The organism is Neobacillus massiliamazoniensis (genome assembly GCF_001048695.1).
GTDB classification, from domain to species: Bacteria; Bacillota; Bacilli; order Bacillales; family Cytobacillaceae; genus Neobacillus; species Neobacillus massiliamazoniensis.
The window spans coordinates 230,687-288,357 of sequence record NZ_CVRB01000006.1 but is presented as its reverse complement, the minus strand read 5'-3'; the positions used below and the strand labels follow the sequence as shown (position 1 = coordinate 288,357).

54 protein-coding genes, 1 pseudogene and 2 riboswitches (2 of these 57 running past the window's edge) are annotated in these 57,671 nt (G+C 38.0%); of the genes and pseudogenes, 47 read left to right on the top strand and 8 right to left on the bottom strand.

Translation table 11 applies throughout. From position 1 onward, the window contains the following. The 13 genes and pseudogenes from phaC to BN1082_RS25080 all read left to right on the top strand — a co-directional run. Window positions 1–768: the 3' portion of a class III poly(R)-hydroxyalkanoic acid synthase subunit PhaC gene (gene phaC / locus BN1082_RS25135; RefSeq protein WP_090639791.1), read on the top strand. It extends 321 nt beyond the left edge of the window; only the last 768 of its 1,089 coding nucleotides appear in the window; its start codon lies off the left edge, out of view; its stop codon occupies window positions 766–768. Between the two features lie 238 nt (window positions 769–1,006). Then, a riboswitch (PreQ1 riboswitch) is annotated at window positions 1,007–1,049 on the top strand. 53 nt (window positions 1,050–1,102) lie between these two features. Beyond that, entirely contained in the window at window positions 1,103–1,762 is a 660-nt protein-coding gene (gene queC / locus BN1082_RS25130) for a 7-cyano-7-deazaguanine synthase QueC (protein ID WP_090639789.1), read from the top strand. Between the two features lie 5 nt (window positions 1,763–1,767). Beyond that, window positions 1,768–2,250 (top strand): 6-carboxytetrahydropterin synthase QueD, encoded by a 483-nt coding sequence (queD, locus tag BN1082_RS25125; protein ID WP_090639788.1) that lies wholly within the window; start codon window positions 1,768–1,770, stop codon window positions 2,248–2,250. Between the two features lie 10 nt (window positions 2,251–2,260). Then, window positions 2,261–2,971, top strand: a complete 711-nt coding sequence (queE, locus tag BN1082_RS25120; protein ID WP_176699949.1) for a 7-carboxy-7-deazaguanine synthase QueE — start codon at window positions 2,261–2,263, stop codon at window positions 2,969–2,971. A gap of 171 nt (window positions 2,972–3,142) precedes the next feature. Beyond that, window positions 3,143–3,286 carry a hypothetical protein gene (locus BN1082_RS27905; RefSeq protein WP_176699945.1) on the top strand — a complete coding sequence of 48 codons (144 nt, stop codon included), beginning with the start codon at window positions 3,143–3,145 and terminating at the stop codon, window positions 3,284–3,286. Between the two features lie 526 nt (window positions 3,287–3,812). Beyond that, complete coding sequence (locus BN1082_RS25115) at window positions 3,813–4,109, top strand: carboxyl transferase domain-containing protein (RefSeq protein WP_425412223.1); 297 nt, start codon at window positions 3,813–3,815, stop codon at window positions 4,107–4,109. 25 nt (window positions 4,110–4,134) lie between these two features. Then, window positions 4,135–5,646, top strand: a complete 1,512-nt coding sequence (gene menE, locus BN1082_RS25110; RefSeq protein WP_090639783.1) for an o-succinylbenzoate--CoA ligase — start codon at window positions 4,135–4,137, stop codon at window positions 5,644–5,646. A gap of 19 nt (window positions 5,647–5,665) precedes the next feature. Then, entirely contained in the window at window positions 5,666–6,103 is a 438-nt protein-coding gene (locus BN1082_RS25105; RefSeq protein ID WP_090639781.1) for a MaoC/PaaZ C-terminal domain-containing protein, read from the top strand. 510 nt (window positions 6,104–6,613) lie between these two features. Then, window positions 6,614–7,279, top strand: coding sequence for a GntR family transcriptional regulator (locus BN1082_RS25100; RefSeq protein ID WP_090639778.1), 666 nt, complete (start codon window positions 6,614–6,616; stop codon window positions 7,277–7,279). 19 nt (window positions 7,280–7,298) lie between these two features. Continuing rightward, window positions 7,299–8,510: an L-2-hydroxyglutarate oxidase gene (gene lhgO / locus BN1082_RS25095; RefSeq protein ID WP_090639775.1), complete on the top strand. Its 1,212-nt coding sequence runs from the start codon at window positions 7,299–7,301 to the stop codon at window positions 8,508–8,510. Between the two features lie 330 nt (window positions 8,511–8,840). After that, window positions 8,841–9,779 (top strand): glutarate dioxygenase GlaH, encoded by a 939-nt coding sequence (gene glaH, locus BN1082_RS25090; RefSeq protein WP_090639773.1) that lies wholly within the window; start codon window positions 8,841–8,843, stop codon window positions 9,777–9,779. Window positions 9,780–9,984: 205 nt separating this feature from the next. Further along, window positions 9,985–11,035: pseudogene (locus tag BN1082_RS25085) on the top strand (IS1595 family transposase). A gap of 19 nt (window positions 11,036–11,054) precedes the next feature. Further along, window positions 11,055–11,771: a DUF4261 domain-containing protein gene (locus BN1082_RS25080; RefSeq protein ID WP_090639771.1), complete on the top strand. Its 717-nt coding sequence runs from the start codon at window positions 11,055–11,057 to the stop codon at window positions 11,769–11,771. A 117-nt stretch (window positions 11,772–11,888) separates the two neighbouring features. Here BN1082_RS25080 and BN1082_RS25075 read toward each other — a convergent pair whose 3' ends face one another. Continuing rightward, a complete protein-coding gene (locus BN1082_RS25075; RefSeq protein ID WP_090639770.1) occupies window positions 11,889–13,292 on the bottom strand; it encodes a sigma-54 interaction domain-containing protein in 1,404 nt (467 codons plus the stop codon). A 396-nt stretch (window positions 13,293–13,688) separates the two neighbouring features. On the opposite strand from BN1082_RS25075, the gene BN1082_RS25070 reads away from it, so the two are divergent. Then, the gene (locus BN1082_RS25070; protein WP_090639767.1) at window positions 13,689–15,104 is read left to right on the top strand and encodes an amino acid permease; all 1,416 of its coding nucleotides are present in this window, start codon (window positions 13,689–13,691) and stop codon (window positions 15,102–15,104) included. A gap of 292 nt (window positions 15,105–15,396) precedes the next feature. Here BN1082_RS25070 and BN1082_RS25065 read toward each other — a convergent pair whose 3' ends face one another. Further along, on the bottom strand, window positions 15,397–16,041 hold the full coding sequence (locus tag BN1082_RS25065) for a DUF7010 family protein (RefSeq protein WP_090639764.1): 645 nt from the start codon (window positions 16,039–16,041) through the stop codon (window positions 15,397–15,399). A gap of 216 nt (window positions 16,042–16,257) precedes the next feature. Between BN1082_RS25065 and BN1082_RS25060 the strand changes: the two genes are divergently transcribed. The 3 genes from BN1082_RS25060 to BN1082_RS25050 all read left to right on the top strand — a co-directional run bounded on the left by BN1082_RS25060 (window position 16,258) and on the right by BN1082_RS25050 (window position 20,836). Next, complete coding sequence (locus BN1082_RS25060; protein ID WP_090639760.1) at window positions 16,258–17,100, top strand: SDR family oxidoreductase; 843 nt, start codon at window positions 16,258–16,260, stop codon at window positions 17,098–17,100. Window positions 17,101–17,847: 747 nt separating this feature from the next. Next, the gene (locus tag BN1082_RS25055; RefSeq protein WP_090639756.1) at window positions 17,848–18,321 is read left to right on the top strand and encodes a DUF3995 domain-containing protein; all 474 of its coding nucleotides are present in this window, start codon (window positions 17,848–17,850) and stop codon (window positions 18,319–18,321) included. A 154-nt stretch (window positions 18,322–18,475) separates the two neighbouring features. Next, entirely contained in the window at window positions 18,476–20,836 is a 2,361-nt protein-coding gene (locus BN1082_RS25050) for a polyprenyl synthetase family protein (RefSeq protein ID WP_090639753.1), read from the top strand. A gap of 58 nt (window positions 20,837–20,894) precedes the next feature. Here the strand turns inward: BN1082_RS25050 and BN1082_RS25045 are convergent, their stop codons facing one another. Beyond that, a complete protein-coding gene (locus BN1082_RS25045; RefSeq protein WP_245640559.1) occupies window positions 20,895–21,839 on the bottom strand; it encodes an endonuclease I family protein in 945 nt (314 codons plus the stop codon). 118 nt (window positions 21,840–21,957) lie between these two features. After that, the gene (locus BN1082_RS25040) at window positions 21,958–23,358 is read right to left on the bottom strand and encodes an amino acid permease (RefSeq protein ID WP_090639748.1); all 1,401 of its coding nucleotides are present in this window, start codon (window positions 23,356–23,358) and stop codon (window positions 21,958–21,960) included. A 390-nt stretch (window positions 23,359–23,748) separates the two neighbouring features. On the opposite strand from BN1082_RS25040, the gene BN1082_RS25035 reads away from it, so the two are divergent. Beyond that, window positions 23,749–24,327 carry a DUF2087 domain-containing protein gene (locus BN1082_RS25035; protein ID WP_090639744.1) on the top strand — a complete coding sequence of 193 codons (579 nt, stop codon included), beginning with the start codon at window positions 23,749–23,751 and terminating at the stop codon, window positions 24,325–24,327. A gap of 83 nt (window positions 24,328–24,410) precedes the next feature. Further along, the gene (locus tag BN1082_RS25030) at window positions 24,411–25,625 is read left to right on the top strand and encodes an MFS transporter (protein ID WP_090639741.1); all 1,215 of its coding nucleotides are present in this window, start codon (window positions 24,411–24,413) and stop codon (window positions 25,623–25,625) included. Between the two features lie 243 nt (window positions 25,626–25,868). On the opposite strand, the gene BN1082_RS25025 is transcribed toward BN1082_RS25030, so the two are convergent. Together BN1082_RS25025 and BN1082_RS25020 are read right to left on the bottom strand one after the other, a co-directional pair. Further along, entirely contained in the window at window positions 25,869–27,026 is a 1,158-nt protein-coding gene (locus BN1082_RS25025; protein ID WP_090639738.1) for a pyridoxal-phosphate-dependent aminotransferase family protein, read from the bottom strand. 529 nt (window positions 27,027–27,555) lie between these two features. Beyond that, window positions 27,556–29,247 (bottom strand): L-lactate permease, encoded by a 1,692-nt coding sequence (locus tag BN1082_RS25020; RefSeq protein ID WP_090639735.1) that lies wholly within the window; start codon window positions 29,245–29,247, stop codon window positions 27,556–27,558. A 362-nt stretch (window positions 29,248–29,609) separates the two neighbouring features. Here BN1082_RS25020 and BN1082_RS25015 point away from each other — a divergent pair, with 362 nt between their 5' ends. The 15 genes from BN1082_RS25015 (at window position 29,610) to BN1082_RS24945 (ending at window position 42,732) form a co-directional block, all read left to right on the top strand. After that, window positions 29,610–30,332 carry a FadR/GntR family transcriptional regulator gene (locus BN1082_RS25015; RefSeq protein WP_090639733.1) on the top strand — a complete coding sequence of 241 codons (723 nt, stop codon included), beginning with the start codon at window positions 29,610–29,612 and terminating at the stop codon, window positions 30,330–30,332. A 261-nt stretch (window positions 30,333–30,593) separates the two neighbouring features. Beyond that, entirely contained in the window at window positions 30,594–31,310 is a 717-nt protein-coding gene (locus BN1082_RS25010) for a (Fe-S)-binding protein (protein ID WP_090639729.1), read from the top strand. 57 nt (window positions 31,311–31,367) lie between these two features. Beyond that, window positions 31,368–32,795 (top strand): LutB/LldF family L-lactate oxidation iron-sulfur protein, encoded by a 1,428-nt coding sequence (locus BN1082_RS25005; protein WP_090639727.1) that lies wholly within the window; start codon window positions 31,368–31,370, stop codon window positions 32,793–32,795. A 2-nt stretch (window positions 32,796–32,797) separates the two neighbouring features. Beyond that, window positions 32,798–33,517, top strand: coding sequence for a LutC/YkgG family protein (locus BN1082_RS25000; RefSeq protein ID WP_090639725.1), 720 nt, complete (start codon window positions 32,798–32,800; stop codon window positions 33,515–33,517). A gap of 207 nt (window positions 33,518–33,724) precedes the next feature. Further along, a complete protein-coding gene (locus BN1082_RS24995; protein ID WP_090639722.1) occupies window positions 33,725–34,840 on the top strand; it encodes a cysteine desulfurase family protein in 1,116 nt (371 codons plus the stop codon). A gap of 460 nt (window positions 34,841–35,300) precedes the next feature. Next, window positions 35,301–35,552, top strand: a complete 252-nt coding sequence (locus BN1082_RS24990) for a hypothetical protein (protein WP_090639718.1) — start codon at window positions 35,301–35,303, stop codon at window positions 35,550–35,552. Between the two features lie 48 nt (window positions 35,553–35,600). After that, complete coding sequence (locus BN1082_RS24985) at window positions 35,601–35,876, top strand: carboxymuconolactone decarboxylase family protein (RefSeq protein ID WP_090639715.1); 276 nt, start codon at window positions 35,601–35,603, stop codon at window positions 35,874–35,876. Window positions 35,877–35,978: 102 nt separating this feature from the next. Further along, a riboswitch (TPP riboswitch) is annotated at window positions 35,979–36,088 on the top strand. A gap of 16 nt (window positions 36,089–36,104) precedes the next feature. Then, on the top strand, window positions 36,105–36,785 hold the full coding sequence (gene tenI, locus BN1082_RS24980) for a thiazole tautomerase TenI (RefSeq protein WP_245640558.1): 681 nt from the start codon (window positions 36,105–36,107) through the stop codon (window positions 36,783–36,785). Next, window positions 36,769–37,878, top strand: a complete 1,110-nt coding sequence (thiO, locus tag BN1082_RS24975; protein ID WP_090639713.1) for a glycine oxidase ThiO — start codon at window positions 36,769–36,771, stop codon at window positions 37,876–37,878. Before tenI ends, thiO begins: the two co-directional genes overlap by 17 nt. A gap of 14 nt (window positions 37,879–37,892) precedes the next feature. Beyond that, on the top strand, window positions 37,893–38,096 hold the full coding sequence (gene thiS, locus BN1082_RS24970) for a sulfur carrier protein ThiS (RefSeq protein ID WP_090639710.1): 204 nt from the start codon (window positions 37,893–37,895) through the stop codon (window positions 38,094–38,096). Between the two features lie 8 nt (window positions 38,097–38,104). Continuing rightward, window positions 38,105–38,872 (top strand): thiazole synthase, encoded by a 768-nt coding sequence (locus BN1082_RS24965; RefSeq protein ID WP_090639707.1) that lies wholly within the window; start codon window positions 38,105–38,107, stop codon window positions 38,870–38,872. Further along, entirely contained in the window at window positions 38,869–39,882 is a 1,014-nt protein-coding gene (locus tag BN1082_RS24960) for a ThiF family adenylyltransferase (protein WP_090639704.1), read from the top strand. Before BN1082_RS24965 ends, BN1082_RS24960 begins: the two co-directional genes overlap by 4 nt. Before the next feature lie 211 nt (window positions 39,883–40,093). Further along, on the top strand, window positions 40,094–40,534 hold the full coding sequence (locus BN1082_RS24955; RefSeq protein ID WP_090639701.1) for a hypothetical protein: 441 nt from the start codon (window positions 40,094–40,096) through the stop codon (window positions 40,532–40,534). Between the two features lie 200 nt (window positions 40,535–40,734). Further along, entirely contained in the window at window positions 40,735–41,094 is a 360-nt protein-coding gene (locus tag BN1082_RS24950) for a hypothetical protein (protein WP_090639699.1), read from the top strand. A gap of 177 nt (window positions 41,095–41,271) precedes the next feature. After that, the gene (locus tag BN1082_RS24945) at window positions 41,272–42,732 is read left to right on the top strand and encodes a protein adenylyltransferase SelO (protein WP_218055184.1); all 1,461 of its coding nucleotides are present in this window, start codon (window positions 41,272–41,274) and stop codon (window positions 42,730–42,732) included. Window positions 42,733–42,937: 205 nt separating this feature from the next. Here BN1082_RS24945 and BN1082_RS24940 read toward each other — a convergent pair whose 3' ends face one another. After that, window positions 42,938–43,201: a hypothetical protein gene (locus tag BN1082_RS24940; RefSeq protein ID WP_090639694.1), complete on the bottom strand. Its 264-nt coding sequence runs from the start codon at window positions 43,199–43,201 to the stop codon at window positions 42,938–42,940. 126 nt (window positions 43,202–43,327) lie between these two features. Continuing rightward, window positions 43,328–43,528 (bottom strand): cysteine-rich CWC family protein, encoded by a 201-nt coding sequence (locus tag BN1082_RS24935; RefSeq protein ID WP_090639692.1) that lies wholly within the window; start codon window positions 43,526–43,528, stop codon window positions 43,328–43,330. 1,028 nt (window positions 43,529–44,556) lie between these two features. On the opposite strand from BN1082_RS24935, the gene BN1082_RS28985 reads away from it, so the two are divergent. The 13 genes from BN1082_RS28985 to BN1082_RS24870 all read left to right on the top strand — a co-directional run. Then, window positions 44,557–44,757, top strand: coding sequence for a WCX domain-containing protein (locus tag BN1082_RS28985; RefSeq protein WP_090639690.1), 201 nt, complete (start codon window positions 44,557–44,559; stop codon window positions 44,755–44,757). 546 nt (window positions 44,758–45,303) lie between these two features. Further along, complete coding sequence (locus BN1082_RS24925; protein ID WP_090639688.1) at window positions 45,304–46,041, top strand: conserved phage C-terminal domain-containing protein; 738 nt, start codon at window positions 45,304–45,306, stop codon at window positions 46,039–46,041. Window positions 46,042–46,119: 78 nt separating this feature from the next. Further along, window positions 46,120–46,350 (top strand): hypothetical protein, encoded by a 231-nt coding sequence (locus tag BN1082_RS24920; RefSeq protein ID WP_090639687.1) that lies wholly within the window; start codon window positions 46,120–46,122, stop codon window positions 46,348–46,350. Between the two features lie 525 nt (window positions 46,351–46,875). Continuing rightward, complete coding sequence (gene argH, locus BN1082_RS24915; RefSeq protein WP_090639686.1) at window positions 46,876–48,411, top strand: argininosuccinate lyase; 1,536 nt, start codon at window positions 46,876–46,878, stop codon at window positions 48,409–48,411. 57 nt (window positions 48,412–48,468) lie between these two features. Beyond that, window positions 48,469–48,819: a YojF family protein gene (locus BN1082_RS24910; protein ID WP_090639683.1), complete on the top strand. Its 351-nt coding sequence runs from the start codon at window positions 48,469–48,471 to the stop codon at window positions 48,817–48,819. Window positions 48,820–48,957: 138 nt separating this feature from the next. Next, window positions 48,958–49,626, top strand: coding sequence for a bacillithiol biosynthesis deacetylase BshB2 (bshB2, locus tag BN1082_RS24905; protein ID WP_090639680.1), 669 nt, complete (start codon window positions 48,958–48,960; stop codon window positions 49,624–49,626). 32 nt (window positions 49,627–49,658) lie between these two features. Further along, a complete protein-coding gene (locus tag BN1082_RS24900) occupies window positions 49,659–50,978 on the top strand; it encodes an extracellular solute-binding protein (protein WP_176699944.1) in 1,320 nt (439 codons plus the stop codon). A gap of 178 nt (window positions 50,979–51,156) precedes the next feature. Continuing rightward, window positions 51,157–52,098 (top strand): carbohydrate ABC transporter permease, encoded by a 942-nt coding sequence (locus BN1082_RS24895; RefSeq protein ID WP_090639675.1) that lies wholly within the window; start codon window positions 51,157–51,159, stop codon window positions 52,096–52,098. A gap of 13 nt (window positions 52,099–52,111) precedes the next feature. Continuing rightward, window positions 52,112–52,942, top strand: coding sequence for a carbohydrate ABC transporter permease (locus BN1082_RS24890; protein WP_245640557.1), 831 nt, complete (start codon window positions 52,112–52,114; stop codon window positions 52,940–52,942). 750 nt (window positions 52,943–53,692) lie between these two features. After that, window positions 53,693–55,645, top strand: a complete 1,953-nt coding sequence (locus BN1082_RS24885; protein WP_090639672.1) for a class I adenylate-forming enzyme family protein — start codon at window positions 53,693–53,695, stop codon at window positions 55,643–55,645. 111 nt (window positions 55,646–55,756) lie between these two features. Continuing rightward, complete coding sequence (locus BN1082_RS24880; RefSeq protein WP_090639670.1) at window positions 55,757–56,962, top strand: cytochrome P450; 1,206 nt, start codon at window positions 55,757–55,759, stop codon at window positions 56,960–56,962. A 24-nt stretch (window positions 56,963–56,986) separates the two neighbouring features. Then, complete coding sequence (locus BN1082_RS24875) at window positions 56,987–57,193, top strand: ferredoxin (RefSeq protein ID WP_090639667.1); 207 nt, start codon at window positions 56,987–56,989, stop codon at window positions 57,191–57,193. Between the two features lie 24 nt (window positions 57,194–57,217). Continuing rightward, window positions 57,218–57,671: the 5' portion of a thiolase family protein gene (locus tag BN1082_RS24870; RefSeq protein ID WP_090639664.1), read on the top strand. Its footprint extends 725 nt past the window's final position; 454 of the gene's 1,179 nt are visible here — the first part of the coding sequence; it begins with the start codon at window positions 57,218–57,220; the stop codon falls past the right edge of the window.

Genomic DNA, 57,671 nt, shown 5'->3' with positions numbered 1-57,671 from the left:
CTTGATTGGGGTACACCTGGCTATGAAGATAGGAATATGAAACTAGATGATTACATTATGGACTATATTCCGCGAGCTGTTAAAAAGGTAATGAAAAAATCTAATGTTGACGAAGTGTCCATCCTTGGTTATTGCATGGGCGGAACGTTGACATCAGTATTTGCTGCACTACACCCTGAATTACCGATCCGCAACCTTATCTTTATGACTAGCCCTTTTGATTTTGAAAATTCAGGCGCATATGGTGAAATGCTAGATGAGCGATATTTTGATATTGATAAATTGGTGGAAACCCTTGGTGTTATTCCACCTGAAATGATTGACTTTGGAAATAAAATGATTAAACCAATGGCAAACTTTTATGGACCATATGTCAGTCTTGTTGATCGTGCAGATAATGAAAAGTTTGTAAAGAGCTTTAAATTACTGCAGAAATGGTTAAACGACGGTATTCCATTCCCAGGTGAAGCATATCGTCAGTGGATTAGAGATTTTTATCAAAAAAATAAGCTGATTAAAGGGGAACTTGTTATTCGCGGTCAAAAGGTTAATCTAGAGAATATTACTGCTAATGTCCTTAACTTAGCGGGCCAAAACGACCTTATTGCCCAACCACATCAAGTAGAAGCTTTGATGAACGCTATATCAAGTAAAGATAAACAATTTAAAAATTTACCAGTTGGTCATACGTCGATTACCTTTGGCAGCCAGGCTACAAAAATAACGTACCCAACCATTGGCGACTGGTTAGTAGAACGGTCGAAATAAAATAAGCGATGTTTCCAAGATGAGTGTTCTTTTTGAGCACTCATTTTTATATTTTGTCCCCCTACAATTTTTCAAGAATAGAAGATTGCTAGGTTTGAAAGTAGTTTGTGCTGAATTATCAGTTCTTGAGAGTATTTATTAATATTCACAGATGATTAGGGTGATGTCGAAAAATGTCGTCAAACAAGTGAAAAAAATGTGGAATTGGTTTATAATCATATAAGTCGTAAGAAAATCTATATCAGAGGTTCTAGCTACCCTCTTTAAAAAACTAATGAAAACAGGTCTGCTTTCTTTAGTAGGCCTGTTTTTTTTAAAAAGGAGAAAAATGTTCATGAAAAAGGATAAAGCTATTGTTGTTTTTAGTGGTGGACAGGATAGTACCACCTGTCTATTTTGGGCAATGGAACGTTTTGAAGAAGTAATAGCCGTAACTTTTAACTATAATCAACGGCACAAGGTCGAAATAGAATGTGCCAAAAATATTGCGAATGAACTTGGTCTAAAACATCACATTTTAGATATGTCTTTATTAAACCAATTAGCTCCCAATGCATTAACACGAGAAGATATTGAGGTTAAAGAAGGAGAGGATGGGGGACTTCCATCTACGTTTGTTCCAGGTCGAAACCTTTTATTCATGTCGTTTGCAGGTGTCCTAGCGAGTCAGGTTGGAGCGAAACACATTATAACCGGTGTTTGTGAAACAGATTTTAGTGGTTATCCAGATTGTCGGGATGTTTTTATTAAATCGTTAAATGTCACGTTAAATCTATCAATGGATCAGCAATTTGTGATTCATACCCCACTAATGTGGCTTGATAAAGCTGAAACCTGGCAGTTGGCAGACGAACTAAATGCTTTAAAGTTTGTACGGGAAAAAACTTTGACCTGCTATAACGGGATTATTGCTGATGGTTGTGGAGAATGCCCATCTTGCAAATTAAGAAAAAGAGGCCTTGATCAATATTTAAGTTCACGAAAGGAGTTTTAAGTCACATGTATGGTTTTCGTATCGTAGATAAACTCCAAAAAATAGATGATGATATCAATCGTAATCAATTAAAATATCATTCTAAAAGAGTATTGGTAAGTAAGGAATTCACGTTTGATGCTGCCCACCATTTGCATTGCTATGACGGGAAATGTAAAAATTTACATGGACATACGTATAAAGTCATCTTTGGATTAAGTGGTTTTATAGATGAACGTGGCTTAATGATTGATTTTGGCGATATTAAAGACATTTGGAAAAACGAAATTGAAATATTTCTTGATCATAGATATTTAAATGAAACCCTACCACCGATGAACACAACAGCCGAAAACATGGTAGTGTGGATTTTTGAAAAAATGGAAGAGGCATTGCAGCAAGAAGAAAGACAAAAACAGTATATGGGTGCAAGGGTAGAGTTTGTTCGTTTATATGAAACTCCTACAAGCTATGCTGAAGCGAGACGGGAGTGGATGAACGGTGAGTAAAATACCAGTAATGGAAGTGTTTGGCCCAACAATCCAAGGCGAAGGGATGGTCATTGGTCAAAAAACAATGTTTGTTAGAACCGCCGGCTGTGATTATTCGTGCAGTTGGTGTGATTCTTCCTTTACGTGGGATGGAACTGGGAAAAATGATATTCGTATGTTGGAAGCCGATGAAATTTGGGAAGAGCTTCTACGTATTGGTGGGAATAACTTCTCATTTGTCACCATATCCGGTGGTAATCCTGCATTAATAAAGAATTTAGATACTTTTATCGCACTTCTTAAAGGAAAAAATATTAAAATCGGAGTCGAAACTCAAGGAAGCAAGTGGCAGGATTGGTTTTGGGAGATTGATGAATTAACCATCTCACCAAAACCGCCAAGTTCCAATATGGTTACTGATTTTATTGTTCTCGACAACATTATCGAGAAACTAAAACAAGCAAATCCATCTCATAATGTAAGCTTGAAGGTTGTAGTCTTTGATGATGTAGACTATGAATATGCTAAAAACGTCCATCTCCGCTATCCACACATTCCATTTTTCTTACAGGTAGGTAATGATGATATTCGGACAACCAACAATCAAGATCTACTTATACATCTATTAAAGAAATATGAGTTACTCATCGATAAGGTAATGTGTGATGAGACACTAAATAATGTAAAAGTGCTACCCCAATTGCATGCTCTGATTTGGGGTAATAAAAGAGGAGTTTAACTAAGAAAAAAGTCGTTGATGAGCGCTCTCAATGTCCGTAAGCCTACTTTTCAGGAGAAAAAGGTCGTTGATGGACGCTCTCAATGTCCGTAAGCCTACTTTTCAGGAGAAAAAGGTCGTTGATGGACGCTCTCAATGTCCGTAAGCCTACTTTTCAGGAGAAAAAGGTCGTTGATGAACGCTCTCAATGCCCGTAAGAGTACTTTTAAAGAGAAAAAGGTCGTTGATGAGCGCTCGTTGATGAGCGCTCTCATTGCCCCTAAGCCTGCTTTTCAAGAGAAAAAGGTCGTTGATGAGTGCTCTCAATGCCCGTAAGAGTACTTTTCAAGAGAAAAAGGTCGTTGATGGACGCTCTCAATGCCCGTAAACCTACTTTTCAAGAGAAAAAGGTCGTTGATGAACGCTTACAACACCCGAAAACCTACTTTTCAAAAGAAAACGGTCATTGATTAACGATCTCAAAGACCGCACCCACTTTTCCTAGCCATATAAATTTGCCTCTAAAAATATGTTTATCCCAAACAGTTCATTGTTTATAAAGCTTTACATTTGTCTATTTTTCTTAACATTTGTATGTGTACAACCATAACTTCTACTGTAGCTAAAAAGTAGTTATTTTTAAGTTTATGTCTATAGTTTGACTTAAATATGTGGTTGGTATAAATCTTGCATCAAATTATCGTAGACTAAATATTATGTATAAGGGATGGTGCATGGTTTGGAACGAGAACAAAAATTGCTCGCAGAAAGAGAACGAATTTAAATGTGTGTAATTGTTCGAAAAGCATATGGAGCTGGTATTTATGCCATGGCAGGCCCAGCATAAGAACCTGATACAACTATTGCACTTCCGTCTGCTGAAATCGCGATCATGGGACCAGTAGCAGCAGTCAATGCTGTTTACTATAATAAAATCCAAGCGGTAACAGATCCAGTTGAAAGAGCCGCACTCGTACAAGAACTTCGAGACAAATACCGGGCAGGATATGACATTATCAAGCTCTCTGGTGAGTTAGTCGTTGATGATTTAGTGATCCCAAGTGAATTACGAAAAGAATTAATTAGGAGATATGAGACGTTTGAAAATAAAGATTTTCCACTTCCAGCTAAGAAACATTCCACTATTTTAAGCAAATAGATTTCCATTGGGGGTTGAAATAGAAATGGTCAAGGGAATTGGAAACTGGTTTGTAAAGCATAGTAAAGCCCGACCTGACAGGCTGGCATTTGTTTACAATGAGAAAAGATATACGTATGTGGAAGTGAATGAACGGGTAAACCGTCTTGCAAACACCCTCCTTACAAAAGGGGTAAGAAAAGGTGACCGGGTCAATGCCCTATTATTCAATACGAATGAAATGCTTGAGTCGATGTTTGCCTGTGCAAAAATTGGTGCCATCTTCGTTCCTATCAATTTCCGGTTAAGTGTCGACGAAGTCCTCTATATTGTGAATGATTCCCGAGCCTATCATTTCATTTATGATTGCAGGATGAAATCCTTAGTTGAACAACTACGGGATATGAAATCAAGTTTGCAAGAATACATCCACGTTGGCAACAATCCTCATAAAGAGGACTCTGTCTACGAGGACTTAATCGCGAACGCCTCTAATAAAGAACCAGAATATGATATTCGATTAGAGGATGTTCAAATGATGATGTACACCTCCGGGACAACAGGCCGACCGAAAGGAGCGATGTTAACCCATGGGAATACACAATGGAATGCTATTAACTCCATCAACATTATACCTTTTGACTATAGTGATAGTACGTTAGCTGTAGCACCTTTATTCCATATTGGTGGTATGAGTGTCATCACGTCACCTTTACTTTATAAAGGTGGCACAGTCTTTTTAGAAGATCATTTTGATCCAACTCGAGTACTGCAAAAAATCCATGATGAGAGAATCACTAGTATATTCCTCGTTCCAGCCATGTGGCAGGCACTAACAAACGTTGAAAACTTTGGGGCATACGACATTTCCTCACTCCGAATTGCCATTTCTGGCGGAGCACCATGTCCTATAACGGTGATTGAATTTTTTCAAAAACGGGATATTCCCTTTTATGAAGGCTTCGGTCTGACAGAAACAGCTCCATCCGTCTGTATTCTTGATAGGGAAAATTCGGTTCGAAAAAATGGATCCGTCGGGAGAGAGCTAATTCACACAAGCGTCCGGATTGTCGACCCTAATGACCGCGATGTACCGACAGGGGAGGTCGGTGAAATGATTGTTAATGGTCCTAATGTTATGGCAGGTTACTGGAATAAACCTGAAGCAACGAAGGAGTCCATTAAAAATGGCTGGTTCTATACTGGTGACTTGGCGAAATTCGATGTAGAGGGTTTTATCTATATTGTCGACCGCAAGAAAGATATGATTATTACTGGCGGGGAGAACGTCTACCCAATTGAAATTGAGCAGCTATTATATCGCCATCCTAATATTAAGGAAGTTGCAATCATTGGGTACCCTGATGAAAAATGGGGAGAGTCAATTAAAGCAATCGTTGCTTTAAAAGATAGTGGTCAGCCACTTTCCTCTACAGACGTGGAATCATTCCTTCATGGAAAAATTGCTCGATTTAAAATCCCAAAGCAGATTGAAATTGTCGAGGCTTTGCCGCGTAATGCTACTGGTAAAATTCTAAAAACAGTTTTAAGAAAATAGTTAAGAGGGGGCGAGCAATGTGTATGATAAATATTTTGAAAGATTTGAAATAGGAGAACGATGGAAGTCGCGAGGCCGGACAATTACTGAGACAGATATCGTGATGTTTGCAGCACTTACGGGTGACTTTTATCCGCTTCATACGGATATTGAGTATGCAAAGAATTCTTTTTATAAGCAAAGGATTGCCCATGGAATGCTGGTACTTTCTTTTTCAGTGGGACTTACCAATTTGAAGCCAGATATAGTTATTGCAAATTACGGAATTGATAAGCTTCGGTTTATTCACCCTGTCTTCATTAACGATACCATTCATGTTGATCTTGAAGTCATCGACCTTGAAGATAAAGGGAATGGAAAAGGAGTGGTAACAGTAAGCCAGACAATCATTAAGCAAACAGGAGAACCATGCATCGTGGGAATTTCAAAAGTGTTAATTAAAAAAGAGAAAATTTAAAACCCAAGGAAAGAAAAAAAATAAAAGTGACATTGTGTATAGAGGCTGTCCCAAAGGGTGTCAGGCACCACTATATGTGCAAAGGTCATGATAATTTTTCCGCAATGTTGATTGGAGCGGAGGGCGCTCGACTCCTGCGGGAGTACGGGGCAGGGGAGACCCAGCAGGCGCAATAGCGCCGAGGCGGCTCCCCGTACCGCCACTAGAGCGGAAATCAACAGACAAGTTTAACAGACCATTAATAAAAAGTGGGTGCCCCTAAAGTTTATACTTTTGGGACACCCTCTTAATATTTTGGGTCATAAATTTCTTCAATTTTTAAGGAATACCAAGCTCGTTTTCTTGAGGACCTATATCTGAATATATTCCAATATTAAAAACTGTTTGTCGAAATATTGTATCCAAATTAATTTGGATTGGATACAATATTTCGAATTTTGTGTTGAAATCACTTATAATTGCTGTTATATTGTATTTATTGTATCCAATATAATAAGAGGTGGATAACATTTGGGCAATGTTAGTGAAGAAAAGTCAACAGTCGTAAATTATGTAACTAAAAGTCTCAGGAAAGCTATTTTGAATGGAACATTGAAAAAAGGTGAGCGTCTTATCCAAGAGGAATGGGCCGAACGACTTGAAGTAAGCCGAATGCCTATTCGGGAAGCACTTACACAGCTTCAGATGGAAGGCCTAGTGGAGATGGTTCCCCATAAAGGAGCTATCGTCACTCCAATTACCAGGGATAACATAGAGGAAATATACCAAACTCGGGCTTTATTGGAGGGGCTGGCAGTAGAAAAATCACTTCCATTTCTAAAGGAAGTAGATAAAAATCATTTAAAAGATATACTCATTAAAATGGAAAAGCTGGAAATATCAGATGCCACAAATGATCAATATATTCAGCTTAATGCAGCTTTTCATGAAACACTGAGAAAAGGCTGTCCATGGCAAAGAGTTCAAAAAATGGTGGAAACGCTTGGTATCTCGCCGATAGCGCCAAATTTACTTGTTAACCATTATCCTGAAACCCAGCGGGAGCACAGGATGATTTATGAAGCTGCATTAAGAGGGGACCCAAAAGAACTGAGGGCTGCTGTAGAATATCATATTTTGCGGACAAAGAATAACTTGATCCAGTATATGGAGGAAATCAATAATAAATTGAGTTGAATAAAGGGGGAATTTTCAAATGTTTGATTTTGCAATCATTGGGGGAGGAATTGTAGGTCTATCAACAGGAATGGCTATTTATCAACGGTTTCCGAATGCAAAAGTAGTTGTAATAGAAAAGGAGTCAGTTGTTGCTGATCACCAAACTGGTCATAATAGTGGAGTCATTCACTCAGGTATCTATTATAAACCAGGTAGCTTTAAGGCACGCTTTGCAAGACAGGGAAGTCAGTCAATGAGAGAATTCTGTCAAATGTATGGGATCGAACATGATATTTGTGGGAAAGTAATTGTTGCAACAAAACAGGAAGAAATTCCGCTTCTTGATAATTTATATAAAAGAGGAGAAGAAAACGGATTAAGTATATCTCGAATTAGTTCAGATCAATTGCTGGAAATTGAACCGCATGTAAATGGTCTTGCTGCTATTCGAGTTCCAGTGGCGGGGATTGTGAATTATCGTCAAGTTAGTGAGAAATTTGCAGAAATTATTAAAGAAAATGGTGGCGAGATTCATTTAAATACAAAAGTAGAAAAGATACATGAAGAATCAGACCAAGTTACTATTGAAACTACACGTGGAATAATAAAAGCAAACATGGTAATTAACTGTGCGGGATTGCATAGCGACCGTATGGCAATTGCAGCAGGTTACAAAACAGACATGAAAATCGTGCCATTTCGAGGTGAATATTATAAATTAAAACCAGAAAAACGGTACCTTGTGAAACATCTTATTTATCCTGTACCAAACCCTAAATTTCCTTTTTTAGGAGTTCATTTTACTCGAATGATCAGTGGAGAAGTGGATGCAGGTCCAAATGCAGTATTGAGCTTTAAGCGGGAAGGATACAAAAAAACAGATTTTAATGCAAAGGACCTTGCGGAAGTTTTAAGCTATGGAGGGTTTTGGAAATTGGCAGGGAAATTTATGAAGGAAGGAATGGAGGAATATGTTCGTTCTTTTAGTAAAAAGCAATTTACAAAAAGTCTCCAAGAGTTAATTCCTGAAATTCAGGAAGATGATCTGATTCCTGCACCTGCTGGTGTTCGTGCTCAAGCATTAAAGGCCGATGGGAATATGGTAGATGATTTTCAAATTATTGTAGGGAAACGCTCAATACATGTATGTAATGCACCATCGCCAGCTGCAACAGCTTCTATTGAAATTGGGAAAGAAGTAGTAAGGCGTATTCCATTACAAGCGAAATTAATAGAATCTGTAATATAGGTCTATTTTTCGGAAAATATTTTAAAAATTATAAATAATTTGACATATCGAATAATTACTGCTATATTATTAATAATTATTATTTATAACAAGTTCTCCTTTGGAAAATACCATTTCAAAATCGTGAATAGTTATAAATAGTGGAAAACGGGAAAATAAATACCTGAAAACTGCATATTCACTGTGACTTTATTTCAATAAAGCGGAGAAGTGAATATAAGCCAGTTGTAGAAAGTAAATCCTTACTGATTGGGATCCTTTTACAACTGGCTTTTTATATTTCCTGTTAACAAAACCACTAATTTTTCACTTAAACAGGAGGAATGAAACATGAGTACTTTAGAAAAGACAACAGCTAAATTTGAAATGGTAACAGAAAGCTATGAAGTAAGAATTCATCCGCAATCCAACCGTTTATACCATATTCAATTGTCAAAAGAAAGTATTGTAAAATTTCTTGACGCAGTAAAGCGGGAAAACTATTCTGTTCAACACTTGGAATACATGCCTTATGCACGTCACCTTACAGCTTCTTATTTATTGGATCAGGTAGGAGAAGAATTTGGAGACCTGCTTCGCAGTATTGTTCATGATCGGGAGTCGGGCGGTTTTACTCTCGGTTTGCAGGGAGTAACTGAAAATACTGATGAATATGTCATTTTTTCAACAGCGATTTCACATTTGATTGGTACCCCGAACTTTGATGCCATGTCTGGAAACTATTATGCACGATTCAGTGTGAAAGACACGGACGGCAGTGATTCTTATTTACGGCAGGCCTACCGTTTATTTACACTTCATACAGATGGCACATTTGTAGATGAGCCGACTGACTGGCTGTTAATGATGAAAATGGTTGAACAAAATGCTCGTGGCGGTGAATCAAGACTGTTGCACCTCGATGATTGGAAGGAACTTGACACATTTATGAATCACCCATTAGCAGGTCATAAATTCACATATAAAGCACCGAGTAGTAAAAATGTAAGCCAAGAGGTTGAAAGGTTGACTTTCTTTAATCATAATAACAAGCCAGGCATTTGTTTCATCGATCAATTCGTGTATCCCGAAACTATTAACCAGGCAAAATACTTACGTGACCTCTCCAACTCCATGGAAAATAACGAAAGTGTAATAGAATTGGAGCTTCCAGTTGGAGATCTTGTAGTAATTAATAATATTTTCTGGTTGCACGGACGTGCTGCTTTTGAAAAGGATCCAAACTTAAATCGTGAATTGCTACGTCAACGTGGGCGTTTTAATCAATAAATATTTATCGAAATCCTAACAGCTAAATCTATAACTTACTGATACACTATCCTTTAATTCAAAACAAATTCATTTTCCTGAATTTTGGTTCAGAAAATGAATTTGTTTTTTACTTTAGCTATGTTAAACTTCATTGTTGATATTTGCTATTTCAGAACAAATGTTCCGAAATGGGTCGTAAAACAATGGTTTTCGAGGTAATCCAATGAAGTTAGCTGATATAATTCTTGAAGTACAAAACTTGGATGATATGACACAGCAAAGATTATTTTCTTACCTCCAAAATGCACTTGAGGTTTCAATTCACAGTAAAGAACCTTTAATAAAGGAAATAGCAGAAAGAAAAAATGAAAAAGGGTTTTCCTGCCCACATTGCCAAGTAAATAACGAAGTTAGATTTGGTAAATATCAAACAAAAGTAGGTTCGAAATCAGTTACCCGGCAAAGATACAAATGCAAAAACTGCTCAAAAACTTTTACCGATTTAACAAATACACCTTTAAATCGGACACGAAAGCTAGATAAGTGGCTGAAATTTATTGAATGTATGATAGAAGGTTACTCACTTAGAAAATCTGAGGAGCTTATCGGTGATGTTTCTTGGGTTACTCTGTTTTATTGGAGGCATTAACTCTTATCAATCTCTCGAACAAATTCCTACCGAAAAATTCAGTGGAATTGTTGAAATGGACGAAACTTATTTTTTGTACTCTGAGAAAGATAAAAGAAATATTACAGGCAGAGAACCAATAGAACGTGGCGGCACCTCCGATAAAAGGGGAATTAGCTATGACCAAGTTTGCGTCTTGTTTGCCCGTGACCGTCAAAAAATCACTCTTTCAACTGTTTTGGGAAAAGGACGGATAGTTAAGAAAAAATTAGATATGAAGATTGGCTCCCTCCTATCTACAGAAAATATTTTGTGCACAGACTCCTGAAGAGCGTTCAGCAGCTATGCGAAAGAAAAGAAGGTAGAACATTACCGTTTTAAATCTGATGGAAAAATACGAGCAATGAAGGGCATTTATCACATTCAAAACGTAAACAACTATCATAGTCGTTTAAAGCGTTGGATGAATCGCTTCAATGGTGTAGCTTCTAAATATTTGGGGCCTTATTTGGCTTGGTTTCGTTTCATTGAAATAGAGGGTTTTACCAATTCAATAAAGAATTTAAAACATATGATGGTTACATCCTGTTTGTATCAAATTCAGGAAACTAACAGGTCATTGCGGACCTCAAAATTTATATTATAGAATTCAAGGATGTGTTGTTATGGCAGAAGTTCAAGTCATTATTGGGGTTCCCGGGAAATGGAAAAATAGAACAGAGTTAATACAGTCTGTTGTATCTAACGGCGATGGGTATTTAATGGCTGGTTACATTATTCATAACGCAAAAAAAGACGTAGGTTTTGAAGTGGAAGTTTATGAACACGACCCCCATTTAAAGGAAGCTTTCTCCTATGCAGGAACCTTTGAAGATAGCCTTTTAGATGAAATTGAACATCATACCCTTACAGTATATGTAATAGCAAATATAAAAGGGTTTGAAGGTCTTAAGCAAATAGTAGATGTCGGAGCAACTTTATTAAAATCTGGCGGTTTAGCAGTAAAAATCGAAACATCCGGAATTGCACATACCAAAGATGAATGGTTTCAGCTATTAGAAAACCAAGATTATTTCCCTATCTATTCTCACTTTGTGAATCTTGTTGGTGATGAGGAAAGTTATTTTTCGTGCGGAATGAAAGCATTTGGATTACCTGATGTCATTACTCCTTCTTCAATATCACCAGAAGAAGCCTCAGACCTCCTTAATAACTTTAATCTTTATAACATTGTCGAGCATCCATCTTTTAAAAATGGTGAAACATTTAGTTTAGAGGAAAATTCACCTTTATACAAAATCGATTTAATTAATGAATATAGATATGAGGAAGATGATGTCTTCTTTAATCCATTTGGGTTAATTAATTTAATTCCAGCATAAAAAATGGAGGTACAATAAGTACCTCTATTATTTTATTTAAAAAAACAACATTAAAGTTTAACATAGCTTTTACTTTAAGAAGAGTGTCTTGTTAGAAACTTGGCAAAGCCGAATTAATTAATTATTCTCTTCTGCTTCAGCTGTGTTTTTGTACTTTTTAAGTTTACGAATGACAGATGGTTGGCTGATGCCAAGATATTTGGCCATTTCATAAGTGGATTTACATTGTTTCTGGGCTTTAATAATCATCCATTTTTCAACGAGTTCCATTACAGATTTTAGATTATGATCTTCTCTAAAAATAAATTGTTCAATTAGAGAGATATCATCTCTATTGGTTTTTGCTTGGCCGATAATGTTGGCAGGAAGGGAATTTGGCAGGATAATGGTTTCCTCGGTGGTTAAAATAAGTCGTTCCACTAAATTTTCCAATTCACGTACATTTCCAGGCCATTTATAGATAAGCAGTATTTCGTATGTAGAAGGGTGTAACTTTTTTGTAGTCTTATATTTTCTGTTAATTAACTTCATAAAATGATTTATCAATAAAGAAATATCTTCCTTTCGGTCTCGTAAAGGGGGAATAGAAAGTGGAATTACATTTAATCTGTAATATAAGTCGAGACGAAATTCACCTTTTTGAACCATTTCTTCTAAATCTTTATTGGTAGCTGTCACCAACCTAAAATCAACACGCTGTTCTTTATTTCCACCAATTCGAATAAACTTTTTTTCCTGTAGAACTTTTAGTAATTTTGCTTGAATTGACAAAGGCAGTTCACCAATTTCATCTAGAAATAAAGTTCCGTTATGAGCTTGTTCAATTAATCCTTGTTTGCCATTCTTTTGGGCTCCTGTAAATGATCCAGATTCATATCCAAACATTTCTGATTCAAATAAATTTAAAGGAATTGTGCTACAATTCACTTCAATAAACGGTTCTTTTCGACGGTTGCTTTGAGTGTGAAGCTTTCGTGCAAACATACTTTTTCCTACGCCAGACTCTCCAAGTAACAATACAGTAGCATCTGTATTTGCCAATCGTAGAATGGTTTTCGAGATTTGCTGCATTTCCTTACTTCGATAGAGAGCCCCCTCTTTCTCTCTTAATTCCTCTACCTCTGTTTGGTAACCTTTTACCTTTCTTTCCAATTTTTCATATTGGTCTTGCAAGGTTCTAATTTCTGTCTGATCAAATGCATAGCTGATGACTCGGATAATTTCACCATTATCATTGAAAATGGGATAGGCTGTCGACATGATAATTTTTCCCGTCTTTGTATTCTGCATAATTTGGATTGGACTTTTTTCTTTGAGTACTATGGCTGTTATAGACGGGGAAAGAATCCCTTGTTCTTGAAGTTCATATATTGACTTCCCGATAATTGGTTTTGGTTTATGCTCGTAAACAGACCAGTGATTAATATTGGTATACAAGATAACCCCTTTTCCATCAGTAATTGTAATATTGTTATTAGAAGTTTCTATAATTTTCTCTAAAATTATATCCTCAGTGGACATGGCAGCCTCCTTTATTAAATTATTAGTTTACTAATTAAATATAATTCAGAATTGCATTAATAATCAATAAACAAATCAAAAATTTACATATCTGATTCAAAAATGGATTGTTTTCCATTATTTTCAGCTTTAAAAGTTTAATTTAAAGGAAATCTCTTTTTGGCATGGTTCTTGCTTATATAATTAATAGAAAGGATACACATGGATTTGAAAACGCTTTTATGTAGGATAGTCATGGGGATGTATTTAAATTATATAACTGAGTGATAGAGGGGGGATCGTGTTTTTCAAAAACTACTAACAAATTGGTTGATATAATTCGGATTATTTTGTCCAACTATTTTTTTAGACAAAAAAGAGTGAATATTAATAATATTAAATCAAAGGAGATGTGAAATGGGATATCAAAATAATGAACTGAAACATAGCCTCAAAACTAGGCATGTAACAATGATATCTATTGGTGGCGTTATCGGGGCCGGACTATTTGTAGGAAGTGGCACGATGATTAGTTCATCAGGACCTGGTGCACTTATATCTTACATTATTGCTGGATTATTGATTGTTTTAATTATGCGGATGTTAGGAGAAATGGCAGCCGTTAATCCTGATAGTGGTTCTTTTTCAACATACGCACATCAGGCAATCGGTCCTTGGGCTGGATTTACGATTGGCTGGCTATACTGGTTCAATTGGGTGATCATTGTTACTTTTGAAACGACGTTATTGGGACAGATGCTTCATAACTGGCTGCCTTCAATACCTGTATGGGTGGGAAGTGCATTCTTTCCTATTTTATTGGCCATGACAAATATGTTCTCGGTTAAAGTATACGGGGAATTTGAATACTGGTTAGCTTTTATCAAAGTAGCTGCAATAGTAATTTTCCTTGGCTTAGGTGCAGCAATTATGATGGGGATCGTTCCTGGGGTTAAAGCACAAGGCCTATCAGAACTAATGGCAGGCGGTAGCTTCTTTCCACATGGATTTACTCCTGTACTCCTTGGTGTAATCTTTATTACATTTTCACTATCAGGGAGTGAGGTAGCAGCAATTGCAGCTGGTGAATCTACAAACCCACAAAAAAATATAATTAGAGCTATAAACGCTGTAGTTTGGCGACTCCTACTTTTCTTTATTGGTTCAATAACTGTATTAGTTATGGTTATTCCACAGGGAGCAAATAAATTACTTGAAACTCCTTTTGCTAGTGTATTTAATATGGCAGGCCTTCCTGCTGCGGGTCAGATTATGAATATTATAATATTTATTTCTCTGATGTCCGTTTTAAATTCCGGGCTTTATACAAGCTCACGTATGCTATACTCTCTTTCAATAAAAGGGGATGCTCCCAAGTTTCTGTCAAATGTTACTAAAAGAGGGATACCGGTTTGGGCTTTAGTAGCAGGTGTAATTTTTACTTATGTATTTACCTTGTTTAAGTTTTTGTCCCCTGATAAATTATTTGTATTTTTAGCTGATAGTTCAGGCGGAGTTACAATTATTATGTATGTTTTTATCGCCGTCTCACATATACGACTACGAAGAAAGACGGAGAAGGAAAATCCTGAGATACTCAAAGTGAAAATGTGGTTATTTCCATACTTAACATATGCAACGATTTTCATGATATGTATTATTTATATGGCCCAAGCTTTTATAGCTTCTATGCGGTCACAATTCTATCTTACTTCCACCCTTGCAGCGATTATTATAGGTTCTTACTTTCTTTTTTATCGTAAAAAAGAAAACGTGGCTCCTAATCTAGCAGAAGTAAAGCTAGAGTCAAGACAGAATTATGAGTTAGAGTAAACTTATGATGGTTGTGATGAACTTAGCTGATTAAACAATTCAAATAAATAATAAGACTTATGAATCCCCAGTTTCTAAAAATCCATTAATTGAGTTACAATCCGTACTAAAAGAAACAATAGTTAAATATTCAAAAATGAGGGGTACTGTTTGGAAAACTTACAATGTTGTTGATATCCCTATATTGAAAGCCCAATTTCTCAGTGCATACAAACGAGAAATTGGGCTTTCTTCTTCACAAAAGCCCTCGTTTGCGCAATAAAGTCGAGTGTTGAGAGCGGGTCTGATCGACTTAACGTAGTTTGCGGCTATCTGTCTGTTTATTTTGGGCAGCACCTAGCAATCTTATTCCCATTAGCAATATCGCCAAACCAGTCCCCCACAAGATCAGGGCAGAGCCCAAGCCTACTACAGACATAAATGCATTTATTTGATATTCCCCAAGTGTGGCCTTCTCAGGTATAAACAGCAATGTAAAAATAGCGAGTAAACAAAGGAGAGTGCCAGTAAAATAATAGAGTTTGACCTGGAAAAGATGGGCCAATGGGAGAAAATGAACACCGACAATAATAGCTATTATGAGAGGTATAAGTTCAGAATGTCGAGTAGCGTTACATAAAACGATCGAGATTACTATAGCCAAGCCCTCTGCTGCGAAAATAATGTTAAACCAGAACCTTATACTCTTGCCACGCTTTAAATCTTCTTTTGAAAACTGATTCTTTAATTCTCGCGATGCACGTATTAATAAAAGACCGCCGATGAACAGTGCTATACCTATGATAACAGCAGCAACTAACAACAATGGAACTCCCCAGCCTTGCAATCCCATAACGCCCGTGTACGCCCAGAGTGTACCGAAAAACGCCATGAAAATTACGCCAGATGCCATGCCTCGAACTGCGGCTCGAGGAATAGTGTTTGATGTTTGTGACATATATTTCCTCCTTCAACTATTATTTTTTGTAATTATATACGAATTTTCACAAACTATGTTACATTTTCCCAACCCGATTGAATAAGCCTTATTCCATCCATTAAATGGCCCGTTGATTAAGGATAGAGATGATAACATAATAGATTTTCATCTACTAGGTAATAACCTATATCGGAATTTCATATATTGTAGGAAATGCATAGGGGGGTGAACGAGATGGGTTTTCCGCCTCAGCAACAATGTAAACCTGGTATTGAATCAATTATGATACCCAGACCTATATTTGATAACCCTAATTATAAACCAGCCGGTAAACTTATGAATAAGGTAGCTCTTATAACAGGTGGGGATAGTGGAATTGGGAGAGCTGTTGCTGTCACGTTTGCAAAAGAAGGCGCAGACATTGCAATCTCATACCTATGTGAACACAGTGATGCAAATGAGACGCAGTTCTATGTCCAGAAGTACGGTCGTCGTTGCATAACCATTCCAGGTGATATTGGGTATGAGCAGCCATGCCAACAAGCTGTTATGCAAACGATTCATCAATTTGGGCGTATTGACATTCTCGTAAATAATGCAGGTGTAGTGTACGTAAGGAACAGTCTACTAGATGTAGACTCGCAGCAACGAGCAACCACTTTTCACACAAATGTTTTTTCGCAGTTTATATTGACGCAAGCTGCTCTGCCATACATGAAATCAGGGAGCTCCATTATCAATACAACATCCATTAGCGCCTATCTGGGGCAGCCATATGCAATTGATTACTCAGCATCAAAAGGAGCTATTGTTTCATTTACACGTTCGCTGTCACTTTCACTGGCATCCCAAGGGATTCGAGTCAATGGTGTGGCTCCCGGCCCAATTTGGACTCCATTAATTCCATCTTCGGTACCTCCAGAACAGATTGTCACGTATGGAGACAATGTTCCCATGAGGCGAGCTGGTCAACCATTTGAAGTGGCACCTGCTTATGTATTCTTGGCCTCGGATGATGCATCTTACATAACAGGGCAAATTCTGCACGTCAATGGTGGGGAAATAGTAAACGGTTAAAATTAAAAAATCTAGCTCTTAAGGACAACTATGAAACATTTAGGAAAGGTAAGAACAAAATCCATTCAAGAAGTCGCTTCTGAATGGAATGATATACAAAAAAATTCCCAAGAAGAATCTGTTTGCATCGGAATCTTCTTGGGATTTTAATATTTGTTCTAAGTTAGCTCTATTAATAATTTGGCTTTTGTACGTTATTAATAGATTGAGATATTATCTCGATTAATTTTCTTCGTGAGTACTTTGATATTCTTTTACCAAAAATAGAATCAGTTCTTTGCAACATTGTTTCTATGAAATTATAGTTTTTTATAATAATTACATGGTAATATTTTCATTGAATAGGTTAAATGATATGTTCCTGTACAGTCAAAAATATTGAATGCTTTAGTAGAATCCATCAACGTGTTAAGTCATTATTCCTTTTAGTATTAAATATTTAAACTTAAGGCTGTGTTAAAGATCAATGTTGATTTTTGAAACTTTGTTGATTGGAGCGGAAGGCGCGAGACTTCTCGAAAATGCTATCGCATTTCCTTCGTGCGTGGGCAGATTCAAGGATGTAATTCAATGTCCTGCGGGAGTACGGGGCAGGGGAGACCCCACAGGCGCTTAAGCGCGCCGAGGAGGCTCCCCCGGAACGCCCGCGGAAAGCGAAGCGCCTGGAGCGCAAATCAACAGGCAAGTTTAACACAGCCAAACATAAAGTAGTCAAATTATTGTTATTAAACTGGAGGAACTTTCTGCATGGAAACCAATAAATGTTTTTTGTTTTTTGGAGTTACATGGACAATTTTATTTGCTGGCATTAGTTTCTACTGGGCAATGGGTGGCATGTTTGGGGTTAGATCTTTAGGTGGTTCAATTTATGAAATGGCATTGAATCCAGAGCCATCGTTCATAACAATTGTTTGGATTACTGGATTCATTAAATTGCTGGGAGTTGTCTTACTTTTGATGCAATTGTTTAATTGGAGAAATTGTCTGATAAGAAAGATACTCTATTACATAACAAAGATATTGGGGCTATTACTATTTTTATATGGCTCTCTCAATTTCACCACTATTTCTTTAAGCGAAGCTGGCATTTTAAACCTTGAAATAGATAAATACGCCACCTTTTGGAGATTGATTTTTTGGGAGCCTTACTGGATGCTGGGAGGTATTTTTTACTTTTTTTCCATTAAAAAGAAAAAAGACGAAAGAAATTTATCATTATAGTTTAGATATAATACTAAGCTGAATGGTTATAAAGATGTTAATTTAGGATTATATATAAATATATTTTAAAAAAATGTTGTAATTATAGTGTTGTGCCAAACGGATGTTTTAACGGATCCTAGTTTTTTAAAACATGATGTAGAGGTAGCAGAGAATGAATGAGGAATTAAAAAAAAATGCAGATACATCTTATCTGCTGGTTGAGGAGAAGGCTGCTCATTATTTTCAAACACTTTATGACCAGGTCACGCAAAAGAACTATGTCTCAACCATAACAAACGATATACAATCGTGGAAACGTAACCATATTCATCACCCACTATTATCCTTTTTTTCACGGGGAAAGAGAAAACCTGATACCCAAGGTTTTTACCATTATATCCAATGGCTGAATTACACCGGAAAGCTGGAGCATTACCTGGATCGAAGCATATCCTATATTTTTATGCGGGACCTGGGCAAAGCCCTGAACTCACCTGAGACACAGAACAGGGTTCGACGTGTAGTTGACAGTTTAAAAAATCATCTGACTCATTCTAAAACTAAAGACTTTAGCATGGCCGGGCTGTACCGGTGGGCTCAAAAGGAAGGCATTGAATCTACCATCATCTGGGTAATAAATAAATTAAAGACTGTATCATCCCGAATTCCAAAGGGGATGGACGCTGATCAAGCCCAGCGAAAACTGATTAAAATCATTGGTGGAGTCATCATGCATGTGGTTGAAGAGATGAATGATGGGATATCGCCACAAGAACGTACTCAGAAACTTGATGAAGCAATTAGACTGGGCTATTCCTACGGTCTGACATATCCCTTCATTGACGATCTTTTGGATGCCCAAGTCTTATCCGATAAAGAGAAAAAGCAATATTCAGATTTGATACGGACTACCCTTATCACAGGAACTGTGCCGAAATTGGGCAAGTGGACAGGAAGGAACATCAACCTGATTCGATATATTCATACAGAACTCAGTGAAGCATTTGAGTATATTAAGGTCCATCAGAAACGAGAGACAAGAAAAAATTTTTTCGAGCAGTGCTATGTGTTTTTTCATTCCCAGGAAGTAGATCGTGTAAAGAATCTTTCAAATGCAAATTACACCAATGAAGAGCTTTATATACCAATCATTTTAAAATCCTCTTCTTCTAGATTGATTGTCCGTTCCGTAATCAGTGCTCCTGAAGATGAGGATTTTGACAACCGAACATTCTACTATGGGATTTACAACCAGCTGGCAGATGATTTTACCGATATGTTTGACGACTTGAAGGCCGGTGCGGTAACCCCCTATACGTATTTTCTAAAATATCATAATAAGCGTCCTGATCTTATAAACCCGTTTGAATTATACTGGACAGTGATTGCCAATTTGATCCATAACGTGTATCACTCAGATCCCAAGACCTGTGAGGTTGTTCTCGATCGGGCAATCAATGGTTTGAAACGATATAAGGAACGAATAGGAAACCAAAAATACAATGAAGTGATGGAGCTGTTTGCTCGTGGAGATTCGAAATTCAATCGTGTCATCCAAAATATGGTTCGAAAAGCGGATGATGTGGATTTCTTTGATAAACTGCTTCGGGACCATATGATTGCTATTTTGAAAAACGATCGGAAGGAGCAGGAAGACTTTTTTGATAAGATCAAAACCGTACGTCATGAAATCAACAGCATCTTAAAAATCTCTGAAAACGAGAATGTATCTCTGATGAAAGATCCCATCATTGAGGCGGCGAACTACACTCTAGAAGGTGATGGAAAGCGATTGAGGCCAATCATGACTTGGTTCATGGGCGTTAACGAATATGGATTGAAAAAATTAGCAATCGTTCCACTTCTAAGATCATTGGAGTATATGCATACTGCATCTCTCATTTACGATGACCTGCCATCCCAGGATAATGCGTCCACCCGCAGGGGGCGGCCAACCCTTCATAAAGTATATAACATTGCCATTGCGGAATTAACTGGTCTCTTTCTTACCCAGAAGGCAATTGAGGAACAAGCATCTCTAGATCAGTTCGATTCAAAAACGGTGCTTCACTTAATCCAATATTCGGCTCAAATGACAGCAATTATGTGTCAGGGACAGGCGATGGACTTGGATTCTAAAGGAAAACAATTGACACTGGAACAATTAAAAATGATAAGCTTTTATAAAACCGGAATCGCATTCGAAGCTTCCTTAATCATGCCTGCCATTCTTGCCAATGCAGATGAGTTTGAAATGGAAACTTTGAAAAATTTCGCCCGTCATGCCGGCATTGCCTTTCAGATTAAGGATGATCTGCTAGATGTTGAAGGAGATAAAAACTTGCTAGGAAAACCAATCGGCAAAGATGCTGAAAACAACAATTCGACTTTTGTGTCAATCCTAGGTAAGGAAGGTGCTCGAAAAGAGATGTGGGAGAATTACTGTCTTGCAATGGAAGCTTTGCATGCTGTTCCACGCAATACCACATTTCTGAAGCATTTATTGAATTATTTTGTAAACCGCGACCATTAACCTATTAAATAAAAACAGGCACATGATTCAGTCATGTGCCTGTTTGTAATTTAAACTTTCAAATCGAAAGAAAAGGGAAATCGATTTCTTTTGCTAAATTAGGAAAATCAATGAACGGATTTCGATTTCCTTGAATTTGGAAAATTGCTTGATTCCGATGCTTTTCATAAAGGGCAACAGGGTAATTAAGGTTCCAGTCGATAAGCAATGGAAGATCAATTTGGCTGCGAAAAGCTTTTTTTATTGCTTTTGGGTACCTTAGTAGAAAATAAAGCATGGCCCTTGCCGCTTCGCCTTTTCCATTCTCAGGCTCAAACTGGCCCTTCACAACAACACCACAATGATTTTGTAGAGAATCTTCAGCGGAATGGGGCTGATGATCGGAAAAATCACCATATGGAAAATTCGAACGGGCAATATTACATACAGGTTCACAAACAAACAGATGGTGGAGATCGCCTTTCATTGGCTCTAAAGCCTTGAACCACGACTGCGGGACGATATGTTCCGTGTTTACCTTTAAATTCCGCTCAAACTCTTTTAATTCCTTAAATGTTTCAAATTCGTTTTGCTTTATTTTTTTTAGGAATAGTTGGAATTCTTCATATTTTTCCCTTATGACATGGAAGTCATGGATGATTAATGATTCCGGACTCTTTGCTTCACCTGAATAAATGCTTCTAACCGTGCCGTCGGGATGTAGGTCTACCCACGTATATAAATATAAATCCTTGCTAATAAAGTAAGGCAAGCGATTTTTATGCGTTTTATTGAGGAATTCACTATAACGATAAAACGTACTTAAACCATCTTCTTCTTGCTTGGCGACTGATTTGTAGTATAGTTCTATGTCTAATCGATCTTGATTTTCGTCATAATATAGGTCTTGGTCGGTATCGATTTTTCGCTTATTGTTCTTTAAAAATGCTAATTGCTTATTTAATTGGATAAATGTTGAATTACTTTCTCGACGATTATGTGATTTTTTCATCGACTTATGCATTCAAATTCTCCTTTAGTTTTCGTCAAAAAAAACTTCAGTTGGGATCAATTCCAGTGATAAAAACAGTCCTCATGAACACCTCAAGAGGACTGTTTTTATGTTTGATAGGTACACCTTATTAGACTACATCTTTTTTGGAACTAGCTTCGTTCGCTTTTCCATTTAACGGAACGCGTTTTTCCATTTTAAAAAGGTAATAACTAGCTATTACAATTGCAAGAAAAATGACTCCAACAATAAGAGAGATACGTGTATCCGGGTTAAACCACATTCCAACGAGCACTAAGAGCAAAAAGATCATCGTTGCATAATTGCTGTACGGAGCAAAAGGCATTTTGAAAGGGTGACTTGCCATTTCAGCCGCCTTTACCTTTCTGAAATTAAGCTCGCTGATGATTAAGACAAACCAAGGGACCATCCCTGGTAGAACACTCGCACTATAAACATAAAGGAAAAGTCCTTTAGGAGCAAAATAGTTCAAGATGACTCCAATTATTAATCCAATAAGTGTAGCATAAGTACAGTGTGCCGGAACGCCATTTTTAGATAATTTGGCAAAGCTTTTTGGTGCTTGGCCGTTCATGGCTAACGTATAGAGCATCCGTCCTGAACTATAAATCCCACTATTGGCACCGGATAATGCCGCTGTAATCACAACGAAGTTGATAATACCCGCTGCTGCGGTGATTCCGACTTTGGCAAAGGTGGAGACAAATGGGCTGCCAATCGTTCCTAACTGATCCCATGGGTACACAGTTACAATGATAAAAATAGCTCCAATATAAAAGATTAAAATACGCCATATAATATTATTAATTGCTTTTTTTAATGTTTTGGTTGGGTTTTTCGCTTCTCCTGCCGTAATGCCGACAAGCTCCACACCTTGATATGCAGCTACTACCAGTGATAGAGCAAAGAAAAATCCTTTAAAGCCCCCTGTGAAAAAGCCTCCATTTTTCCAAATGTTAGATAGTCCAATTGCATGACCGTGATTTCCTAATCCGAAAAAGATAAGGCCAAGCCCTGTGATAATCATGACCACAATTGTTACTATTTTTATAAGAGCAAACCAGAATTCAAATTCTCCATAAAGTTTGACAGAGATCAGGTTGGCAAGGCCAAGAATAATCAAGCCGATAACACCTGGTAGCCATTGGGGGAGGTGTGGAAACCAGTAATTCATGTACATTCCAATGGCAGTGATTTCAGCCATTCCGACGACTACCCATTGAAACCAATAACTCCACGCCGTCATATAGCCAGCTAAAGGATGGATATACTTATGTGCAAAGGTGGCAAACGAGCCAGTAGTGGGCTCTAAATAAAGCATTTCTCCCATCGAACGCATGATGAAAAAGATAAAAACTCCAGCGATAGCATATGCTAGCATGACAGATGGACCTGTCCATTTAATAGTACTAGCTGAACCCATAAATAATCCAACACCAATGGTGCCGCCTAAGGCAATCATCTCAATATGTCGAGCCTCAAGACCCCTCTTTAATTCATTGTTTGACATATCTATCTCCTCCTGTTGCAAGAATTGAAAATGAACATAGCTCGCAATCATCATGCTTTAACGAGCCTTTCGGAATAGGGCCAAATAATAGCCGCCAATTAATGTAAGTGCTTTCAAAATATCTGATGATGAATGTAAATATTATTGTAGAATTGGATAATTACGTTTTTTGTGGCCCCTCCCTTTTTAAAACCATTGATATCGCAGGTTATTACTATAAAAATATTAAAAATATAAATAATAAAATTATTATAACAAAAAATTAATATTTTATCTAAATATTTTTTTTTTTATAAAAATAAAGGAGAAATTTTCCTGAACATTATTGCAATTTAAGTGAAATTCCATTAATATCTAATTAGATAATGATTAAAGTAGGTGGGTTTAAGGATGCAATTAAACAAGATAGTTGATTTTCATAAAGCACTAGGGGATCTTACAAGGTTACGGATTATTGCGTTGCTCCAACAGGGTCCGTTGCACGGTCAAGCGATTGCCGGAAAGTTAGGACTCAAAGCTCCAACCATTACGCATCATATGGCGAAGCTAAGAGAGATTGGACTTATAAAGGAGCGGCGTGATAAAAACACCATCTATTTTTCTCTTAATACGAAAACATTGGAGATGAATGCGAAGGCCATCTTAACGGTTGGAACGGGAGGGGAGGCAAATATGGAAATGTCGGTTACAGCGGAAGAACGGGCAACGATTATCAGCAATTTCTTCACAAAAGACGGGAAACTGAAAAACTATCCTGCGCAACGAAAGAAAAAGCTTGTGGTCCTTGAACATATGGTCAAAGGATTAAAATTCGGGAAAGTTTATCAAGAAAAAGAAATAAATGAATTTTTAAAGCAATTTCATGAGGATTATGCAACTTTAAGACGCGAACTCATTATGTGCCAATTTATGTACAGAGAAAATAATCAATATGAGTTAAACCCTGTTGAGCTTTGGTGGTTGCGATAAAAGGGTGTCACTTGGCACCCGTATTTTTTTAAACAACTAATTAGATGAAAGTAAAATTAGATAAACATTAAAGTAGGTGACGTATGGGTATTTTATTTATCAAGCAAGAAAAACAGTATCGGAAGTTATTTCTGGCGGGGATTGTGAATGGGATAGGGGACCGTTTTAGTTCTGTGGCTGTATTAGCGATGCTTTTGCAGCTAACTGGCTCAGGATTCGCAGTGGGAATGACGTTAGCCATTCGGCTAATCCCCTTTGTCATATTTGCGCCAATTGGTGGAAGGCTGGCAGACCGATTCTCGAGAAAAACAATCTTAGTGGCAACCGATTTGATTCGAATTGTGTTTGCGTTATCTTTCTTATTGGTTCACAGTAAAGAAGATCTTTGGATTGTATATTTTAGTTCATTTATTTTAGCAGCAGGAGAGGCAATATATGGACCAGCTAGAAAATCGGCGATCCCCCGTCTCGTGAATAAAGAACATCTAGTAAAAGTGAATAGTTTGGAACAGGTTTTGGTCGGCATCGTTTTAATCGGAGGAGCTTTTTCGGGTGGTATCGTGGCCTCCATTTTTGGCGCCGGTGTTACATTTTGGTTTAATGCTGCCTCATTTTTAGGTGCAGCAGCGATTATCTCTACAATTACGTTCCCCGAAAAGAAAGCGATTAAAGAAGGGAAGGCACCAGAAAAGGAGTCTCTGTTCTTTGTATTTAAAAAGGTCATTTTGATGTCTGTTCCCGTTCAAATCCTGCTGCTTTGTGAGATCTTAATTGCATTCATGAACGGTATCGATAATGTCCTCATTAGTGTGTATGCGGTTAATGAATATCATCTAGGAGATGTTGGAGTCGGCCTTTTTTACGGTGCATTAGGGATTGGTTTAACGCTAAGCTTTTCGATTGCCAATCGGCTGCGGAAAAATTACCTTGTTACAGGGTTAATCTGTCTAATGCTAGAAGGAACATTTCTATTATTATTGAGCCAAACTCATTTAGTGGTCTTTGCGTTTCTAATGTTTTGTGGTGTGGCGTTTATGTCAGGGATAGGGAATGCCTGCTTCGATACCATTCTCATGCAAGAAATCCCCGAAGAGCATCAAGGTACCATGTTTGGCCTATTGGCAACCATCGCAAACCCAATATTGGGTATATCCATGTTTTTATCTGGATTCGCATTACAATATCTTGCCCCACGTTCCCTAGGCTTGATTGGAGGGATCGCCTATATGCTGATCGCCATGATCCTAATGGGGGTCATTTCCGTAAAAGGTTATCGAAAGAGAGTGGAGAAAGTTTAATAGAATCATATCTATTTCACATGGAGACAGAGTGGATATGACTCACAATTAACACACTCATTAATAGCCTATTATAAGAACGATTCCAGAATGTTAAAAATGCTAGAATCAAAGCGTTTAAATAAAAGAGGTCTACCAAAATAAATGGTAAACCTCTTTTATTTGGGTGATATAAATAGATAATTGGATTGAAAAGGTAATACTACTCCTGAACAGACCTTTGATAATTCTATTATCTTAAAGTTATTTTCGCTGAGAAGACAAGAAAACTTTTTGTGCGGCTAATACACCTGCCCCTAGTTCGAAAGAATAGGATAAATCTTGTAATCCTGCTTCGATAAGGGAGACGGCTTCAAGGATATCGCTCGGGAAGCAATAGCCCATATGCCCAAATCTGAAAATCTTTCCTTGCAGATGGCCAAGCCCTCCAGCAAAATCAAGGTTGTATTTCTTTTTTAAATGTCCAAGGAATGAGGAAAGTTCAATTCCTTCTGGAGCAAGGATGGCGGTAATCGTCGGTGAACCGTAAACATCCGTTGTCAAAAGCCCAATCGAAAGTGATTTCATGGCTTCACGAACCATCCTTTTCATAACTTCATGTCTAGCAACTGTTTGCGAAAATCCACCTTCTTCTTCTATCAAATCACAAACAGAGGAAAGTCCAACAATCAGTGAAATAGCAGGGGTGTTAGGTGTCATTCCTTTCAATGCCCACTCACGATAGCTAAGTAAATTTAAGTAATAAGATGGTGTATGATTATTTTCGATTACTTTCCATGCTCTTTCACTAATGCTTAAGAGGGCAAGTCCTGGGGGAAGCATTAAAGCTTTTTGTGATCCTGTTACTAAAATATCGATTCCCCAGTTATCCATTTCAGCAGGAGCACCACCAATACCGCTGATACCATCGACAATAAATAGTGCATCTGTCTGAGTACGGACAACATGGGCTAGTTTTTCGATAGGGTTTAAGATTCCAGTTGAAGTTTCGTTATATGTTGCAAAGACGGCTTTTATGTTTGATAACGGTTTTAGAAAGTTAATTAGATCTTCTTCCGTACAAGCTTCGCCCCATGCTTTTTCCAATTTATGTACTTGGAAGCCATGTTTCTCACAAATAGAGACGAAATAATCTCCAAAGGCGCCAACGGTAATAACGACTACTTCCTCACCTGGGGAAACGGTGTTTAAAGCAGCAGCTTCTAATGCAGCCGTACCACCGGACGGTAAAAGCAAAATATCCTGCTTTGTTCCGAAAAGAGGTCGCACTCGTTTCGTTGTGTCTTGATAGAGCTGTACAAACTCTCTAGTGCGGTGACTAATCATATCCTGGTTCATGGCCAGCTGAACTTTTTTCGGAATAGGGGTAGGTCCAGGATGTCTTAATATATTTGGATACATTTGAATTCCTCCAATATTAAAAGTTTATTTTAATGATATCAAATATGAAAACTTTAGGAGAGGGCATTCACTCACTTTTTTAAAATAATCGGAAAACTGTAAATATTTATCAACAAGATCTTCTAAAAGCAAGTCCACAATTAAAGTTCCTCGTTCAAATGAATGTACTCATTAAAATGGTAATAAATTCCGAATTTCATTTCCGTTATTCCTGAAAACTCTGTTAGTTAAAAGATTTCAGTAGAAGAAAGAGGCTGTCCCAAAAGGTGACAGGCACCACTATATTTTCAAAGTTCATGATAATTTTTCCGCTATGTTGATTGGAGCGGAAGGCGCTCGACTCCTGCGGGAGTACGGGGCAGGGGAGACCCCGCAGGAGCAAAAGCGCCGAGGAGGCTCCCCGGACCGCCCGCGGAAAGCGAGCGCCTGGAGCGGAAATCAACAGACAAAGTTTAACAGACCATTAATAAAAAGGGGGTGCCCCTAAAAGTTATACTTTTGGGACACCTCCTTTTGAGTGTGTTTAAATTTAAGGAATCATAAAGGATAAGACACTATTTTGTAACCAAACGATGACTCCTATAATAACGACTAGGATCAAACTGTGTTTTATTGTAAAGCGGAAAAGCTCTGATTCTTTCCCAACAAGTCCAACGGCTGCACAGGCAACAGCAATGGATTGAGGAGAAATCATTTTACCAGTTACGCCACCTGAAGAGTTAGCTGCTAGTGCAAGAATTGGATTCATGCCAATGGATTGGGCAGTAACCTTTTGTAAGTTGGCAAACAATACGTTTGCTGATGTATCTGACCCGGTAACAAACACCCCGATCCATCCAAGGAATGGAGAGAAGAATGGAAACAGATGAGAACCTGTTTTTGCTAAAGCTAAACCAATGGTTGTACTCATTCCTGAGACGTTAATAACATAGGCAAAGCCAACAACAGCAGCAATCGTTATGATTGGGAATTTTACTTCATTTAATGTTTCGCCAAATGTTTTAACCCAGTTCTTCCAAGACATATTCACTATAAACTTTGTGATAATAGCTGCGATTAGAATCGCTGTACCTGCAGCAGCAAGCAGTTCTAGTTTATAAATAGCAGGAATAGGGGCTCCACCAGCTTTACTGAACACTTTGTTATGGACAAACGGCACTTCAGGTAAAAATGTGAAAGCATGTCCAATCTTATTTACGACATTTAGGATGCCATTCGTACCTACATAATGTCCCCCTAATGCAAGTTTAATCTGTGGAATTCCCCAAAGAGTGATGGTTGCAGTTAATAGGATAAATGGGGACCATGCTTTGAAAATTTGTCCTCCGGTATAATGAACTTCTTTTTGTTTTTTGACAGTGGCAGTAGACGCCATCTCTTGTTCTGCTGAAAAACGGAAAATGGTTTTTGGTTTCCAAAATTTTAGGAATACAGCTAATGAAATTAAGGAAACAAGTGAAGATATGATATCCGGTAGCTCTGGTCCCAAAAAGTTCGATGATAAATATTGTGAAAGTGCAAATGATATACCTGATACAAGAATCGCTGGCAATACTTCCATTGTTTTTTTGAAACCAGCCATAATGAATACTAGGTAAAAAGGAATAAAAACAGAAATAAATGGAAGCTGACGTCCAATCATTTTCGAAATTTCCGTTGCAGGAATTCCCGTAGGACCTTCCATGGCAATAACCGGAGCACCTATAGCTCCAAATGCTACTGGAGCTGTATTTGCAATCAAGCAAAGTCCAGCTGCATAGAGCGGATTAAATCCTAATCCAACTAATAGTGCGGCTGAAATAGCGACCGGTGCACCAAAACCTGCTGCTCCTTCAAGAAATGCACCAAAAGAAAACGCTACCAATAATGCTTGTAAACGGCGGTCCTCTGTAATCGATAGTACCGAATGACGAATAATATTGAACTGACCTGATTTAACCGTAAGCTTGTACAAAAATACTGAAGCGATAATGATCCAGCCAATTGGCAATATTCCATAGACAGCCCCTTGTGTAGCCGACATGACCGCCATTCCAACCGGAACTTTATAAGCGATAACCGCAATAATAATAGCAAGTAAGAGTGTTGTTAATCCAGCGATATGACCCTTCATTCTTTTAATGGCTAATGCCCAGAAGAAATAAAGAATGGGTATTAGTGCCACAATGGTGCTAAGACCAAGATTATTTCCAACTGCAGTAAAATTTTGAGTGAATGTCACTCCCGTAATCCCCCTTAGGCAGCTTAATTGCTGCAATTAATCTTCTCCCGAAACCCCTTTTATAAAAAATATAGTCCTCCCTTTTTTAAGAAACCGTTTTCAGATGATGACAAGGTCATCTGATGACTTGATGAATCCCATCAAAAAAATTATAGGGAATGATAAAAAAAATTACAATATAAAATTATAAAAATTTTCCGTTACCAAATTATACTTCAATATCGTTAATCTATTTTTTTTGCCATTGTGAAACTCTAAATAGGTGAATTTTAACTATTTATTTTTCAATAAGATGCATAATTAAGGGAAAAATGTATAATTAAATTTAGATGTCAATTCTGAAAATTGAAGGAGCTTTTTTAATGAAATATAAGAAAATTAAACCAAAAAAGATATATGAAGAGGTCGCAGAACAGATTTATGAATTAATTCGGAATGGACAGCTAAAACCGGGAGATAAACTAGACTCTGTTCAACAGCTGGCGGAAAATTTCCAAGTGGGACGTTCGGCGATTCGCGAAGCATTAACCTCATTACGAGCGATGGGGCTTGTTGAAATGAAGCAAGGAGAAGGAACTTATGTAAAAGAGTTCGGGAAAGATCAGATTCCCTTTCCTTTATCAACCGCCATCTTAATGAATAAGGATGATATCGCTCAGTTGTTAGAGGTAAGAAAAATTATTGAAACCGGAACTGCCGCTGCTGCTGCAAAACGGAGAACAGAACAGGACATTTCTAAGATGGAGATGGCTCTAAATGCGATGCTGGAGGCACAAGGAGACGAGGAGCTTGGTGAAAAAGCAGATTTACAATTTCACTTGAGCATTGCTGAAGCTGCACATAATCCTCTATTAATGGGCTTGTTGAATCAAGTATCAGATATAATGGTAGAAACAATGCGAGAAACGCGAAGGGTTTGGTTGTATTCAAAACAAACAACGGTAAAGCAGTTGTATAATGAACATGTAGCCATATTTGAAGCAATCAAGAAAGCCGAGGAAGAGGAAGCAAGGAATAGGATGATTTATCACCTTGATAATGTAGAGGAAATTATTAAGAAATATCATTCATCTATGTCTAAATAATTTTTGACCAAATGAAAAGAAAACCAAAATGTCTGACCTCTTAAACAGGCTATTAGCGAGAGGTCTGACCCTTTTGGAATAGCATCATTTCTTTGGCTTTAAGTGTAACCGATAAAATTTTTTTGTGAAAACACTTTCTAGTTGGGATGTTTTAGGTATATCATATACACTATAAATATATTGTTTTCTGGTCATCAGATGACCTGTTCACCAGATAGAAGGATTAAAAAATGAATTCTTCATTTAGAGAGGGAGAAAAAAATGAAAGTTACTCTTTTTGCAACATGTATCGTCGATATGTTTAAAAGCAATGTAGGCAAGGCGACAGTTGAACTGCTTGAAAGACTTGGGTGTGAAGTTGAATTTCCTGAGTCACAGGTATGCTGTGGTCAGCCCTCTTATAACAGTGGCTATGTAAAGGAAACAAAAGAGGCAATGAAGCGTATGATTGAAACGTTTAGCGACGCTGAGTATGTTGTTTCACCATCAGGGTCATGTGCTTTTATGTTCCACGAGTATCCTCATATTTTTGCAGGAGACCCTGTTTGGGAGCCAAAAGCAAAAAAATTAGCGGAAAAAACATACGAACTGACACAATTCATCGTTGAGGTTTTAAAAATTGAAGATGTTGGTGCCAGGTTTGAAGGAACCGCGACCTACCATACATCATGCCATATGACAAGACTGCTAGGGGTAAAAGAACCTCCAATGATCCTGTTGAAAAATGTAAAAGGCTTAGAGGTAACAGAATTACCTGGAAAAGAACAGTGTTGCGGTTTTGGTGGTACCTTCTCTGTAAAAATGGGACAAATATCTGAGCAAATGGTCGATGAAAAGGTCTGTCATGTGGAAGAAACGGGTGCCGATTATCTTATTGGTGCGGATGCAGCCTGTTTAATGAATATAGGCGGACGGATGGAAAGATTAGGGAAGCCTGTTAAAGTAATGCATATTGCAGAAGTATTAAATAGCCGTTAATCAAATTCTGTGTGTTTTTAGCATTAATCATCATTTTTTAGATGGGGGAAAATTCGTATGGCAATGAAGATTAGCACGGATGAATTTAAGGAACGTGTTGAAAATGGGATTCAAGATGAATTTATGCGTGGCGCAGTGAGCAAAGCACAAGACGGCATGAGTCATAAACGTAAGGTTGTAACAACTGATGAATTAGGCGACTGGGAAGACTGGCGCAATCATGGGGAAGAAATCCGTCAACATGTCCTTGAGAATTTGGATTATTACCTTGAGCAGTTAAGTGAAAACGTTGCGAAGCGTGGCGGTCACGTCTTTTTTGCACAAACCAAGGAAGAAGCAAATGAATATATTAGAGGCGTTGTTCAAAAGAAAAATGCTGAAAAAATTGTTAAATCCAAATCGATGGTTACGGAAGAAATTAGCTTAAATGCCATGTTGGAGGAAGAGGGCTGTGAAGTAGTCGAAACAGACCTTGGTGAATATATTCTTCAACTTGACGAGCATGATCCGCCGTCACATATCGTCGTACCTGCATTGCATAAAAATAAAGAACAAATTCGCGAAGTATTTGCAAAAAAACTAGGATACACCAAAACATCAAAACCAGAAGAGCTTGCCTACCAAGCACGTGTAACCCTTCGTGAAAAATTTTTGGAAGCAGATATCGGCATTACCGGCTGTAACTTTGCGGTTGCTGAAACAGGCTCCTTTTGCTTAGTGACAAACGAAGGAAATGCAGATCTAGTAACAGCGCTGCCGAAAACACAAATTACTGTTATGGGTATGGAAAGACTTGTACCAACCTTTGAGGAAATGGAAGTACTCGTTAGTATGTTAACGAGAAATGCTGTTGGACAGAAACTAACGAGCTATATTACGGTATTAACAGGTCCACGGGAAGAATTGGATGTCGATGGTCCGGAGGAATTTCACCTCGTGATTATCGATAATGGCAGATCCAATATTCTAGGCGGTGAATTTCAATCTGTATTGCAATGTATCCGCTGTGCTGCATGCATAAATGTTTGTCCTGTTTATCGCCATATTGGCGGGCATTCCTACGGTTCGATTTATCCAGGACCGATTGGCGCAGTGCTTACCCCATTGCTAGGTGGATATGATGATTACAAGGAGCTCCCATATGCATCAACACTATGTGGTGCATGCACAGAGGTTTGTCCAGTGAAAATTCCGTTGCACAATCTTCTTCATAAGCATCGGGAAGTCATCGTTGAAAAAGAAGGAAAGGCACCAATTTCTGAAAAATTATTAATGAAAGCTTTTGGGCTTGGTGCTGCCTCTCCAACCCTTTATAAAATAGGTTCTAAAATTGCTCCAGCGGCGTTGAATCCATTTACGACAGGAGATAAGATTTCCAAGGGACCTGGACCACTTAAAGCATGGACGGATATTCGAGAATTTCCGGCTCCAAATAAAGAAAGATTAAGAGATTGGTTTAAAAATCGCGAAAAAGAAGGTAAATAAAAATGATGGGTACAATTCAAAATCGAGATAAATTTTTAAATCAAATCGCTAGCCGTTTTAATCGGCCGCGAATTTCCTCGCCAATTGGAAAGCCAAACTGGAAATCTCAGCCTCAATATGAGGTATATAAGGGTGCAACACAGGATGAGCTTTTAGAAATATTGAAGGAACAATGCAAAAAAATCCATACTAATTTTGTTACGACCGATCTGAAAGATTTACCTGTTGTCGTGAATGATGTAGTTATTGACTTTGGCGGTGGTCCGATTGTGACATGGAAGGACGAGAGGTTTTCCCAATGGGGGCTTGATTCCTTAATGAAACAGGAGTGGCCTGAGCAAAATATTGATGTTTTTGAATGGGACTATACAGTAGGAAACGAGAATATTCATAAAGCAGAACACGCGAATGTCGGTATTACGATTAGTGAAATAACGCTTGCTGAATCAGGGACGGTCGTTCTTTTAAGCGACCAAGATAAGGGAAGAACGGTTAGCTTTTTACCTGCAACATCGATCATGCTGATCCCAAAAAGCACTATCGTTCCAAGAATGACCCAAGCTGCAGTGAAATTACGTGAAATCCATCAAAGAACTGGACATGTTGCCTCCTGCATTAATTTTATCACCGGTCCAAGTAATTCTGCTGATATCGAGTTGAATCTTGTAGTGGGCGTGCACGGTCCAGTGAAAGTTACCTATATAGTGATAAACGATTTATAAGACTAGAGGGAATCAGACATTTTTCGCTACCAACTAGTCGCCAAGGAAAATAGGGATAAATGTATTATAAAAAAGGTTAATTATATTTTTACGAAAGAATGAATGGAGGTCTCAATCTCTACTCATTCTTTTTTTTTTCGAAGCATTTTCTAGTAGAATAAGAGAGACCCTTTAAACGTTTATCCTTCGAAAGGAATGAATGGACAAATGAAAAAAATATATCTCGATTATAATGCCAGTACACCTTTAGCTCCTGAAGTAGTGGATGCAATGCAACCGCTCCTGCATGATTATTATGGGAATCCGTCAACCTTACATTGGGCTGGAAAACCAGTAAAGGAATTATTAAATAGAGCCAGAGAACAGGTTGCTGAGTTAATTGATTGCTCCCCTAGTGAAATCATCTTTACAAGTGGTGGAAGTGAATCTAATAATCTTGCATTAAAAGGTTTTTATTTTAGAAATCGGAATAAAGGTAACCATATCATTACTTCTAAAATTGAACATCCTGCAATCGTGAATCCTTGTAAATTCCTTGAACAAACAGGAGCAAAAATTACATTTGTAGGTGTCGATCGGTACGGGAGAGTTTCACCAGAAGAAATCGAAAAGGCAATCACAAAGGAAACGATTCTGATTTCCATTATGCACTCCAATAATGAAGTCGGTACGTTACAACCAATAAAAGAAATTGGGGAAATTGCTGAAAAGCATAGGATTGTCTTTCATACAGATGCTTCTCAATCTGTTGGAAAAGTCCCAGTCAATGTCAATGATTTAAAGGTAGATATGCTTACGATAGCCGGCCATAAGCTCTATGCACCAAAAGGAATTGGTGCCCTCTATATTCGTGACAGTATCCAGCTGGAACCACTGATTCATGGAGCAGGGCATGAGTTTGGACTTCGTGCAGGAACGGAAAATACGTTATTGGCAGCAGGATTAGGGAAGGCTTGTGAAATCGCTAAAAATCAGCTGGGACATCATAAAATAAAGGATTTGACCGATTATTTTTGGAGACAATTAAAGGATGAGTTCGGCGAGCATATTGTATTGAATGGACATCCCGAGAAACGGTTACCAAATACCTTGAATGTAAGTTTTGTCAATAAAATCGGTCAAGACCTGTTATCAGCGATCCCACTTTTAGCAACATCAACAGGTTCTGCCTGCCATGCCGGCAATGTTAAATTATCACCGGTATTGAAGGAGATGAAAGTAACTGAAGATGTTGGGATGGGGGCTATCCGTTTTAGTTTAGGCAGGTATACGACAAAGGATGAAATAGATCAAGTGCTGACATGGTTAAAAGAAATCGTGTAAAGCCTTTAAAGCAAAGGCTGTTTTAAAGGTCATTGTTGTTTTTTTACAACTGTTGATTTGACCGGAAGGCGCGAGATCCTCGAAAATGCTATCGCATTTCCTTCGTGCGGTGTTAATTCAAGGATGCTAATTCAACGTCCTGCGGGAGTACGGGGCAGGGGAGACCCCGCAGGCGCCAAAGCGCCGAGGAGGCTTCCCGGAACGCCCGCGGAAAGCGAAGCGCCTGGAGCGCAAATCAACAACCAAGTTTAATAGTGCCAAAGCAAAAAGTCATTAATCCAAGTGCTTAATGACTTTTTGTTTTAAACGGAATATTGGACCAATAAATACAAAATAAAATAGTCATGATACATTTTTTTAACCAAAACATATCCTATTATATAGGTCGTAGTTCCTATTAATGTGATTTTGTAGTATAGGAACCTAGTCTGCTAATTTATTAATATTTAGGGGAGGTAAAATGTCTCGTATAAAAATCGTCGATGAAAATAATGCCAAGGGAATTAGAAAGTTTTTATTAAAAATTTTCAAAAGGAAATATGGGGGATTCATTCCTAGTGTGATGAGATTACTAATGGTGGATTTAAAAATAGGAAGGCCAGCAGGAAGCTTGTACAATTACTTGAATTTAAAAAAGAATTCTAAAATCACACGTATGCAAAAGGAAATGATCGCAACGGTTGTGAATGGAGCCATTGGCGGGGCTCCATGACTAATATTACATGCAACGGCAGTTCGCCGTTTAACTGGTGATGAACATGTGAGTCCAGAGTTTGCCACAACTTGGCGGCAATATGAATTAGATGACGCTACAAAGGCGTTGCTTTCTTATGCAGAAAAACTTACAAAAAGCCCTCATTTAATTGCAGATCAGGACATCCAAGATTTGGAAAATGCCGACTTTGACGATAATACCATTTACGAGGCCACCGCATTGATTAGTTATTTTAACTTTAGCGGAAGAATGGAAGCAGCATCAGGACTCCCATTTGATCAAATACCAGAAAATGCACATTATGCTGAAAGTCAAAAATAAAACACAAGAAAAAAAGCAGGTTCCATTTTAGGGGAGATTTATCAATTTTTTTCATTGCATTTTTGGATTCGTTTGATATAATGCAAATAAATTAATCATATATTCTATCACTAGGGGATCCCTTGATAAGGGCTGAGAGCAGAGTAGTTACTTTGAAACCCTCTAAACCTGAACAGGTTCGTACCTGCGTAGGGAAGTGGCGCGCTGTTTTATCATGGAATTATACCAGTGACAAAACCACTTTCCTTTTCAGGAAAGTGGTTTTTTTATATGAAAATAGGAGTGGTGCACCTGGAAATTCTAGCTATTACGGATGATCGACATTCTGTTAAGGAATTAGCTTCTATTATTCTCAAAATAAATAAAAGGATTGATTATGTACATATTCGTGATAAATCCAAATCAGTTAGGGAGCTCGTATTTTTACTGGAGCTTTTAGAAGAAGGTGGTGTTGAAAAAAGAAAAATAGTCCTTCATGATCGTTTGGATCTTGCTTTAATAATGGGGATACCCAATATCCATTTACCGGGTCACGGATTGCCTGTGAAACCAGTAAGAGAACGGTTTCCATTTATGAGGATTGGCTGTTCGGTCCATTCGTTTAAAGAAGCATGTGAAGCCGAGCGGGATGGGGCGAATTACGTACTATATGGACACATTTACGAGACAAATTGTAAGCAAGGAAAGACACCTAAAGGGTTAAAGGAACTGCAGGAGATCAAAATGAAACTTGACCTTCCTGTTTATGCTATTGGCGGGATAACACCAGATAAATTAGCAGAAATCAAGAAGGCCAACACGGAAGGCATCGCTGTTATGTCTGGCATTTTTTCTGCTAAAAATCCTGAAGAAGCAGTGCTTCAATACTTTCAGATGTGTAAGGAGAAGACCAATGAACAACTATTATGATGTAGCGGTCATCGGCGGCGGCATAATTGGCTGCTCCATTGCCTATTATTTAGCAAAAGAACAGCTCTCGGTAGCTGTTTTTGAAAGCGGTGAGATTGGCAAAAAAACAACAAGTGCTGCAGCCGGAATGCTAGGAGCTCACTCCGAGTGTGAGGATTTTGAAATCTTTTATCCATTTGCTAGAAGCAGCCAGCTTGCTTACTTAGAGCTAGAACAGGAATTGAAAGAAAAAACAGGAATCGATATCCGCAGAACAACTGGCGGGATCTATAAGCTCGCTTTTTCTGAATCAGAGAAAAGACAGCTTCAATCACTAAGCTCGTTAGCGACGGTTGAATGGAAAGAGGCCGATGATATTCGGGAACGCGAACCTGGTATAAGCGAGAAGATCGTCGGAGCCGCTTTTATTCGTGATGATGTCCATGTAATGCCTGAAGCTGTATGCCGTGGTTTTAGTAAAGCGGCACAAATCCATGGAGCAGCGATCCACGAATACACACATGTATTTGATATTCAAAAAACTGGCGGACATTATTTAATTAAAACACAAGCTGGAGATTTTGAAGCCAAGTATGTAGTTATCGCAAGCGGTGTATGGAGCAATGCTCTCTTTAAATACCTAGGGTTAGAACACAGAATGGTTCCCGTAAAAGGGGAGTGTTTGTCCGTTTGGAATGAAGAAATCAAATTAAAGCATACGCTTTTCCATGAGCATTGCTATGTGATGCCAAGAAATGATGGCACACTCGTCATTGGTGCAACCATGGTTGAAAATGATTGGAGTGAAAAGCCAGCTCTCGGCGGAATCGAGCAGTTGATTATGAAAGCAAAAGGGATGCTCCCTAGTATTGAGAGGATGAAAATAGCTTCATTCTGGGCAGGACTTAGGCCGAAAACATTTGATGGGAAACCATTTATCGGATTTCATCCGGAGCAGGATCATGTCTTAGTGGCAGCCGGCCATTTCCGGAATGGAATCTTGCTGGCCCCATCGACAGGGCAAATGATCAGGGATCTCATTCTCGGAAAACAAGTAAGAAAAGACTGGGTAGATGCATTTAAAATAGACCGTAAAAATGATGTCTTTGTGTAAGGGGAGAACGGGAGATGACCATTCAATTAAACGGCCGAACAGTAGACTTGCCGGTGGAAGTCATGACGATACACGATTTACTGAAACAATATCAATTAGAACACCGAATTGTGATTGTTGAGCTGAACCAAGAAATTGTTGATAAAAGCATGTACACTACAATACCAATATTAGATGGTGACAGAGTGGAAATGATTCACTTTGTTGGGGGAGGATGAGAAGGAATATGTTAAAAATTGGTGATCAACTATTTAAATCGAGATTGTTACTTGGCACGGGGAAATACCCTTCTTTTGCGGTACAGAAAGAGGCTGTCCGGGTATCGGAGGCTGAAATTTTAACCTTTGCTGTACGCAGGATGAATATTTTTGAAGAATCGCAGCCTAATTTTTTGGAACAACTTGATTTAACCAAATATAAATTATTGCCAAACACAGCAGGTGCAAAGACAGCTGAAGAGGCAGTTAGAATTGCCAAGCTTGCGAAAGCATCTGGTTTGTGTGATATGGTGAAAGTCGAAGTCATCGGCTGTGACAAAACGTTGCTGCCTGATCCTGTGGAAACATTAAAGGCATCGGAAATGCTGTTAGCGGAAGGCTTTATTGTGCTTCCTTATACATCAGATGATGTGGTATTGGCAAGAAGACTTGAACAACTCGGGGTACATGCCATCATGCCAGGCGCATCGCCGATTGGTTCTGGAAAAGGCATTGTTAACCCGTTAAATCTAAAGTTTATCATTGAACAGTCTTCCATTCCTGTTATTGTAGACGCCGGTATTGGTTCACCAAAGGATGCGGCCTATGCGATGGAGCTAGGGGCTGATGGCGTGTTATTAAATACCGCTGTTTCTGGTGCAAAGGATCCGGTTAAAATGGCTCTCGCTATGAAAATGGCAATTGAAGCCGGACGCCTCGGGTTCGAAGCAGGAAGGATTGCAGAAAAAGAATATGCGGTTGCAAGCAGCCCTTCAGAAGGGATGGTGACTTCTTGATCAGTCGATACTCAAGGCAGGAATTATTTCCGCCGATTGGAAAAGAAGGTCAGGCAATGCTAAAGGATGCTCGTGTTCTAATTGTCGGGGCAGGAGCACTTGGTACTTCGAGTGCAGAAATGTTGGCAAGAGCTGGCGTCGGACAAATTACCATAGTCGATCGTGATTATGTGGAGTGGAGTAATTTGCAAAGGCAGCAGTTGTATACAGAAAAAGATGTTCAAAACAAGCTGCCAAAAGCGATTGCCGCCAAACAACGTCTGGAGGAAGTAAACAGCAACATCGTCATTAATGGGATGGTTGCCGATGTGAACGGAACGAATATCGAAGAAATGGTAAACGGGCAAGGATTAATTCTCGACGCTACCGATAATTTTGAAACACGGCTTATCATCAACGATGCTGCAGTGAAGGCGGGAATTCCTTTTCTATTTGGTGCTTGTATCGCCAGCTATGGAATAACGTTTCCGATCATTCCAGGTAAAACTCCTTGTCTTCATTGTTTGATTAATCATTTGCCAGCTCAAAACCAAACCTGTGATACAGTTGGCGTCATTAGCCCGATTGTCCAGCTTGTCACGGCCTATCAGGTTACTGCTGCTTTAAAGCTCCTGACAGGACACGAGCCTTCACCATTACTACAATCGTTCGATATTTGGAAAGATGAAAAAGCTGAAATCAACGTTACAACACTGAAAAATTTAAATTGCCCGACATGCGGGAGCAATCCTACGTTTCCTTTTTTGGCCTATGAGAACCAAACGAAAGCGGCAGTTTTGTGCGGAAGGAACACTGTGCAGCTGCGACCTGGAATTGATAGGGAATTATCAATTGAGCAATTATCTCAACGCCTAAAGGGGCTAACAAGTGAAATGGTTTTGAATCCCTTTTTGCTGTCCTGTACCTTTGAAGACTATCGTGTTGTATTTTTTAAAGATGGTCGTGCACTTATTCATGGAACAAGCGATCCGGTTCAGGCAAAAGCTATCTATCATAGATTTGTTGAGTAGTTTTTAAAAGAAAGAATATGTTAAATAACTTAGCAGATATTCTTATGTTTCAAAAGTCAATTCTTCTTTTATGTTTTTACTATTAATTGAATATTAAAAATATGTAAAAAGAAAATTTACACTATTTTTTATATTGAAAAAATTTAAATAAAAGTGTTTAATTTAATCAGTGGTACTTATACAATTATTGATTAAGTATGGAGGGAAAATTATGATTCAATCTCAAATCCATCCTCATTTCGGACACACATTAGCTGATCACTTTATGGACCATCACCGAGATCCACTTTCACTTCATGGTCCAGTAGTACATGTTAAATCAATCATAAAAAAGGTTGAAGAAGATATTCAAAATGATCAAGGAGATTGGCATCAACATTTTATTGTTCATAGTATTCAAGTCATCGATATCGTGGGTGCAGATAAATCATTGGTCACTGATGAAGCATTTTGTGCAATACGTTATGGTGATAACTTAGGATTAAAAGAACGGATACCTGGACTTAAAGAAGGAGAAGAAATCGAATTAAAAGGCGAATATATTGATAAAAATCATGCTCTAAAGGGTATAGGTAACCCAGGTGATCCTGTCATCCATTTTACACATCATCCAGTAGGATTTGTTAATTATCAAGGTGAACATTACGAATAATAATTTAGATATCCTATAGCTAGAGAGAAACCAAAAACAAGCCAAAAATATTCAGGTTCTGATTTAGAAACCGTATATTTTTGGCTTTTTTTTTACGTTATATTTACTCTTTATTTGTATTGTCGGTGTTATCTCTTCGCCTCAAAACATACACTCTTCTTAGAAATGTACGTGAAATTAGACATTGAGGAGATAGAGAAATGAATTTCGAGATACAAAAAGCGAATATGTTGGCTGAGAATATTAAGGGCTTTGTTAAATATGTACAAAAAAGTTATGAAAATAAAAACAGTTCTTGTTTAAATATTGATAAAGTGTATCAAATAAAACTTATTATGGTGGAGTTTCAGTTTCAAATAATTGCAGCTGAACTTCTAAGAATAAATCAGTTTTCCTGGGATGAAAAGAACACTCTTATATTAGTTGATAGATTTCGTCAAGGAATAGACATTATTGATGAATACGTAAAGCGTAACTACAATGATTTATTCCTATTTTCACCGAGAATACACACATTAAAGAGCCTAAGTAAATCATTATACAAAAAGGAATCTATTTAAGCTTGTCTCTAACACTCCTATCCAATTTCTATGTGGATAGGGTATAATATTCTGAAAAAAGTAGACAATAAACTCGTCTGACTTGTGTTGATATGCATCAATGATAAAATTTCTATGGTATTTGCTTTTTTGAAAAAATTACAATGATCCAAAATGAAAAAAAGAAAAGGTGACCTAATGACAAAGATAAATGAAACGGGATGGAACTTTGACAACAGTTATGCCCGTCTACCAAAATTATTTTTTTCCAGCACCAACCCAACTCCGGTTAGCTCCCCACAGCTGGTCATTCTTAATGCTTCGTTGGCCACATCTTTGGGGTTGGACGTTAAGGCGCTGCAAACCGAAGTAACGGTGCTTGCTGGAAACCGGATTCCAGAAGGGGCTTTGCCTATTGCTCAGGCTTATGCGGGACATCAATTTGGCCATTTTACAATGTTGGGTGACGGCAGGACAATACTTCTTGGCGAACAGATTACCCCCTTAGGTGAGCGAGTTGATATTCAGCTTAAAGGTCCAGGTAAAACTCCATATTCCCGACGGGGCGATGGTCGAGCGGCACTTGGTCCTATGCTCCGCGAATACATCATCAGTGAAGCCATGCATGCGCTTGGTATTCCTACCACTCGTAGTCTAGCAGTTGTGACAACTGGTGAGACAACCATTCGGGAAACCAAACTGCCAGGTGCCATATTAACCCGTGTGGCAGCTAGTCATTTGCGGGTCGGCACCTTTCAATACGTTGCAAATTGGGGCACAGTTGAGGAACTCAAGATCCTGGCTGACTATACATTAAAGCGTCATTATCCAGACGTTGAAGAGGGTGAGAATCGATATCTTACCTTTCTTCAAGAAGTGATTAAGCGTCAAGCATTGTTGATATCTAAATGGCAGCTGGTGGGCTTTATTCACGGAGTGATGAACACCGACAATATGGCCATTAGCGGAGAAACGATCGATTATGGTCCTTGCGCTTTTATGGATGCCTACGATCCAGCAACCGTATTTAGTTCCATTGATACTCAAGGCCGCTATGCTTATGGCAATCAACCGTATATTGGCGGGTGGAATCTAGCTCGATTTGCTGAAGCCCTATTGCCGCTTCTGCATGACAATGAGGAGCAGGCAATAAAAATAGCTGAGGATGCACTATCAGATTTTTCTAAGTTGTATCAAAGTAATTGGTATGAGGGTATGAGGGCAAAACTGGGACTATTTAATGAAGAGAGTCAGGATGAATCTCTTATTGAAGACCTCCTCAGTATGATGCAAAAGTATAATGCGGATTTTACCAATACCTTCAGAGCTCTAACATTTGATCGACAAGAAGATACGAGCATGTTTGGGACCCCAGAATTTACTAAGTGGTTTGAACTTTGGCAGGCACGACTAGCCAGGCAGCAGGAACCGAAAGCCTCTGCATACCAGTTGATGCGGAACAGTAATCCTGCGATAATCCCACGGAACCACAGGGTAGAAGCAGCACTAGAAGCCGCAGTGAACGAAGGGGACTTAAGCGTGATGGACCGGTTGCTCGATGTTCTTTCAAACCCTTATGAACACACTCCGGAACAGGCTGAATACGCCACACTGCCTGAGCCATCAAACTGTCCTTACCAAACCTTCTGCGGTACATGATCTAGGGAACAATAAGGAGGTTTCTACTATTTTAAATCAAGTTGATACCTTGTCATGGGCTACTGTAGGAAAGTGGCCCATGTTTGTTCAAAATATGTAAATGTTCGTAGAGTTTAGATTTAACGGTTGGAAATGTGGATTTGTCTAGTTCTTATTAAGGTTTAAAAAGTGAGCGTTAGGATACCAAGGGTCTAGATTCAGAAACTTAGCCAAACGTCAAAATTTTCATTCTCATATTTTCAAATTGATTACGAAACGTTTTTTCTTCTATTTCAATATAGTTACTGAGTTCAACAAGAATTTCCAATCGGTATGGACTATATGTTGCAGGAACAATAAATGGTTCCCAACAACGTAGCCAAACCATACCGATATTGTCATCAATTTGAACTTTTACAACAATGGTTTCATCATCAACCAATTCAGCATGTAAAACAGTAATATCTTCTTTTGTTGTATGGTTCAACATTTGTAATTATCCTCATTTTTTTTACCCTAATTATATATCAAAAATCAAAAACCTAAAAAAGGCAATATTATTACCTTTATCGATGGACAATGATCAAATAACGAGACGACTATTTTGAGCGGCTCCTTACTTCACTATTTTCTGCCCTTCCTTAAATGTATTTAAACACTTTTTACATATACAATGCTTTCTTATACTTTCCACAGGAACCAATTTAAAGATCTCTTTAGGGAATTGCTCCATGTTACACCAACAGTGTTCGCTTTCACTAGTTCCTGCCATACACATGTTTTCTTCTCCACAAATGGGACAATATTTATTTTCCATATACAAACCCTCCGCAATCCTTCATTGAATTTTTCCTTAGCCTAATCATCGTTTAGCTTTCATGTCTTTTTAATAAGTTTAACTTCATTCCTTTTCAAAGTCATTAACGTTTAGAACAATAAGGAAATTCTAATGGAAAATATGAATAAAAATGTAAGTAGGTGACCAAATGTTATATCTTTCATATTATCAATCTCCTATTAATGAATCAGAAAATCGTAAGTGTTGGATGAGATATGAAGGTGAATTAAATACATTTTTAAACACAATTAATAAATAAGATTTTTCACCAGCCATCTATATGATGGTTGTTTCTATTTTACGGCTGTTTTCGCAAAGTTGGTGTTTTGAATATGAAAGATTTAACATTACATTATTTGACAATTAACTTTTTTTAGTGTAAAATTACACTCAGAAATAGTTTTTTAAAAGAAACGAAGAACCAAACATTAATCTATTTACATACTGATTAGATAGTAATAGCTTAAATTTAGTATGCAGTTTGAATTAATCGTGAATAATTTTTACTGAAAGGATTGATGTTTATGAAGAATTGGCTCTCGATAATCTTGCCAGGTATAGTAATTTTTACTTTTATATGGATAGATTCATTGTTTCCTGAGAGTAAATATATATTATTAGGAATTTATTTACTCTTCCCAATAATATTTATTATTCAAGGATATATTTGTTCATCCTCAAAAGGAATTTTGATTTTCGGATTGATTTTATCATCTATTGCAATTATTCTACCTATTTCAATTTGGTACAATATGGGGAGTATGATTACTCCAGTAATAATATATATATTATTAGGAATATTATCGTTCTTTTTATTCAACAAAAATAAAAGATAAACTAATTTTTACTTTTTGAATTTCAAATCTGAACCACAAAAGTCGTCAATTGACGGCTTTTTCCTTTACATTACGCCTCTTAAAATACTGACAGTTGTGTGATTTTCATATGTTCCACGGGCGTGGGGAGTGGGTAGAAATTGAGTTTGAAGAAAAATATCTGATTAATCAATCATCGATAAATTTGGATTAGACGCAGATATTAAAAAAGTTGATGAGGATACATTTGTTCTAATAACCAAAGTTATTGTAGAAGAAGGATTTGTCAAATGGCTTCAAGGCTTGGGGAGCAAAGCTAAACTCATATCGCCGCCGACATTAGTTCAGCAGATGAAAGAAGAAGTAGAGAAGATGAATCATTTATTTTTGTAAGGGTGTGCCTATTTTGGTACACCTTTAAAAGTCATATGTCATTTGAAGATAACATCAGAAAAAATAGGAAACTATTCTTATTGAAGTTCATAATTGGAATAAAACGGTTATAGCCGCAAAATGTAGTATGATCTCTACATGTTGGTTATAAATTAAGAGGGAAAGAACGTCTGAGTTGTCTTTTGCTCAAGATGACCTATCGATTATTTTAGACTGAATCGTAGATGAAATTAGTATGAACAGAGCAATACCATAGATTACTACAGAGATTACTACAGAGAAAAAGATCTATGTCGTTCCTCCTTAAAGAATTAATAAAATCATTTAAATACATTTTAAATAGAGTAAAAGAAACTGACTTAAAGATTGTTTATTTGTGAATATTCTAAGTCAGTCTTTTCTTTTTTTTAATAAAAATTTTCCACCACCATGTCCTTTTGGGGTCATTTTTTCCTATATAAAGTGTGAAGGTAATGAGACGTTCAATAAACCTGTTTCTAGCTGGTAAAGACAAATGGCTCGAACCAAAAAAGGGAGGAAAAGGGAATGAGTAATTTATTGATTAGTGAAATGCCGTTAATGGTGATTCCGGCATTGGCAGTAAAGATTGGCTTGAACGAGGCGCTCGTTTTGCAGCAGATTCATTATTGGGTCAAATCTAGTACCAAAGTGATTGAAGGCAGGAAATGGATTTATAATACATACAAGGAGTGGCAACTGCAGTTTCCCTTCTGGTCAGAGAGCACGATCAAACGGGCGATTCACTCTCTCGAGAATCAAGGTCTCATCATAACAGGGAACTGGAATCGTTCCAAAATGGACAAAACAAAGTGGTACACGATTGATTACGAAAGAGTGGAAGCACTAGAAGCCAGGACCGATGAAATATCCAACCCTCAAGAAGAACCGTCTATTTTTTCAGAAAGCAACTTGGAGGACACGAGCTTAACAGAAGTCATACCAAATCATCCTTCAGAGAGCAAGACTGAGCAAAAAATCCCTACAGCTGAGATCATCAACTACCTCAATGAAAAAACATATTCAAGCTACAAACCAAGTACACATACCACCAAGGAAAAAATACAGGCGAGATTCCGAGAGGGTTTTACTCTCGCTGATTTTAAAAAAGTGATTGGTCTAAAAACGGCCGAATGGTTGAGCCATCCCAAGATGAGTAAATACCTTCGACCGGAAACGTTATTTGGAAATAAATTTGAATCATATTTGAATCAGAAATCCTCTAAAAAAATCTATCACGAGGAGGATTTTAACTTAGATGATTAAGCAGGAGACTTTCAAAAAAATAAAGAAAATTGCCACTTTTTATGACCGGTTTGTCTTTGAACAAGAGAAGGTGGACTTATGAGGTTCCGAGAAAACGGACTAAAAGGAAAAATTAAGTCCACTACGATTACTTACCATAGTAGTGGTCAATACTATGTCTCTTTGAAACTAGAAGAAATCGTGGATTTAGTCACTCCATTGGATTTTTCCCTTATTCCTAACGACCAAATTATTGGTTTGGATTTAGGATTAAATCATTTTTATATTGACTCTAATGGGAAGAAAGTGGACAACTCTTTATCCACGTAGCTTCTGTTATGTTGCAAATCGAAAGAATCATCCACATGAAAAATCATCATTAAAATAAAAAATCCAAATAGACAAAATCTCCTAATATAACAAGAATATTTTAGTGTGATAATAATTCAGAAAATAGTTATTTTTTTAGCATTTAGTTTATAGATTCAAATATTACTTTTAGTGCTCCTTCCTTAAAATGAAGCGCTTTTTGCAATGTTTTTTAACAAAATAAAGGTGAATTGTTTTTGTAGGAAAATGCAAATTTATGTAGAATACAAAAACGAAGTAACAGTCGAATTTTCATATTTACCAATACTTATGGATTGAATTATAGAAATATTTCGACAATTCGTTGACGGGTTTTTAACCTGCCACTATAATCAAATTTAATATAGTACCAAGTAACATTTTTTATAAATACTGGAAATAGGGATAGATTTTATGTAGATTTATTCATATTTTTTCCCGTTATTATGTTCATGTTTTGGTAGAGACTTTACTTAGTTTCAATAGTTTTCTTAAGGGGCGGTACAGATGGAGATGAGAGAGAGGATCTTAGAAACAGAAGGACGAAAGTTTCCAGGGGCAATCTATTCAGAAGTGGTATTGGCACCTGCTTATGATCATGCTAAGCAAAAATTACTAGAACCAATGATGGCCATCCATAAAGCTCATCTAATCATGCTAGTTGAACAAGGGCTGCTAATGGGGGATGAAGCAGGGCGTATTATGGATGGAGTCAGGGCACTGGATAAGGATGCTCTTCGAAGATCTACTTATGACGGGCAATATGAGGATTTATTTTTCCAAGTTGAAAGCCAGATTATGGAGGTTGCCGGAGAAGTGGGAGGTAGTCTTCATCTTGCACGGAGCCGAAATGATATGGGTGTTGCTATGTATCGGATGGTTTTGCGCCATGATATTCAGATTGCTTTTAGGTCAATCCTTTCTTTTCAAGAAACGTTACTTTCGGTGATTGATACATACAAAGAAACGATTGTCTTGGGCTATACCCATACGCAGCAGGCACAGCCGATGACGTTTTCTCATTATTTGTTAGGCATCTATGATGTCGTCGACCGTGATTTTAAACGGCTGAAAGCGGCATATGATACCTGCAATGCGAGTCCGCTTGGAGCTGCCGCTTTTACTACAACCGGATTTCCGATTAATCGTACCCGGGTGGCGGAGCTTTTAGGGTTTCCACAGCTAATAAAAAGCGCCTATGATGCGATTGGTGGGGCGGATTATTTAGGGGAAATTGCTACAGCGATTCAATTAACGTTTATTAATCTTGGTCGCTTTGCCCAAGATCTTCTTTTATGGTGTACCCAGGAGTTTTCCGCAGTTCGTGTCGCTGACCCTTATGTGCAAACGAGTTCGATTATGCCGCAAAAAAGAAATCCGGTGTCCCTTGAGCATATTCGAGCCTTGAGTTCTAGCGGAGTGGGGAATGCTCAGACGGTGCTGCAAATGTTACATAATACTCCGTATGGAGATATCAACGATACTGAGGATGATCTGCAGCCGTATTTATGGAAAGGGTTAAGTTTGATGGACCAAGTTTTTCGGCTGACCGGAGCAGTTGTGGGAACAATTGAAGTCAATGAAATGCTTTTAAAAAGAAGGGCGCAGGAAAGCTTTGCGGCGATCACTGAACTCGCAGACACGATTTTTAGAGAGGCACATATTCCGTTCAGAACAGCACATACGATTACAAGCAGTATTGTAAAATTAGCTTTATCGAGGGGGCTGAATGCGACACAGGTGACGGCAGCGTTGGTGGATGAGGCGGCCGAAGCCGTCATCGGACATTCGTTGAACTTACAGGAGGACGTTATCCGGGACGCGATGGACCCCGAGCATTTTGTTAAGGTTCGTTCGCTGCCTGGAGGACCTGCACCGGAGGAAATGGTGCGGGCAATACAGGAGCGAAAAGTTGAATTAAGGGAAAAGGTTGATTTGCTGAATGCTGAAATGAATCGAATTTCTGTCTGCTTGGAACAACTTGATATTCTTACCCGAAATTGGAGCCAGCCTCAAGAGGGCGATCTTAACCCTGGAAATTGATGGCATAGGTGGAGTGGTGCCTGACACCCCATATATTCGCTAAAGGAGGTGATTTGGTTGAAGTCGATCGATCGTCAACAGGTTCAATCTCATCTAGACCGGTTTTTGGATCAAGATGTTTATTTTCATCTTGAGACATCTAATGGTTCGTATGCTTGTCTGGAGGATGAGCGGCAGATGTCTGTTTGTGCTTTTATCCGAAATGGCAGGCTCCGCTATGACCGGGGACAGATTACGGGAGAAGGGCCTTTTCGTGTAGGGCTGAAGCTTGACGAAGGCTGGGTTTACGCTGAGGGTTTAACCGATTTTGAAATGACTGATGAAGGACAGCTGTTGCTTGGAGGTTATGATGACGAGGGGCGGGTTACGATTGCTTTAGAGTTAAGTCTTATGCCATTTACGGTTTAGTCTTGTCGAAGAGGCAGCTTAATTCGAAGCTCTCCATACAATTGAGTCACAATTTAAAAAATTGAACATCTTAAAAAATCGTCTAGCTCCATGAATATGCCTTGTGTAGCACTTTTTTGACAAAAGGAGGAATAGACTGTGTTTAAAAAGATCTTTGCGATTTATCCGCATCCAGATGATGAAACCTTTGGAAAAGCGGGTGCACTGGCCCTTCATGCAAGAGAGGGTGCTGATATTACGCTGGTCTGTGCCACTTTAGGGCAGATGGGCCGAAGAATGGGAAAACCTTTCTTTGCAAATCGCGAAACCTTATCAAAAATTCGTGAAAAAGAATTAAGAGAAGCTTGTGACGCCATTGGGATCAAGGATGTAAGACTATGGCGTATGCAGGATAAAACCTTGCAGTTCGAGGATCCTGAGGAGCTGGCTGATCGGGTGGAGAGGATTGTAAAAGAAGTCAAGCCTGAGTTGGTTTACACTTATTATCCAAAGCACGGTGTTCATCCGGATCACGATGCGTTAGCAGAAGCAACGATCCGAGCCTTATTGCGGTTACCAAAAGAAGAACGGCCGGTTGTATATGCCTCTGCTTTTTCAAGAAATTGTGAGAACGAAATTGGCAAACCCGACATCATTTTAGATGTTTCGCCAGTATCGGATGTAATATTGGCTGCCCTAAGGGCACATCGTTCTCAATCTGAATTTATGATTCGAAAGCTCGAACAACAGTTGACCGACACCCCTGAGAAGCGGGATGAAATCATGGCACCTTTTCAAAGAGAACGATATTGGATCTTTAGCCTATAAGAAATAAAAAAATGTTAAAAGGGGGCTTTTATGTGAAAAAAAAGCTTTTTAAATTTCTTGTTGTCATGATGATGCTCAGTCTGGTAGCACTTACAGGATGTAGTAACAGCAGCAAGGAAACTTCTTCTAAGGAAACTAAATCTGACAATAATACCAAAGTCACGATTACTTATTGGCAGTACACTTTCCCGGCTAAGGTAGATGAAATTAAGAGTTTAATTAAAAAGTTTGAGGATCAAAATCCGAATATCACTGTTGTCACACAAGATTTCCCTTATGACCAGTACAACCAAAAGGTTGCCGCTGCAATGCACGCTGGTACAGGCCCAGATATTTTGAACCTCTACTATGGCTGGCTGCCACAATACATCAAGCAAGGATATCTTCAACCTATTCCTCAAGATTTAATGACCACCTCAGAAATTGAAAAAAAATATATTCCTATGATTCAAGCTTCTAAGATTGATGGAAAATATTACACACTTCCAATCGCCGTCCGTTCACTCGCTCTATTTTATAACAAAGACATGTTTAAAGCAGCTGGACTTGACCCTAACAGCCCGCCAAAAACTTGGGATGAACTTATTGATGATGCTAAAAAAATGACCAAGCGCGATGCCAGTGGGAAATTAGAGCAGGAAGGATTTGCTTGGGATGTAAATGGTCAGGGATATCATGCCTTTGAAGAAGTATTCCTTCGCCAATGGGGTGTTGAGCCATTTAGTAAGGATGGAAAAAAGGTTCAGTGGAATTCTTCATCTAAAGGACTTGATGCCTTTACGTATTGGATTAACATGAACAAACAGGAAAAAATTGGCGAACCAAATTTCCTGACAGATTATAGTACTGCCTTCAAGGCAGGAAAAGCCGGCATCATCATTGACGGTTCCTTTAACATTAAAGCCATTAAAGATGCTGCAAAATTTGATTGGGGTGTTACGACCCTTCCTGTAAAAGAAAAAGACGGACTTAAGTCGAACTTTGGATCGTTTTGGACAAACGGAATTGCTAAAGGTGTAAAAGGTGACAAACTGAAAGCATCAGAAAAGTTTCTTAAATTCCTCATTTCAGAAGAAACGCAGAAGGATTGGTTGAAAAACGTTGGAGAACTACCAGCATTCGCATCGTTTGCTAATGACGATTCCATCAACAAGGATCCTATCTATGGACCATTTGTGCAAGGTCTGAAGAGTGCCCATGCTACCTTCTTTGTGGATGAAGCAAAGGAACGTACATCGATCGCTAATCAAATTGATAAAATTTTATTGAACAATGAACCAATCAACAAAACCTTCGACAGCCTGGTTAAAGAGCAACAGCAAATTCGGGATGATTATTTTAGTACTCAATAAGCATGGAAAGCTGTCCCAAAATAATAGTTGAAAAGTGAGACAGATTTTTAGCGGGCGGTATTATTTCTATTGGTACCGCCTCTTTAAAAAATATTCTGAACGCTTAGAAGGACTGATCCCAATCCCGCATTAATGGTCTCCCCAAGCGTTCCCCTCAAATGAAAGGAGGGTTACATAGGTGGCCCAACCAAGTATAGTTGATAGGAGGAAACCATTAGTAGAAAAGGGGAATAAACCGCCACTAAAGCTGAAGACAAAGCAAACCTTAGTTGCTTACTCGTTTCTGGCGATCCCGCTATTGTTCTTCCTATGCATTCGTATTTTTCCAACTTTATATTCCTTTTCTATGTCCTTTTCAATGCAAAATGGTGGAGGATTTACATTAAGAAACTACCAGCATTTAATGAAGGACCAAGCTTTTTGGAAATCAGTTTGGAACACGTGCAAATATGTCGTTATCACGGTTCCGCTGCAAATGGGGTTAAGCCTTATCGTTGCGCTTGCGATTGAACGGGTCCGGCATTGGCGTTGGTTTTACCGGATGATTTATTTTATTCCCTATATTACCTCAGTTGTCGCCATCAGCTGGGTATGGCGCCTAATGTATGATCCAAGCGTTGGTTTCTTAAATGTGTTCATTAACTGGTTTGGGATTCATCCTCAAAACTGGTTAAGAGATCCGAAGGAATCTTTGTTTTGCGTAAGTATAGTGATGATTTGGCAGTCGATGGGCTTTAGTATGTTGATTTTCATGGCTGGGCTCCAGGGTGTACCAAAGCATTTATATGAAGCAGCGCAAATTGACGGAGCAGGACGCTGGAAAACTTTTTGGAAAATTACCTTCCCGCTTCTCAATCCGACAATTGTTTTCTTGACCGTGACAGGAGTGATTCAGGCGCTGCAAACCTTTACGCAAATCCAGAATCTAACAGCGGGAAGCGGCGCCAGCGCTGGCGGTCCGTTGAACAGCACGCTTAGCATTGTAGTGTATATGTATCAAAGTGCCTTCCAGGAATTTAATATGGAGTATGCATCGGCCATTGCGGTCGTATTATTTATCTTCATTTTGCTAGTTACTCTTTTGCAAATGAAGGTACTGAATAAAAGCTATGAGTACTAGGGGGTGAGGAGTTTTGAAAAAGAAAAAAGTAAATGGGTTTGAATTCTTCATTCATTTATTTTTACTGGCAGGGGTTGTTGTCGTTGCATTTCCGTTTCTGTGGATGATTTTATCATCAGTTAAGAGCTTACCGGATTTTTATAGTTTTTCGTTCTGGCCTCATAAGCTTGATTTTTCTGCCTATCGCTATATTTTTCAAAAAACAGATTTTTTAACGTGGTATCTTAACAGCATTATCATCGGAATCATTGTGACCATTAGTAGTTTAATTTTTAATTCGCTGATTGGCTATACTTTAGCGAAATATAAATTTCCCGGAGCTAAAGCTATTTTTATATTGATTTTAAGCACGCTGATGATACCAACTGAGATGCTTGTGATCCCATGGTATGTAATGGGGACAAAGGTAAGCTTAATTGACACGTATCTAGGCATCATGTTCCCAGGGTTAATTGAAGCTTTTGGTGTATTTCTGATGCGCCAGTTCATGTTAGGGATTCCAGATGAGCTATTGGATGCGGCGAGAATTGACGGCATGAGCGAGTTTAAAATCTGGTGGCGTGTGGCCCTTCCCCAGGTAAAGCCGGCATTGTCGGCACTTGGAATTATTACATTTTTAGGGAATTGGAATGCCTATTTATGGCCAGTTATTGTTATTTCTACGGACAGTATGAGAACTCTTCCTGTTGGGATATCTATGTACGCGACAGGGGATGGTGGTGGAATCCAATGGAATACGATTATGGGGATGAGTACGCTTTCGGTGATTCCAATGATTATTGTATTTTTAATTTTTCAACGGCGTATTGTCGAAGGAATTGCTTTAACTGGAGTGAAGGGTTGATCCGCTTTTCCTGCGGTGCAATGCATTTGCCAGCTTAATCGTAGCCATATTGTCATTAAACCATAATAAATAATCCACCCTTGAGTGGCTTATTCAATCGGATAGCCCATCTTTATTAAGGGAACCATCTATTGCTGGACCGGACATGTTAACCCATGTTCGGTCTTTTTTAATTGATTCACTTGTGAAAATGAAACTATTAATTCATCATTAATCACAAATTAATTATTGTTTATTCAGAAAATTCTGTTGACAAAAAAGTTACTCGAGAGTTATTATTTTTATTGTATTCACTGTCTATATACAGTTATCGAATATTGATTTTTATCTGTCAAAACACCTGGATTATTGCGATAAGTAGAAAATTATCAAACGTACGAAAAAGCATTAGCTGGTTCCTTTGATCTACCTATTTATCAATGTATCAAAAAATTAGAATCCAATTTTACCCTTCTTCTTAACAAACTTCATGAAGCTAAAGGTTAATTCATCATTTAGCTACTACAGGATTTAGAAAAAAGCATGAGCGTGTTCTCCCAAAAAAATATAGTACTTTTGTAAAACATCCTCTGAGGTATCCGTACTTATATAACTTACCTTTCTTATTTTATTCAAACGTATTTTAGGAAAAAGAATAGCATCTCTAGCTGATAGAAAATTTTAAAGGGGCATTCTCTCTTTTTAATTTTTTTGTCCTATTGGATTATTTCAGGTTGTAATTTTAAATATATCTGGAAGGAGTTTGTTATTATGCCAGCATGGAAAGTGAATGGCGTTGTAAAAGGAATGGCAAAATCATGGAGGGATCAGTATCCAGAACTCAATGAAAAAGTTGAAAAGGTAAAGGTTCCATTTAACAGGGGGATTCAATGGGAAGGCGCTGAGATATATGCCTATAAAGACAGACCAAAAAGTATTACGGAGGTCCTTGAAAAGAATATAAAAGATTTTCCAGATAAAGAAGCGTATATTTTTCATCCATCCGGAACACGAATGACGTGGAGAGAAATGGGTCTTAAAGTAAATAGTGTAGCTTATTCATTAAGATACAAATACGATTATAAGAAAGGCGATCGTTTAGCCATTATAACCGGAGGAAGTCCAGAATATATTTATAGTTTTTTCGGTGCTATAAAGTTGGGTGGAATAGCTGTACCAATTAATTTAGGTCTGTCTGCTGAAGGGATCGCTACTCAAGTAAATAAAGTAAGATCAAAAATCTTAGTGGTTTCACCTTATATGTGGGAAAAAGTAAAGGAAATCAGAGATAAATTACATCATGTAGAAGTAATTTTTGTTACTGGTAACCAAAAGGTATCGGAAAATTGTGTGCCATTTTCAGACCTATTAAATAATCAAATTGCAAATGTTTCGGAAGAAGTAGATGAATGGGACTTGTGTGCAATTTCCTTTACTTCTGGTACAACAGGGAGTCCAAAGGGAACGATGACTTTACACTCGAATGCTCTAGCTTGTGCTCAAACAATACGAGATATGGTTTATGGGTTGTCGTCTGAAGATGTTAATATCTGTATGCCCCCCTTGTACCATAATACAGCTGTTTATTGTGATATTATGCCTGCGCTATTAGTTGGGGCAAAATCCGTTGTGATGGAAGCGTTTTCTCCTTTAGACGCAATTAAATTAATCGAAAAAGAAAAAGCTACATTTGCCGTAGCAGCCCCAATCATGCTCACATTTATCATGAATCATCCTGAATTTAAAAAACATGATTGTTCTTCATTAACGAAACTAGCATTTGGAGGACACGCATCTTCTGAAAGTTTTATAAATCAGCTTATGAAAGAATTTTCTCTTATTGCCGCAGTTAATGCTGGCTCTGTTTCAGAAAGTACTGCAACAGGGTTTGGTTTGCCAACGGAAGATGCAATTAGAAAGATTACTTCCTGTGGACTAGCTACTGCTTGTACTGAAATTACTGTTTTTGATGAAGAGGGAAATGAAATTACCGAACCTAATCAAATTGGTGAAGTAGCTTATAAAGGACAGCAAACGAATGCAGGATATTGGGAAGATAACGAAAAAACCAACGAAACTTTTCGCAAGGATGGATATGTACTTTCCGGAGATTGGGCAAAAATTGATGAGGAAGGCTATCTTTGGCTGCTTGATCGTAAAAAAGACATGATTGTAAGAGGCGGACAGAACGTTTATTGTATCGGAGTGGAAAATCAATTATATCTAAATGATAAAGTTTTAAGAGCAGCAGTAGTTGGTGTGCCGGATCATCTTTTTGCTGAGAGAGTAAAAGCAGTAATTGTGCTAAAACCTGGGCAAACGAGTTCTCCTCAAGAAATAAGGGAATATTGCAGTAAACTTGTAACCTATTATGAAGTGCCGGAATATGTGGTTTTTGCAAAGGAACTACCAGCAAATCCTGCTGGTAAAGTTTTAAAGCAGCGTCTGGTTGATTTCTGGGGAGAACTTGACGAGGAAGATAAAGTTGTAGAAAAATTTCACCACTTTATGAAAAGCGTTCCATCAAAATTGTTGGATCGTGAGCTAATAAAAATAGAAGAAACTTCCTTAACGCCAAATCAGGCGTTGGAACACTTAAAAAATAATACTGATTTTAATGAGAAAATCGCAGAGTTAATTAAAAAAGATGGCATTGTTGGATTGCTTAAACCAGATGAAGCTAGATTTAAGAAAAGTCTAATAGCAGTCGACAATAAGCAATAATTTCAGCAGGTCAACAAGCATAAATAAGGAAATTCTCTTCTTTAAAAACTATCAGAATAGCAGATAATATTCACCTTGTTACATTCTTATTTAACCTGGAGGAATGATCAAATGCCATTGATTGAAGATTTACTAGATAAAGAAGTTGTGAATAATCCATATCCCTATTTTCATCAATTAAGAAAAGAAGATCCAATCTATTGGAATGAGCGATGGAATGGATGGGTTTTTACACGATATCATGATATTAACAAAATATTATTAGATCATCGTTTTACCGCTGAACGGATTAGACCATCAAAAAATATGCCAGAACAGATGGTGCTGGACATGGCTTCTACTTATGAGATTCTTTCAAAATGGATGGTGTTTAATGATCCACCCAATCACACTCGGATTCGGATGTTGGTAAATAAAGCATTTACACCGAAAGCTGTCGAAGAAATGCGACCATTTATGCACGAAATTACTGATTCCTTGCTGAATCAAGTAGAAAGTTCAAAAAAAATGGATGTTATCCGTGATTATGCCTTTCTATTACCCATTTTGGTCATCTCTAAAATGCTTGGGTTACCTGATGAAGACAGAGATTTATTAAAGCAATGGTCTGACGATTTGTTGTTGCTAGTTTTTGGAGCGGTTAAAGAAACCAATAGACACGAACGGGCAAAGAATGGCTTGCAACAAATGGTTTATTATTTGGAAGATGTGGTTCAGGCTCGTCAAAAGAATTCACAAGATGATTTAATTACGGCACTTGTAAATGCAAAAGAAAAAGGGGATGCCCTTTCAATGGGTGAGGTGATCTCCACATGCACGTTGCTTATATTTGGCGGACATGAAACAACAACCAACTTAATTGCAAATGGTTTATATTCACTCCTTAAAAATCCTGACCAGCTTGAAAAATTAAGATCAAACCCTTCACTAATTAATACAGCGATTGAAGAGTTACTTCGATATGAAGGTCCCAGTAAAGCAATTATGAGAATAGCCAAGGAAGATGTTCAAATAGAGGACAAAAGAATTAAAAAGGGTCAACGTGTCCTTTTAATGCAAAACATAGCAAATCGTGATCCAGAAGTATTTGAAAATCCGGATAAATTAGATATTGCAAGACAGTCCAATCATCACCTCGGATTTGGTAAGGGGATTCATTATTGCTTAGGAGCTCCTTTAGCCAGACTCGAATCAACGATAGCGATCAATCAAGTTTTAAATCGTCTTAAAAATATTCGATTAGAAAGGACAGACTTGGATTGGCAACCAAACATTATTAGCCGAGCACTAAAGCAGTTACCGATAATTTTCGACTAATCTTCCAAGAGGGATGGATTGAACATGGGCAATAAAATTAGGGTATATGTGGACAAAAATAAGTGCATAGGATCGACAACATGTATTTATTATGCAGCACAGACATTTACATTAGATTCAGAGGGAAAATCAACAGTCGTAAATGTAGATGGAAATGATATTAATAAAATTCAAGAAGCAGTTGATAGTTGTCCGGTAGGCGCAATTACGATTGAAAAGGATAAACAATAATTTTTTGAAGGAGAAAACTTTTTTATGAATGATGTTGTAATTTGTGGTATCGGGATGACGTCATTTGGTAAGTTTCTTGAAAAAGGGCTTAAACAGCTCGGTAATGAAGCAATCATGAAGGCTCTAGATGATGCAGGTGTACCAAAGGAAGCAATCCAAGCAGCATATGTTGGGAATGCAGTTGCTGGAGTAGTAACTGGTCAGGAATTGATTAGAGGTCAAGTCATCTTGCGCTCTATTGGTATGGGTGGCATACCTATTTTTAACATTGAAAATGCTTGTGCGAGTTCCTCCTCTGCTCTACATTTAGCTTCAGTTGCTATACAAGCAGGCTTGTATGATTGTGTATTAGTTCTCGGTGTTGAAAAAATGACGCATGAAGATCGAACAGTCACGTTTAAAGCTTTTGAAGGTGGAGTAGATGTTGAAGAGATGAAGTATTTAATAGAAGCCTCAAGCATGTCTCATAGTATTTTTA

What these genes read in the sequence shown, in the direction of transcription:
- BN1082_RS24935 (WP_090639692.1), bottom strand. Translation starts at nt 43,528, where the DNA reads ATGGAAAATAAATATTGTCCCATTTGTGGAGAAGAAAACATGTGTATG.
- BN1082_RS24940 (WP_090639694.1), bottom strand. Translation starts at nt 43,201, where the DNA reads ATGTTGAACCATACAACAAAAGAAGATATTACTGTTTTACATGCTGAA.
- BN1082_RS25075 (WP_090639770.1), bottom strand. Translation starts at nt 13,292, where the DNA reads ATGTCCACTGAGGATATAATTTTAGAGAAAATTATAGAAACTTCTAAT.
- BN1082_RS24885 (WP_090639672.1), top strand. Translation starts at nt 53,693, where the DNA reads ATGCCAGCATGGAAAGTGAATGGCGTTGTAAAAGGAATGGCAAAATCA.
- lhgO (WP_090639775.1), top strand. Translation starts at nt 7,299, where the DNA reads ATGTTTGATTTTGCAATCATTGGGGGAGGAATTGTAGGTCTATCAACA.
- BN1082_RS24920 (WP_090639687.1), top strand. Translation starts at nt 46,120, where the DNA reads ATGAGGTTCCGAGAAAACGGACTAAAAGGAAAAATTAAGTCCACTACG.
- BN1082_RS25045 (WP_245640559.1), bottom strand. Translation starts at nt 21,839, where the DNA reads ATGCATAAGTCGATGAAAAAATCACATAATCGTCGAGAAAGTAATTCA.
- BN1082_RS25055 (WP_090639756.1), top strand. Translation starts at nt 17,848, where the DNA reads ATGGAAACCAATAAATGTTTTTTGTTTTTTGGAGTTACATGGACAATT.
- BN1082_RS25025 (WP_090639738.1), bottom strand. Translation starts at nt 27,026, where the DNA reads ATGTATCCAAATATATTAAGACATCCTGGACCTACCCCTATTCCGAAA.
- BN1082_RS25050 (WP_090639753.1), top strand. Translation starts at nt 18,476, where the DNA reads ATGAATGAGGAATTAAAAAAAAATGCAGATACATCTTATCTGCTGGTT.
- BN1082_RS25035 (WP_090639744.1), top strand. Translation starts at nt 23,749, where the DNA reads ATGCAATTAAACAAGATAGTTGATTTTCATAAAGCACTAGGGGATCTT.
- queD (WP_090639788.1), top strand. Translation starts at nt 1,768, where the DNA reads ATGTATGGTTTTCGTATCGTAGATAAACTCCAAAAAATAGATGATGAT.
- BN1082_RS24965 (WP_090639707.1), top strand. Translation starts at nt 38,105, where the DNA reads ATGTTAAAAATTGGTGATCAACTATTTAAATCGAGATTGTTACTTGGC.
- BN1082_RS24990 (WP_090639718.1), top strand. Translation starts at nt 35,301, where the DNA reads ATGTCTCGTATAAAAATCGTCGATGAAAATAATGCCAAGGGAATTAGA.
- BN1082_RS25010 (WP_090639729.1), top strand. Translation starts at nt 30,594, where the DNA reads ATGAAAGTTACTCTTTTTGCAACATGTATCGTCGATATGTTTAAAAGC.
- BN1082_RS24880 (WP_090639670.1), top strand. Translation starts at nt 55,757, where the DNA reads ATGCCATTGATTGAAGATTTACTAGATAAAGAAGTTGTGAATAATCCA.
- BN1082_RS24950 (WP_090639699.1), top strand. Translation starts at nt 40,735, where the DNA reads ATGAATTTCGAGATACAAAAAGCGAATATGTTGGCTGAGAATATTAAG.
- glaH (WP_090639773.1), top strand. Translation starts at nt 8,841, where the DNA reads ATGAGTACTTTAGAAAAGACAACAGCTAAATTTGAAATGGTAACAGAA.
- BN1082_RS25000 (WP_090639725.1), top strand. Translation starts at nt 32,798, where the DNA reads ATGATGGGTACAATTCAAAATCGAGATAAATTTTTAAATCAAATCGCT.
- thiO (WP_090639713.1), top strand. Translation starts at nt 36,769, where the DNA reads ATGAACAACTATTATGATGTAGCGGTCATCGGCGGCGGCATAATTGGC.
- BN1082_RS25080 (WP_090639771.1), top strand. Translation starts at nt 11,055, where the DNA reads ATGGCAGAAGTTCAAGTCATTATTGGGGTTCCCGGGAAATGGAAAAAT.
- menE (WP_090639783.1), top strand. Translation starts at nt 4,135, where the DNA reads ATGGTCAAGGGAATTGGAAACTGGTTTGTAAAGCATAGTAAAGCCCGA.
- BN1082_RS25040 (WP_090639748.1), bottom strand. Translation starts at nt 23,358, where the DNA reads ATGTCAAACAATGAATTAAAGAGGGGTCTTGAGGCTCGACATATTGAG.
- BN1082_RS24955 (WP_090639701.1), top strand. Translation starts at nt 40,094, where the DNA reads ATGATTCAATCTCAAATCCATCCTCATTTCGGACACACATTAGCTGAT.
- BN1082_RS24875 (WP_090639667.1), top strand. Translation starts at nt 56,987, where the DNA reads ATGGGCAATAAAATTAGGGTATATGTGGACAAAAATAAGTGCATAGGA.
- BN1082_RS25030 (WP_090639741.1), top strand. Translation starts at nt 24,411, where the DNA reads ATGGGTATTTTATTTATCAAGCAAGAAAAACAGTATCGGAAGTTATTT.
- queC (WP_090639789.1), top strand. Translation starts at nt 1,103, where the DNA reads ATGAAAAAGGATAAAGCTATTGTTGTTTTTAGTGGTGGACAGGATAGT.
- queE (WP_176699949.1), top strand. Translation starts at nt 2,261, where the DNA reads ATGGAAGTGTTTGGCCCAACAATCCAAGGCGAAGGGATGGTCATTGGT.
- BN1082_RS25005 (WP_090639727.1), top strand. Translation starts at nt 31,368, where the DNA reads ATGGCAATGAAGATTAGCACGGATGAATTTAAGGAACGTGTTGAAAAT.
- BN1082_RS25070 (WP_090639767.1), top strand. Translation starts at nt 13,689, where the DNA reads ATGGGATATCAAAATAATGAACTGAAACATAGCCTCAAAACTAGGCAT.
- thiS (WP_090639710.1), top strand. Translation starts at nt 37,893, where the DNA reads ATGACCATTCAATTAAACGGCCGAACAGTAGACTTGCCGGTGGAAGTC.
- BN1082_RS24945 (WP_218055184.1), top strand. Translation starts at nt 41,272, where the DNA reads ATGACAAAGATAAATGAAACGGGATGGAACTTTGACAACAGTTATGCC.
- BN1082_RS24925 (WP_090639688.1), top strand. Translation starts at nt 45,304, where the DNA reads ATGAGTAATTTATTGATTAGTGAAATGCCGTTAATGGTGATTCCGGCA.
- BN1082_RS24995 (WP_090639722.1), top strand. Translation starts at nt 33,725, where the DNA reads ATGAAAAAAATATATCTCGATTATAATGCCAGTACACCTTTAGCTCCT.
- BN1082_RS25060 (WP_090639760.1), top strand. Translation starts at nt 16,258, where the DNA reads ATGGGTTTTCCGCCTCAGCAACAATGTAAACCTGGTATTGAATCAATT.
- BN1082_RS25015 (WP_090639733.1), top strand. Translation starts at nt 29,610, where the DNA reads ATGAAATATAAGAAAATTAAACCAAAAAAGATATATGAAGAGGTCGCA.
- argH (WP_090639686.1), top strand. Translation starts at nt 46,876, where the DNA reads ATGGAGATGAGAGAGAGGATCTTAGAAACAGAAGGACGAAAGTTTCCA.
- BN1082_RS25065 (WP_090639764.1), bottom strand. Translation starts at nt 16,041, where the DNA reads ATGTCACAAACATCAAACACTATTCCTCGAGCCGCAGTTCGAGGCATG.